This window comes from Providencia vermicola (assembly GCF_020381325.1).
In the GTDB taxonomy this organism is placed as follows: domain Bacteria; phylum Pseudomonadota; class Gammaproteobacteria; order Enterobacterales; family Enterobacteriaceae; genus Providencia; species Providencia vermicola.
This window is the reverse complement of record NZ_JAGSPI010000005.1, coordinates 57,672-115,342: the sequence shown is the minus strand read 5'-3', so window position 1 is coordinate 115,342 and position 57,671 is coordinate 57,672. Positions and strand designations below refer to the sequence as shown.

Genomic DNA, 57,671 nt, shown 5'->3' with positions numbered 1-57,671 from the left:
TAATTGTGCTGACTGCGATTGTTCATCATTATCATAATCAAGTGCACTTGCCACATAACCGAGGCAAAATAACCCTGCATTCGGAAATTTCATGGGGAGCTGAAAATAATGCGTTCCTGTGTGATGTGTATAGTGAGCCCATTGAATAATCAATCCTGTGTCACCACATATCCACCAACCATTTTGGTACTTTTTTGCCGTGTTTTTGTTATACGTTTCTTGAATTTTTTCGTTTATCTCCGTTTTGTTATAGGTGCCGATATCGCTAGCTAATAGCTGAATGTTTTTATTTAGTGGCTTGTTGTTAATCATCCGAGATATTGGCACGTACCCAGCCATGGCATTTTTTAAAACTGTATTCATGTAGTTACGAGTGACCAATACAACCGCAGGGTCAATTTTTAATATCACCGACTCGGTATGACTAACAATTAAAACAATACGAACCGTAAGCGTGCGCCCTGAACCTTCAACCAGTTTTGGCTTATAGGTTTCTGGACTGTTAGCAATTGCAATCAAGTTACCCGCTTTATCGAATAAACCGATTTCACGCACCCACCAACCGCCTTCGTTTTCAGGAATGACCTGCTCAGCAATGATTTGGTTTTTATTTTGTTCATCAATAAATAACGTATTAATGGCAGCTCGGCGCTGTTCTTTGATCAACTTAGTTTGATTGGTATCTGGCGTTGGCAAGCTCCCGCCACCGTCACCAACTGCCATGTGTGTTAATTCAATTTTCGTGCCGAGGGCAGTCGCCTCTGCGAGCACTTTTTCACCGTAAGTGGTAAGCAATGCAAAATATTTCATTGGAGAGTCACCCTCATTTCATCAATAACATGTATCGCTGCCCCTGTGGAAATCATGCCGCCTGAGCTGATCACATCTGGCGTGTATGGGTAAACGGTTAATTCATCACCGCTATAGCTAGCCACGGAACAATAGATTTGGCCTTTGGTTTCTAGTTGAATAGTGAGCCCGACTAAATGACGGCTCGCCGGCTTGGCATCAAAAATCAATGCTTCTAACTCTTGATACATTTCCTCAGTAATACCAGTTTCAAGCACCCCGATATCAAGGCGAAACGTGCCGGCGGTTTCGTTGGTTTTCCACCACTCAATCACGCGAATTAAATAACCCAACGGCTCAACTACGCGGCGCAAGGCGCCTATCGTACCCTTATGCTTATGAATAAACATCGCGGCTTTCACGGCATCCCGCTTGGCTTTTTCCGTCCAGTTTTTATCCCACCGGTCAACACTAAACGCCCACGCCAAATACGGCAGCAAATGCACAGGGCACTTATCAGGGTTCCATAGAACGCGAATAGGAATAGGCACACGCTCAATTTGTGCCAGTGATTCAGCTGCCGCGAGCTCTAACGGGGATGAACCCACGGGCAATAAACGATTATTCATCTGAGCCCCCTAATGCCACATTGATTTGTGTGCAGAAGCTGGCCTGTGTTTTATCCAATTTGATATTTGCAACCGGCTTTTTCAGCTCCACACGTTGCACGCCTTGAACATGCAGCGCGGCATAAATCGCACTAAGCACAATGTCACGGCCTAAGCGGTGTTGCTGTGTCGCATAGCGTTTCACTTGTTCCATTGCCGCAGCCATAATGGGTTCATATTCTGGCGATGGGTAGCAGTAGATCACCGCGTCGATTTCATAGTTAACGATGGTTGCCGATTGCACTGTCACACGATCAGCTACTGGCCTAACATCCTCATCGTTTAATGCAATATTCACTTTTTCGATTAAATCCGCTGGCGCACTGCCGTTCCCCTCGCGGGATAAAACAGTAACTGTGACATGAGCCGGTAACGGGCTAATGACTGACGCATCCGAGACTCGGCCATCGGCAGACCGTGCATGATATTTATAACTGCCAATCGGGCCAGCTACGCTTAACGCTTCGAAAGCGGCCGGTATACGCGTGCGTAAATTGGAATCCGACTCATACACCGGTGCAATCGGTGGGATGGCGCTTTCATCACCCTCCGAAAGTATCAAGCGTTTCACGTTGTTATTGGCCGCGAGTTGGTCAAGGTCGGCACCGGTGGCAAAGGCCACCATGCTTGCGCGAGCTGCTTCATTGATACGCTGACGTAAAATCAGTTCACGGTAACAGTTTTCTTGCAGTAGTTTAGTGAGTGGCTCAGATTCTAATTCTAATGTACGGGCGATAGCTTCCCGCTGTTCTTCTGGCATAGCAGCGATTAACGCAGTTTTGCGCTCGGCAAAGAGCACCTCAAAATCTAATAACTCGACAACATCGGGTGCGGGTAACAAACTTAAATCAATACTGGCTGCCATGCTGCTACCTCACAGGAATAGAAATCGAAATGGGTTCACCCGTTTGCATAATGACACCCGATAAACTCACGCCCATTTCGCCAACATCAGAACGAATATAATCAATGGTTTGTAACCTAACGCGGGGCTCCCATTGCATTAACGCCATATAACACGCACTCATAATTTTCAGGCGCAGCGCAGGGTTTTGTGGCTGATCAATTAAGTCATACAATAGTGAGCCGTATTGCCGACGCATCACCCGCGAACCAATCGGCGTTCGCAAAATATCAGCGATACTTTGGCGAATATGTTCACTGTCTGTCAGGCCTCGACCAGTTTTCGCATTCATGCCACAATATTTCATATTGGTTTCCCTGAGGTGTCCCCACCCGAACGCACACCGCCATGTTGGTGAGTGTGTATAACCACGCCATTGGAGGTTATCGACCCGCTGTGATGGTTAAAATCACCCGTCATTTCACCGCCCTTTTTCACATTCAATGTGGCGGTGGTGAGGTTATTGGTACAAATCACGTTCGGTGTATCGAGCTTGATTTCGACGGAGGCGGTGCAAATCACTTTTTTGGTCGTTGCACTAATTTCATCACTAGCCTCAATCACCGCTTTTTTAATACCGACGGCCTTTAATGTTCCGTTTTCTGGCTCATATTCAATCACCGCACCATCGGGAAAAGTGTGGTGTAATGCATTGGCTGAATGTGTCGGCGCAGGGTTCGCATTGCTATACAGTGAACCCAAAACAAAACCGGTTGTTAGCTCACCGCCTATCGCCCCAATCAACACTTGTTCACCCACCGTCGGCGCCCAATAACTGCGAGACTCGCCAGCGCGATGCACTAACCATCTAATCCAGTCAGTCACTAATTCCCCCACTTGAACGCGGCAACAGTCATTGTCTAAATCCACCTCGGTGACCACGCCTTGACGAAAAAGGTTACTGAGTAAGCGATATAGTTCTTGTAAACTCATAGCTGCCCCACCAAATCGAGATAAATCATTTCCAATAACCCCAAGCGCTCATGCTCCGACAGCCCCAATAATTCACGTTTGGGATAGCGTGCCCGCGCCAGTTCATTTACAGCCCCCTCAAGCCCGTATTGATGTTCTCTGGCAATCGCCGCGGCTTTGCCTTGAAATCCCACTATCGCGCTATCTTGCGTACTACGTGCATGAAGAAAACGCGCCGCTCTAAGCCGCCGAAACATTGGTACATTACGTTTGGTACTGCGTTTGACCGAGGAAAAATTAATATCTAAAAAGCGCTCGATATCTTGGCGATAAAAGGTTCTCACCGCGCCTCTATCTTCATCAAAACCCGTGATAGTTTTACCTCGACGCCCTTTTGACCCTTGCCAATTTCGCAAGGTGCGAACATCACCACGGTGAATAAATCTAATTTGCTGCTGTGCGCGTAACACTTTACGTTTACGGGGTTCATAGGCTGAGCCGTCCGCGTTTTGTTGGCTACGAATACGCTTTTGTTGGTCGGCACGGATTGCCCGTGCTAATTTGCCCGTCAGTTTTCGCCGGTAAGCCGGTGAGGTTGTCGATAACAAGCCATTGAGCTCATTTTCAAGTTGCATAAACAGGGTGTTATCACTCATGGAATATAACTCCCTCATCAATCACGATATCCCATGCAGGTAAGGCGACTTCAGGCTCGGAAATATGCTCTTGCACAATTTGTCCATTCACTTTTTTAACAATCACGCGCTCGGTGGCCTTGATGGTGTACAGTACGTCGATTTTTTCTGTGTCAAGAATGTCAGCCTTGTAACGAATACCATTCGCCCGTTTATCAGGGTTAAATAACAAATCTGGCTGATGTTTTCGGGCAAAAGTCAGGATGGCCAATGACAATGCGCTTAATTCACCGGCATAATCCATGGCCAATACCTGAATTTGGTACTCATTCAAGTATGATGCGGATTGTGTACCGGTGGCCTGTATACCGCCATCAGTGATATAGACCTCTAATAAATCAGGGTTTTGTTTAAACTGGGGTATCTGCTCAACAATAGTTTGGCGTAATAGATTCGGCTTTAACATTATCTCCCCCGCGTGTCATAGAGTGCTTTTTGGCAACGCATTTCTACGCGTTCTTGCAGTGGTGCTGTCGCGCATTTGGGTTCTTGCAGTAATACCACGCCGCTCAACAAAATCAGGTTTAACAGCAAGACAAAAACACCAAATATCAAAATATCAATTAACGCTTTCATCTCGTCCCCTTGCACTGGTTTACCACATCACGGATATAGCCCTGTAAATAATTTATTTTGGCTCGGTCTCGCTGAATTCCGGTTCGGATATCGTGAACAATAAGTCCACCTTTTCGAGTGAGTCCGACGGTGGCTGCATCGCCCACGCTGCTGGAGCGGGCAGTGTGATTGATGGTGAGCTCACAGGTTGCAAGGTCGGCGCTGGCGAACTGCACCCGACGACGCTCAGTGAGTAAATCATCACGCAAACGTTGAGATTCATTTTGTTCATCTAACAACCTCTGGTTATAGGTCACATTAAGTTGATGTAAGGTATCTTGTGCCTTTTTTAACTGGGCGAGTTTTTCCGTGGCATCAATAAAGGCTTGAGCGCTTATCGCACTAAGCGCCATTTGATGCCCCAGTTCGCTCACACTTAACTTGGCTTTGAAATCCAAACGCGCAACGCCAAACACCGCACCACCGCTAACTAATGCCGCAATACAAGCAACCGCTAAATATCCCCCTAAAACAGAACGATAATTCACCATTACCGCCCCCATTCTCCGCACAGTAATTCGGCCTCTTGGTCACGGCGGATCACTTGGCCATAACAGCCGTTTGGCTGGCCTTTAGTTTGTCGGCAATCTTTACCACCATCCCGCGTCCATTTAGGAAGCTCCGCACAAGCGCCCTTGATATCTCCCGCATTTAATTTGCGGTAGAACGTGGATGAAAAACATTTAGATGGCCCGATGTTGTAAGGGCAAAATGACGCAATACCGGCGATTTGTGGTTCGGTCAGTGGCACATGCACATGACGTTTAACCCATGCAATCGCTTTGTCAGCTTCAATCTGGTTTAGCCGGTCACATTCCGCTGGGGATAATTGGGTACCTATTTTTACTGGCTTACCGTCAATACGTGTTACACCACGACAAATAGTGACCACACCGCCCCCATCACGATATGCCTTGAGCGAGTTCCCCTCTTTTTCATTCAAAAAGCCGGAGAGGATCGCACCGCCACTGGCGCCAGAAATAATCAATGCAATAACAGTCTGGCTTAATCGTGATTTGGTGTTCATTTCATAAATCCTTTGGTGATTGCTCGGTGACTTTCACAATGTTTTCAATATCACGCTCACTGATGGGGTGACGAGAAAAATAACGTTCTAATATGCGTGTGCGTTTCATTTGCTCACGGCGGTTCAACCGATATGTCATCACGCCCAATGAAACACTGGCAATTAACCCGATTAAAAACCCCCACTCATACACGGAGAAATCACCCAAAAACCCTAAAATGCCCGACCCACTGAACAAACCGCCAAATCCAGAAAGTGTGTAAGTTAGGCGGCTCCACCAATCATTCATGCTATTAATCCTGTTTTGTTAATCCCAAAGTTGGATCATGTTTTGTTTTGCCACTGGTGCGAGTTCGGGTAATTCCACCCATTGCCCCGCGGCTAACTGTATGCCGCCCTCAACCAAATTCGGATTTGCCTGTAATACTTGCTCAACGATGCCCTGCGTATGCCCATAATGTCGCCAGCACAACAGGTCAACGGTGTCACCTTGCAGCGCCTGCACTTTCATTAGACGAGCTCCGCAAACATGCGTAACTTACCGAGAATATCCCGCACGGCGTTTTGGCCATCGCGGCGCAGATCATCAATTTGCGTGCTCAAGGCTTGAGCGTGCTTTTCACCCTCACGCGTGGTGTCAATATCGCGGTAGTTTTCAATCAATAAGGCTTTGGTAAAGCTATACACCGCATGGTGATAACGGAATACAGTGGCCGTGGTATCGTTAATTTGCGGTGATGGCACCTCAGATAATTGGGTAAAGCCCTTGGCGTTCTGTTCTTGCCGCCACTCATCCAACAACTGATTAACGTACAGCACCACTTCAGTGGTCATATGCTTTAATCTGCTGGTAGTGACATTCCCCGTCAAACGCATGGATTGGCGCAACAGGTCTAAACCAATGTCTGGCCAAAAGTCACCCGATGTGATTTTTTCATCACCATCGCTGATGCTTTCGTCTTGCACGCTATGAATTTGTTTTGATGCCACTAAGCCCATGATTATCCCTTTGAAAAAACGGAGGTGGACAGCGACAATACAGAGGGTTAGCCCTTTATTATTGCTGTGCCTCCGTGGCACGCGGGTGCAACTCGGTTATTGCTATTTTTTAGGCGTTTCGTCTTCTTGCTTACGTACTGCCCGTAATAGCTGTTCAATCTCTTTTTTCACACCAATATCTTTGTCGATAAGAATGGCTTTTTGCAGGTATTCAAGGGCTAAGGCTTGCTGCTTATCGTCATTTTTGAGTGTTAAACCAATGACTTTGTACAACTTAGCACGCGCCCCATCAGGCATATCGGATTGCGCTGTAATACGCTCTAATCTCAGTAAATCATCAAGTGACGCTGTCACTTCATCGTCTTTGCCACTTGCTTTAACTGCTAATGACCAGTCACAAATTTCATCAACTAAAACAGTGGCTAAGGTGCGGTTATAGTTATCGGGCAATGGCAGATTAAATTGGATAGCATATTCGGCCATGTGTAAGGCTTCTGTGTATAAACCTGCGTCGATATGCCACACCAAAGTGCGAGTAAAGACCTCATCAGCCACACCGCTCTGGCTTTCCAACACGCCCTCATTCCAACCGCGATAATTAGGTAAAACCTTGCGCTTATACGCTGCTTTACGGTCATTGCCTTGGATATTGCTTAATTGCGCTTGGTCAGCCCGTAAACGGTGTAAAATATTTTCATAAGCGGTCATATCTGCCCGTGACATTTCGGCAGGCACCCCACCGCGACGCGATGCCATTACTTTTTGCCAGTGCTTCTGTGCCGGTGTTAAATGGTCCATTTGCGTTCCCCAATGTTGGCTTAAATTTCTTTGCTTTCGGCATAGTTGATGCCTTCAATCAGGCAAGATAGACCATAATCTTCAATCACATAGCCCTCATTGCCCGACGAGTAAGTCGCTACGCGGTTATATTCCGGCTCATCTTTGATCACTCGGCGATATTTACCTTTTTGCCAGTACACAGACAGGTTTTTAAAGGTCGTTATCAAGGTTGCGCCATCGGGGAAAAACGGCACTTGTAAGGTCGGTAAGTTACCCATTGAACTCAATTTCAACAGTTCATTACCCGCGAGCATTTCCATGTTTGGATTTTGCTCACTGTGCTGGTTCATGATTTTAAAGTTTTTATCGGTATAGAGCTGATAACCAGTGATCGCCACTAACCCTTGTGCGCGGCGGTGCCACGGGTCTAACAATGAATTAACCGCATCGAATACCATCGCATCTACGTTGGCATACATCCCTTTGGCAATAATTTTCCCGCTTTCATCGCGACTGGTTAAAGTGACATCTTTCATCACGCGTTGTGGCGCCGCATTACGGATTTTTTGCAGCCAACCGATATTGACGTCTTGTAACAATGGATTTTCGGCTTTATTGGACTTTTTCACCCGTTTTACACCATTGAACCCAATCATTAAGCGGTCATTGGCTTCTTGCTGTGCGATCAGTTGGCTGATCATCGGTTGAAATTCAGGGTGCCCCGCCCATGCGTCTAACCATGAATACGGGATAAACGTATCCCAGTTGGTTTTATCACAACGGTAATCGTCGCTGTTTTCCTCATTGACTTGCTCAGGCTGACGGCGCTCGGTCGTTGAGTCATTTGTACCAGCAATAGGACCATTGACCGAACCAAAGACCTTTTGCCCCTCCTGGTCCGTCACCCCAAATGAGTTGATTTGTTTTAAAAATGGGCTGTTTTCCATTTTGGCTTTTTCTAAGCGCTGCTGCACCGCAGGGTCAACGCTAAAATTTAATGACGAACCCTCACGGCGTACTCCATTTAAGCGGGCTTGCTGGTCAAGCCATGAGAGATAATTCGCCAGTGATTCATTACTGATACCCATAGTAAAAACCTTTTATTTATTGAAATTTAAGAACGCGTAAGAACGCTAATTCAGGCTTATTAGTAGTCGGCCAGCTTGACCGAGCCACCCGTCACTGGTGGTCGGCTTTCCCCCGAACCATCCGTGAGCTCTAACTTTTGCTTTAATTCGCTAAGGTCATTAGCCAGCTTTGTTAACTCTTGCTTATGCGCTTCTTGGTCTGTTAATAACGTGCCGCATTGCTTTGCGGTAAGCTCAATGGCTTTTTGCAAATTTCCTGTTTCTACTGAATTGTGCTTACGCTCTACCCCTAACCACTGCATCACCGTCGATAAAAACTTCTTACTGGCTTCCTTTTCCTCTTGGTGTTCGGTGTGTTGCTCACTTAACAAATGGCACTGCGTTTCTAATGAAGCGGTAAAGTAATTGCCGCTATCTGGTAAGCCGCGAGAAACTGCGCTTAGTTCAATAGGACGGGAACCAATAGCCGCTGGGTAATCAGTCAATGCCACACCGGTTAAATAGGCTCGTTTGGTTTGTGGGAATGAAGGGTAATATTCGATACTGGAAAAAATCTTTTGGCCTGATTTATTCAGGTTAACAATGTATTCATCTTTTAAATCATCAATATCAATAGTGACTTCAAGCCCTAATTTGCCTTTTAGTTCACCTTCAGTTAATTCAACGGTATTCACCGCTGAAATCATGCTATAGCTGCGAAATTGGCTATCTGGGAACACACTTTTAATGTGATCCAAATTCACACGGCCACAATAAAATTTAGGGTCATAGTCTTTCGCCATCTGCTCGATATGTTCACGCTCAACGGGAAAACCATTGAGTGTCATCCCCTCTGCACAAGCAATCAGCTTTATCTGGCGCGTGTTTTTACCTTGCGACATAAATCAATCTCCATTTCTGACGTAACTGTCATTTCGATAACGCCACTATCTCAATCATCTTCTTTTTACTCAAAGGGTTACGGTTCTCATAGCGCTATGAGAACCCATATTCATAGAGGGTTACGCGCGGGCGTGACAAAGTGACAGCATGATGAAAACAGACATTGACCCACGACAAGAAGCCAAAGAACTTTATTGGCAGGCTTACAGCGTTTCGCAGATTGCAAAGCGGCTGGGCTTAAGCATTCACACCATTTATTCATGGCGACGACGTGATAAATGGGATGATGCATCCCCTATTCACCGTGTCACCGACCAAATACATGTAAAAGTGCTGCGCATCATGGCGAAAGACACGATGACCGCCCATGACTTTAAAACAGTGGATTTCTTTAACCGCCAATTAGACCGCTTTGAGCGTTTGGAAATGAAGAAACAAGCGGCGGGAACAAGTAAAGTTAAAGCACAAAAGAATCACTTTACCCCTGAGCAAATCGAACAGCTTAAAAACCTAGTGCTAGGTAGCTTATTTGAGTATCAGCGCCAATGGTGGGATGAACGCACGCAGCGAAACCGCTTTATTCTTAAATCACGCCAGATTGGAGCTACGTGGTACTTTGCCCGCGAAGCTTTATTGACTGCATTGGAAACCGGTAACAACCAAATATTTCTATCTGCTAGCCGCGCACAGGCTTTTCAATTCAAACGTTTTATTCAATTGTTGGCTCGCCAAGTGGGCGTCGAGCTCAAAGGCGGCGATGAAATTATGTTATCTAACGGCGCGATCCTGTTTTTCTTGGGTACCGCAGCAGCGACAGCGCAATCCTATACCGGTGACCTCTATTTTGATGAGGTATTCTGGGTATCGCGTTTCTTAGAATTACGTAAAGTCGCCTCAGCCATGGCCACACAAACGGGATTACGCCGAACCTACTTTTCCACGCCATCCAGTGAAGATCACGAAGCCTACGAGTTTTGGACAGGGGATTTTTATAACAAAGGCAAGCCCGAGAAAGAACGAAAAATCATTGAGCTATCCCACAAGGTATTAAAGCTTGGCCATTACTGCGCGGATAGTATGTGGCGGCAAATCGTGAATATTCATGATGCCATCGCGCGCGGACTGAACCGTGTTAATTTGGAAGAAATCAAAGATGAAAACCCGCCCGATGATTTTCGTAATTTATACGAGTGTGAGTTCGTTAAAACGGGTGAACGAGCATTCAGTTATGATGCATTAATCAATTGTGGCGTCGATGGCTATAACAGTGATGTTTGGCCCGACTGGAAACCTTACGCACCCCGCCCGCTGGGTAATCGCCCTGTTTGGGTAGGCGCAGACCCAACCGGCACCGGTGATAATGGTGATGGTTTGGGATTAGTGATTGCCTCACCACCGGCAGTCAGTGGCGGGAAATTCCGCATCATTGAAACTATCCAGTTACGCGGGATGGCCTTTGAAAAACAAGCTGAAGAAATCAAACGCATTACTCAACGTTATAACGTGCAATCCATCACTATTGATGGCACTGGGGGTACTGGTGCCGCCGTGCACGAGCTGGTCGTTAAATTCTTTCCTGCCGCCAATTTACTCAACTATTCGGCTCCTATCAAACGCATGATGATCATGAAAATGCTCATGCTCATTCGTAATGGCCGTTTTGAATACGATGCGGGGTTACATAAGCCCCTGATCACCTCATTTATGACCATCAAGAAAGTTCAAACCCAAAGCGGGATTATCACCTATGAATCAAGTCGTGTTCGCGGCTTAGACCATGGCGATTTAGCTTGGGCGGCAATGAACATTTTCTCTAACGAAGCGATATCCAGTGAAACTGGCGGCGCTGGCGCACAAGTTATGGAGTTTTAACCATGGAACAAGCAACAGAATTAGCAGCAACCGAAGAACAAACACAGAGTCCTGAATTTTGTTCATTTACTTTTGACCCGCCATCAATTGTATCTGGCATTGGTGATTTGCTGGATTGCATGGAGTGCAACCACAATGGCCGCTGGTATGAAACCCCGATTGATTTTACTGGTATTGCGCGTTCGTTTACCTCGTCAGCGGCCTACCATCAATCACCGCTAGTGTTTAAACGTAATGTGATCACAAGTTGTTTTGAACCAACACCGTATTTATCACGCCCTGACTTCACCACCTTAGCGCAGGATTTTGTGGTTTTTGGTAATGGTTACCTTGAAAAGCGCATTAACCGGCTCGGCGATATGTTAACGCTTAAACCCTCCTTGGCTAAGTACACCCGCGTCGGTGTAAATGAGGGGCAATACTGGCAAGTGAAGAATTACCAAGATGCCTACGAATTTCGCAAAAATAGCATTATTCATTTGAAAAATCCGTGTATTCACCAAGAGATATATGGCACTCCCGATTATTTGGCGGGGCTTATTTCCGCTAACTTGAATCATTCAGCTACCCTATTTCGGACAAACTATTATGAGAATGGAAGTCACGCCGGTGTGATGGTGTATCTTTCCGCAGCATTGGCTGACGACAAGGCCGTCGAGTCGTTAAAAAAATCACTCACCGAAGCGCGCAAAGGTAAGGCGTTTAAAAATATCTTTGTGTATGCCGCCAACGGTGGCAAGGATGGGATTCAAATTTTACCATTCTCCCAAATCAGCGCGAAAGACGAGTTTGTCGGCATCAAGGACACCACCCGCGATGATTTGTTGGCTATGCACCGTATACCACCACAACTGATGGGGATCATCCCGCAAGGCTCGGGTAGCCTTGGTGATGTTGAAAAGGCCGCAATGGTGTTTTGGTTCAATGAGTTATTACCGTTGATGGAAAGCATGAAATCAATTAACGACATGCTAGGCGTTGAAGTGATCCGCTTCAAACAATATGCATTGCTGGATTTTTTGACACAGGCGAAGAACAAAGAACCGAATTATAAATAAACCTTTCAATTCACGTTAATCGATGCCCCCCCTTTCAAACGTAATAGAACGGCCTTAGCGCCGTTCTATCTATTTCACATACCCGAAACTATTTTACATCTGATCTAGGCTGTACAGCCTGAATAATCGCAAATAACACCATTAACGAGCTAATCACACCATAGCCAGCGCAGCTCATCTTTACCCCTTTGCGCGCGCTTGCTCCCCCGCCTCGCCCGCACACAAAAGGGGTGGGATTTTGTGCAGGTGTACGGAGTACCGAAACCCGCGCCAGTACAGTCTAAGTGTAGCAAATCAGTTAGCGTTAAATTTGTGCAATTTAATGCAGAATAAATATATATTTTAACTAAAATGAATGCCTATTATAATAATTACTTTTAAATTTAAAATGGATACTATTTATGAAAAATGAACTAGTGATTGAACAACTAAATGAAAGACTTGCCAACTTTTGTAATTCTGACTCATCTAACGACCATGTATTATTACTAAATGGAGAATGGGGGATTGGTAAGAGTTATTTTATTAAAAATTTCTTTAGCAAAAAAAACAGTAGTTATAACCACCATATTATTAGTCTATTTGGCATCACAAGCCTGTCAGCTCTCGATGAAGCCATAAAAACCAAACTCACATATAAGCATGAAAATGATCTAATAAAAATCCATAAATTAATATTAAATATGGCACTAGATGCTGGTGTTGAAACCATAGGCGTGCCACCCACACTAATAAGTTACATTAAAGAATATAAAATCAAATATTCAGATAAGAAAGATCGTTTAATTTACGAAGAAAAAATGAAAGATAAAAAAACAATAATTATTCTCGATGATCTAGAAAGATCTAACATTGATTATAAAATACTGTTAGGCTACATTAACAATATAGCCATTTCATTTGATTGCAAAACAATATGCATTTGTAATGATATAATAATAAACAATAATAATAACAGTGAAGATTATATTAATTTCAAAGAAAAAGTTTTTTTTAGGGAATTAAAAATGCCAAGCCAAACTGAGCATGCATTTGATTCAATAATAAGTGAATATAAACCTGAATGGAAAACAAAATTCAATAAAAACAAAAAAATAATACTAGAATCATTCAAACACACTGGAAGTAATAACTTAAGAACATTACGTTTTATTTTAAACGAATTGAAATATTACATAACTAGCATTGGAAATAGCTTCTTTAATAATGAAGGTTTCTTCAAGGAATTTACAACTATATTTTCTATTCTCTTCGTTCATTATAAAGAAAAAAGAGACACTATAGAACTATTATTAGGCACGGATGCCCAATCAAATGAAAAAAATTCACTACAAAACCTATTTATAAAAGCCAACATAAACTATAATAATTTAATTATCCCTAAAAATTATTGGATTGATATAATTCAAGGAAATGCCGTTAATTTCAAAAACCTAAAGAACGAAATACAATCAAGTTCATACTTTTACAAAGACCGAAATAAAGATAAACCATGGTTCGAGTTGTCACACATTGAAAATGTTAATAAAGAAACCTTTAACATATTAATTAATAAAAGCTTAGATTTATTGGAAAAAGAAACTAATTTAGGTGATTTGTTTACAAACATAGACTCATTATCATTTTTTCAAGCCCACAACGCATTACCTCCTTCAATTTTCAATCTGGACACTTTCAAAGAAAAAGCAAAAACAAAAATAAAAGAATTAAGTAAACAACAAAAAGAAAATATATTAGAAAATAGAGCTAGAAAAATTTACTTAAAAAACATAAAATTAAAGAACGGAGAAAATGAGTTACTTATTGAGATGTTTGAATTTTTATCAAACCATATATCTAATGAAAACCGAACACTTGAATCAACGATAGAAGATAAAATAAAAAAATTATTTAAAGAGTATAAATTCAAAGAAATAAACTCATTTAAGAATTCAGAACTGTCACTTGTGAAAGATGAAATTCTGAATACGATAGAAAAAAAAGAAATATATGAAATACTAAGAATAGACGTTGAACTTTTATGTGAATTTATTATTTTATTAAGGTCAAGAACCTACAATAGTGTATTTGAAATAAGAAAAAATGAAAATAACTCTATAGAAAGGATTGTTAAAACAATACAATCCATAATTAAAGATGAAAAAGAAATATCAAATTTCGAAAAACTAAAAGTAAAAACAGTATTAGAAAATCATCTATTTACTTTTCTTTAGACATAGCTAAATAATCATAACAGAAAAATACCGCATCATTTCAAATAATGCGGTATATACAACAATCAAATTTATGCGGAAAGAAGTGCTTTATCGCTGCTGTTGATAGCTTCTTTTTGTTCTAAGCTATTAAGTGCTCGTACTAAAGAACGCCCTATTGCATATGATAAATTAACAGGGACAGCATTACCAATTTGCTTATACTTAGCCGTCATCGGCCCTGAAAACTCCCAATTGTCAGGAAACGTTTGAATACGTGCGTATTCTCTTACTGCTAATGGACGCGTTTCTTCAGGGTGACAGCGTTCTGTCTGCTTCTGAGCTGGGGAACACGTTAATGTTAGACTCGGTTCATCCCATGATAAACGCCTTGCCATACCAGTTTTACCACCTCCTAGATAATAACTTTTCTGCATGTATTCTTTCTGTAATTCTTCAGGAAGATCGCGCCAATATCCGCCTTGAGGTACCAAAGATAAAATTTCTTGTTTTCTCTTAGGATATTTTTGGCCATCTGACTTAGGTACATCGGTCTCAAACAACTCACCCGCCTTCAATGCATCACGCATTGTCATGACTTTGTGATAAGGTGATGGCCAATCATATACAATCGAATCAACCAAATCTTTTCGAATTGCTACCAAAATAAGTCTTTCACGCTTTTGGGGTACCTGATAAAAAATAGCTTTCAGCACTTTAGGGTCAATCAATGAATAACCAATTTCATCAATAGCATTAACTATCGTTTGTAAGGTTTTTCCATCGTCATGATTTAGTAAACCTCTAACATTTTCTGCTAATAATATTTTTGGTTGTACTTCCTGCACTGCTCTTGCGAATTCAAAAAATAAGGTTCCTCTAGTATCTTCAAAACCCATTTTTTTCCCTGCATAAGAAAATGCCTGACAAGGAAAACCTCCGGCTAAGACATCAACCTTATCTTTATATTGCGAAAAATCGATACCAGCAACATCCCCTTCAACAACATTCCAATCAGGTCTGTTTAAACGTAGTGTATTACAAGCATGTTTATCAATTTCATTTAGCATGACGGCCGATAGACCGGCTTTTTCCAAACCTAAAGCCATACCACCCGCACCTGCAAAGAGCTCTAATACAGTAAATTTTTTAACTGGCTTAGTTTGCAATTCATGATCCCAATTACTTTTATAAAGTGCTTGAATTTGTTCGAACTGCATAAGTTGTTCTTTTTCGTAGTAACGGTAGTTATTATCAGGATTACGTTTAGATTTTAATTTTTTACTTGAATCCCAACGCCTTAAGGTCTCTTTTGTTACACCTAAAAGGTCTGCAACTTCAGCGATAGAAAATTCATCTTGTAGCATAGTAGTGATTCCTGATAATCTTGATCATGGTTACAACTGTATATATAGTCATATCAAAAGTCAAACATTGATCATGGTTATTTTCCGTACGCCTCAGTAAAATAACTCATAAACAATTCAACATCAGGAATCGCAAAATCTTTTTGCCCGTAAAATTGCTGATAAACGGTTTCGATAACTTTAGGTAAGGCTTCATGCAGCTCTTTTAAAGCGTCCTCTCTCCCTGTCACAATATGATAAAAACTTGCACCATCAATAATTCTGATTAGAGGATTTACAGGACATCTAGCACCTGTATCTTTATTCGATGGAGTAAAAGGTTCGTCATAGCGAATAGGTTTTTTAGGGATAATATTAACAAAGTAAGCTGTAAAATCTTTGAATTGACTATGCTTAGGAGATACTTGAGCATCTAAAGAATGATACACTCCAGAAAGACTTCCTCCAGTTACAGTGTTAAATTTGTTTTTTGATTCTGCAATAATTTTCTTTTCACGGTTAATCAAATCGACGATACCGCCAGTTCCTAAATCTTCCCAGCCGTCCACATAGCCCAAGACTCTTTGGTGAAAAGTTCCAACATGATTTTGAATAGTTTTTTGACACTGTCTAGCCATTTCAGAATTACGCCACTCTTCATGGCTTTTAAAATCAGAGGCTTCAAACAAGGCACCAAATGGGTCAATGACATTTTTATTGAATGATTTTTCAGCATCTTGCCTTTTTTCTACGGCCTTATCCAACAGATACTTTACTTCTTTGATTAAATCTTCATCAGATATGTATTCTAAAAAAGACATTATGATTTTTCTCTTTTAATAATTAATGCATTAATTTTAACGAAAAGAATCATAACATAACTACATGGTTCCGACAGCAAGGAATGCTTTGCTGTGAACATGAAAAATGTTATGTAACCTCCTATCTCATTACTTCACTCACTTACAATATGTATTGGATTTTATGGGGATATTCTCAGCCTAATTAGCTAATTTCTCACAAAGCTACTTAATAACACACTTTATCTCTTATCTACTTTTTCTAATATTTATAATATAATTAATTTAATATTAATAAATTTACTGTGATTTTCATATATGAACCAAAGAAAACATGTTACTCCAAATCCCTCAACTCACATGCGGGAACAAATAAAATTAAATGATATTAATGAATTACACAACTCCGTCCTTGAGCTCAGTAAATCATCTTTTGAATATAAAAAATTATGCATTACTACTGTAGGCATAGTTTTAGCTTTTATGTTTACAAAAAAAGAGTCTTTTCACTACAGTCTTTCATACGTAATTCCACTTTGTATTATTTTACTAATTACAGTAACCTTTCACTTATGTGATTCTATTTCGTTCTATTATCAACGTAAAAATAGGTTTATACAAAATATTTTAAAAGAAAAGCTTATTTTAAATGAAGAAAAAATAAATACTCCAATATTTAAACTAAAAAAAACAAAAGCTCTATTTAACTCATCAATGCTTATGTACTTTTTAATATATTCGATTGTTTTCCTTATTGCTGGCTATTTAAGAATAAGCTTCATTCTCTATATTGAGTATCACCCTAGCATGGGATTCTATACAGCATCAACCCAAGAGTTGTTAAATATTCTTTATTCAACATTTACTGATACTGAAAACATCAACATTACTATACATACGTTAACTCAAAATATGGGTCCAATAGACCTATTTACATATTTATATAGTAAAGAAAAGTCATTGGTAATTATTATTCTTTTTGAATTTATCATTGTTTCAGCCATATGGGTGTTTTTTTGGATTTTTAATAGAAAAAAAGAAAAAATATTTATTGGTTATACAACAAGACTCCCACATGGCATCCAAAAAGAAATATTACATATAGCAAAATTTAAATTAAAAAAATATGATACCTATATTGACATTTTAGATGGCGAAAAGAATTCAGATTGGCAAGAGAATATTTATACTAATTTAAGGTCATCAACATTAGTTATTTTTGTTAACACTCAGAATTTATTAGACTCTGAATGGGTAAAAAAAGAGGTAGATTTAGCTAATATATACCAAAAACGTATCATTTACTTAGATTTTGATTATATGCCTTTTGTTCCTGCTAACTTAGAAAAGTTAATAAAAAAACAGATAAAGGGATAGATTGCCCACTCTCGGAAACCGGTTACATCGGTTACACTCCACAAAAACAACCTCTAACCCACTGATTTAAAACAACTCCGTTGTAACTTTTTACTGGTTACAACGGGTTACAAAACAGGTATTAAAAAGTTACATCCTTATAAAACAATAAGTTATGTTTTTAATTTGTAACCTCTTAAAACGGTTACACGTAACCACAAAGTAACCCCTTTGTAACCTTTTACCATTCCTATATTTCTATTTATTATCAATAAGATATAAGGATGTTTTAATTTTGTAACCATTGTAACCGCTTTCCGAACCCCTCCCATAAATTCTCTATTTATATAAAAAATGCCAAATAATGCCTATTTCATGCTCTAATTTTATATCCACATTCTTATTATTAACGTCATTTCCCCACAATCATTCTTGTTGCAGGTAGGCGGCAAATGAAATCATCCCGATGAGCATACAAATGTATGTGATTCGGGTGATGAATGAAGCCAACACCCCTGCGGCATGAATGATAAAGGGGAAAAAGAAAGGCTGCACATCGGCAGCCTATAGATGAGTAGATGAGAAACTAACTCTCACTGTTTTCTTGAAACACCCAGCACTTAATCACTTCCGGTCTTTTAAGCGTACTCCCCACCGCAAGCGTGCTATTAAACTGACTGTTTACCACACTTCGCACCGTCTTAACGCCCACAAACTTACGCATTCGCCCCGCTTTCAATAAGTTCTTAATATCGTTATTCAATTGCATAGACTGGCGGTACTCACTGGCTACCTGTGCAATATGATTAAAATTCACCGCATAAACACCCTTTTCACTACTGTGATTCACACCAAAGGCCTCGTTATCGTGCAAATAATCAAACAGCTCCCAAAACTCCATCACTTGCGGCTGGTCGAGTTGGATCGCTTGGACACGTTGTTTAGCCAACTCAATAATAAAGTCACGAGTCTGGCGAATATGTGCCGCTTTTACGGGAAGAACTAACGCTAACGTTTCTAGCAATGCAATTAGCTGTGCGTGATTCTTGGCGATCCGCTCATGGTTAATCGCCTTATCCGCAAATAACTGCGCCTGTAAACCATCTACGCGCTCATTGTATTGCTTTAATATCGCCGCTTCTTTCATCAATACAGTTGGTAAAAAACCAGATAACTTTTCAATGGGATAACGCTCAAGGGCAATGGCAGCATAACGGGTTTCAACACTTTGCTCCGCTTTATCGGTATAAAGATGAATAATTCGTTCTAAAACGGCACGTGACGCGTTAATCTCTGCATTCTGTGCAATCACAATACTGCCTTTAAATAACGGCTCGTAGGTCTCATTACCGCTATTTTTAACCCCTAGTGAACGCGTCGCACGGCCGTTATACAGTGATTTTAGCTCTTCCCAATCAAACGCTTTTAGTTTTGCATTATCTTGCACGCGATCACTTTCAATTAAACACACCGGCAAATTACTTATCTGTGAAAAATTTCGTCCTCGAGCGGCAACACTCGATTTTGATGCATCGAACCCCTCATAATCTGCACGGCCGCATAAACGCCATAAAAACTCAATCAACGTACTTTTACCAGAACCAGGCTCACCGCAAATTTCTAAAAATGGGTAGCTTTTATGGGTCTTGCGTATCTGCTCCGCAAAGAACGAACCCAACCAGAACGCCAGCACCACATAACCTTTTGCGCCAAACGCATCCCAAAGAGAACTTAACCAACTGGTATCAAATTGGCTAAAATCGGTATTAATGGCCAATGATGGGCTCAGGCTTAACGTCTTGATATCCAACTTATTGAGAGAGAAATAATCTTCCTCATTTAACGTAAAACACTTACCATCCTGCACCGCAACATCATTAAACACATACACACCATACTCTTTGTTATAACCCACATAATTTTGCGTGATCACCTCTTTGATATCCGGCAAGGCTTGTTTGCAAATGCGGTCCAATTGCAAAGTTGTGCCGGTATAAACCGCCCCTTTGGCCACATGCAATAAACGCTTTTTGAATTCACTGGCACTGGTTAACTGTGAGGCGGTAAACGTGGCTTTAACTTGCGGCTGGCGAGGGAAATCGACGCGCATGTAGTACCATGATTCATCGGTTTCAACCGACTTTTGGAAATACAACGGCGTAGGATAACAATTGGCAATTTCAACTACCGTACCGGACTCTTTAACCGCTTTTTGTCTGGCTTCATCTTCATCTAAATCGGGTTCCGCATCATGAATACGCTCAATGGTTTTCATCATTTTATCGAGATCCAACTTAAACCAATACAACCGGTTATCGTGCTGAAAATCGAACTCTGAACGCTCCGTCCAGTTAAACATTAAACGCGCCTTTTCAAACGCGGTTGAGGCTAACAACAACTTACCGTAATAGCGATAACGGACAATATCACGCTCCGTTAGCTTGCCTTTCATGTGCAAATCATTCCAATCGTTGCCACACTCTTTCTCAGCAGGTCTCGCGGCCGTGGCTTTCCAGCCATCATCGATACTGCGGGCAACAAACTTTTTCATGGCACGTTCGCCAGCTGCACCGTTATCTAACGCCCAAACCAACAACGGTTTTTTATTGTTGCCTAGCGCAGTTCTCAACGCATTCAACGCGACTTCAGGATAATTATGGCAAGTCATTAACGATACAGCCGCAATACCATTTTGAATCAAGCTAAGGGCATCGAAAATGCCTTCCGTTAGCCAAATCTCTTTGGCTTGGGTTAAATCCTGTTGCGGCAGTGTCCACCAATGCCCTTTATAAGAACCAAAAAAGTTAGCTTTGCGATCAAACCGCGAGGGCCTATCAATAATGCGCTCCCAGTATGCTCCCTCGGGTAAAGCAAATTTAACCGTTGCCGCACCTAACCCATTGGCATGATAGCTAGACTCGGAATACAACCCTTTCAATGGGACGATATCAAGCCCTCTGCCGTGTTGTAAATAGGCATCTGCGGCTGCATTCGGAGCTTGTTGCGTCTTAGGATAGTGTGCTGACCAGTCATCAAATATATCGGGATAAATCTCTTTTACAATCAACTCTACGCCACATTTATTTTCACGACCACAACGCAACACAAACGGAATTTCAATTGAGGTAAATAGCTCTTTTTTCTTACAATTCGGGCACACGCCTTGGCGCAAATAGCCATTTTGCTCTTTAAATTGAAAGTCGTGTATAAGGCGAGGCAATAACGCCTGAATATGATATGATTTCATGTGATAACCTTAGAGCACACAATCAGCGTCTATCCCGCAGGTTGTGTGCTTTTTATTTGCTTACAGAAAATGATTTCTCATACGCTGTGGTAATGTTTTTCTTTCAGTTCAAACAGAATTTGGCAGTCAATACACAAGGTGCAGCCAATAACCGCTTGGCGACGGGCTTCTGGTATTGGGTGATCACAATTCTCACATTCAAACGCAGATACTCTATTCGCTGGCTTCCTCGCAGCTTGGATATTCTGTTCTAGCACTAATGCCGCATGTTCATTGGCGCGGTCGATAACATCAGACATAATTAAGATCTCCCGCCTGTGACTCGAATTTATCCGCTTCATCAATCAATAATTGATGAATTTGCGCATAATCTAATTTCTCTGTTAATACTTTGTCGGCTAATTGGCGCTGACGATCGGCATAACGATTCATTAATGATTTACGTTCATCTTCCCGATTGGCTTTTATATTTTCAGCTACGGGGGGAAATATAGGGTCTGGAATATGTCTCATTTTAAAACCTCATTTTTAGGTAATAAAAAGCCCTGACCGATAAAGGTCATTGTTTAATGATTTGATTATTTAATTACTATCTAATTCTGATTATTTTCTATATTAATAATCACCTTGCGATATTTAATCCGATTTTTTTAACCATGATCGGCAACATGGTGTGTGGTATATTTGCTATGCCTGCAATTTCTTGACCAGAATCAGGCATAACAACCACCGACTAAAGGATATTGAACTATGACTCATGAAGAAAAAGTTAAATTTTTATTTGAACAAACGATGAAAGCTATTTGTACAAAAAGAGGTGAACATACGACTCTTCCAAACATTGAGTATGATTTTCCAATAATTTATCCTGTACTTGAAAAATTGCTCAACGAAAAATTACAAGAAAAGTAATATCTTTTAGTATCAGAGCCTTACTTAATTATATTTAAGGCTCTATTAATGTTTTCATTTATTTCACGAAGTTTATTATTTATTTCTGCGTCAGTAGTTGAAGCCCAATCAATATCTTTCTTTAGGATTGATGAAATTATATTTAATTTATTTTCCAAAAATTTGTCATTTTCATCTAAACCAGCGAATGTATTTTCTATTGCATAGATCGCATCATCTAGTGATATAGCCGTTCTATAATCACCAACAATTAGAGGTACAAGCGTTGTTGTAACATATTCAACAATTTCTAATTTTTTCTCTTTAATGAGCACATTTAAATTACTTTCCACCTTTCATCCTCCACAACCCATCTATATATTTTGTCGCTTCAGCCATTGCATCAAACTTGCCGAACGACTCCCCTAAATGCCAAACGTGATAACGTGTGATTGGTGTCTGCTTCTTGCGTGGTAACGTAATAATCGTAAACCCACGATACACAGTGCAATGATGGCTCACACGAATAACCTGACTCATTGTGGCTTACCTAAACCCAGCCACACCAACCAACCGTCGCGCATTTCTACTGGTAACGACTCATACGCAAGCCTTAAACCATTATTCCACGCAGGCAAATACACATAATTCTCCGCACGACTAGAGCCAGGTCTTTTCATCTGAACAATCGGTAACTTACCTGCTTTACGCATATCTGCCACTGCGCTTGCTGGCTTACCAATCAACTCAGCGAATTTTTCCTCAGTCACAACATCTGACAGACTTACGATTTTCTCTCTCATCTGCTACCCTCTTATGTCAGGCGCTTTCTAGCGCTTTAGGACTCTTTGCATCAATGCAAAGTAAATATCAATTACTCGATACAATATGGAGTTCTCAATATAATGTCAAGAACGCAAGGAGAGAAATTGCGGCTTATTCGCAATTCCGAACAAATGACAAAAAGAGAGTTGGCAGATTTGACGGGGCTAAACTATGCCACTTATCACGGCTATGAGAGTGATAAATCAAAAATGACCTTTGAATCTGGCGTGAAAATATTTGCAGTTAAACGGTTCAGAAAATACCGCGATTGGTTCATGTTCGATGAGGTGAATCCCGAAGCTGGCCAAATAGCACCGGCTTTAGCGCACACTGGGCACGAAAATTCAGGCTCACCCCACTCAGACAAGAAAACTGGTTAACAATTTATCAGGCATTTTGTGAGGTTAACTCGCAAGGCCAATCGACCCTCGGAGGGCTTTCTTATGGCAATTAAGAAACTCGAAGATGGTCAATATGAAGTGGACATTAGACCGGCTGGCCGTCAAGGAAAACGCGTCAGACGTCGATTTGATACAAAACACGAAGCCGTTTTGTTTGAGCGTTACGCCCTATCAAACAAAATGCATAAAGATTGGTTAGATAAATCCAATGATATTCGGCCGCTACAAGACTTAATTGATTTGTGGTGGAACACCTTTGGTAAAAGTAGCGACTATGCGCGGGACACGTTATTAAGGGCAACACGCATTGCGACCGCACTCGATAACCCGCCAATGTGCTTATTAACCGATAAGCAATTAGCACTTTACCGCGAACTCCGGCTCGCTGCGGGTATCAAACCCTCCACGATAAACCGTGATTTTTCAGCGATAAGCGGCATATTTACCGCCTTAAAGCGCACGGATTTATTTATGGGTAAACACCCAATTCGAGGGCTATCACGGTTAAAGCAAAAAGCGACTGAGATGTCCTATTTAACGCATGAAGAAATTGGGCTGCTGCTGAATATATTAAAAGGTGATAATAAAAAAGTGGCTATTTTATGTTTAAGCACCGGCGCGCGTTGGGGGGAAGCCGTTAAATTAAAACGCGAGCACGTGATCCAAAATAAAATCCGTTTCACTTTTACCAAAACAGGCAAAGCGCGCATTGTGCCGATTTCCCAAGAAGTCGCAGATAAGGTCTGTACGCGAAAATCCGGTCTACTTTTTCCAAACACCTCTTATGATATGTTTAGAAAACACATAAAGACCATTAAGCCTGACATGCCACAGGGCCAAGCCACGCACGCATTACGGCATACTTTCGCGACCCATTTTATGATGAATGGCGGCAGTATTATTACTTTGCAGAGGATCTTAGGTCACTCGACATTACAACAAACACTGACCTACGCACACTTTGCACCAGACTTTCTTCAAGATGCGATTACGTATAATCCATTAAAAGGAGGCACAGAGTTAGCTTAATAGATTGTTCGTTTTAGGATGATTTTGACGACGAAAAGCAATACAAATTTAACTTTTGCATGTCCACAAATTGTCCACACTGGGATGCATTTCTCCGCTGTAAGTACCACCAAATCAACGTTTAGATCGTCCACAAGTTGTCCACACTTGAACACTTTTAGGCACTTTTGAGCCTTTTTTGTACAGATTATGCACAAAAAAAAGGCACTCGCCCCCGAGTGCCTTTTGACTACAACTCACTGAATATAAAGTAAATTACACCTATTCAGCGGTTCTGGTACTTGTGCGGATTAGGTAATCAAAGGCGCTAAGTGCGGCTTTTGCCCCTTCTCCAGCAGAGATGATAATTTGCTTGTAAGGCACTGTTGTACAATCCCCTGCGGCGAAAATACCTTTCACACTGGTTTCATTACGTGCGTCGATTTCAATTTCACCCATACGGTTTCTTGCAACTGTATCACCTAACCAATTGGTATTTGGCAATAAACCGATTTGTACAAATGCACCTGCAACCTCTAAAGAATGCACGCTTTCGTCTGTGCGGTCTTTATACTCAAGGCTAGTCATTTTGCTACCATCACCTTTTACTTCAAGGGTTTGCGCATTTACAATAATATCGACATTCTTCAAGCTACGTGCTTTTTGTTGTAACACGGAGTCTGCTTTTAGTTCTGGCGCAAATTCAAGCACGGTGACATGCTCAACCACACCGGCTAAATCTATGGCAGCTTCAATACCTGAGTTACCACCACCTATAACCGCAACGCGTTTACCTTTAAACAATGGACCGTCACAGTGTGGGCAGAATGTCACCCCTTTGGTGCGATACTCTTGTTCACCAGGAACGCCCATGTTTCTCCAACGCGCACCTGTCGAAATAATAATGCTGCGTGATTTTAAAATACCACCAGATGCTGTTTCGATTTGGTGTAAACCACCTTCTTCAGCGGCTGGGATCAGTTTAGCAACTGATTGTCCATCAATAACATCGACATCATAGCTATCAACGTGGTTTTTCAACGCGCCTGCAAAAATGGCACCTTCCGTTTTGATAACAGAAATATAGTTTTCAATATCAACAGTATCCATTACTTGGCCACCAAAGCGCTCACCGATAACACCTGTGCGGATACCTTTACGTGCGGTGTAAATTGCAGCTGATGCACCCGCGGGGCCGCTACCAATCACTAGCACTTCAAAAGGGTCACGTTCAGTCAATGACTTAGCGGCACGTGCATCTGCGTTAGTATCAACTTTGCTGACAATTTCACTCAATGTCATACGGCCTTGGCCAAATTCTTTGCCGTTTAGGTAAACGGCTGGAACGCCCATCACATTACGTTCATCAATTTCATGTTGGAAAAGCGCTCCATCAATAGCGGTATGGCTGATATTTGGGTTTAAAACTGCCATTAAATTCAATGCCTGAACAACGTCTGGGCAGTTATGGCATGATAGTGAATAATAAGTTTCGAATTGGAACTCGCCTTCAAGGCCTTTTACTTGTTCCAATAACTCTTGAGCTTCTTTCGATGGATGCCCACCAATTTGCAATAGTGCTAGCACAAGAGAGGTAAATTCGTGTCCCAGTGGCGATCCTGCAAAACGCAAACCGCTATCAATACCTGGGTTAGTAATTAAAAATGATGGCGTTCTTATCGCACTGTTACGTTCTTCACGTACACTCACTTTGTCAGACAGCGAGGCAATTTGATCGAGTAATTGCTTAATTTCGTTTGATTTTTGGCTGTCGTCTAAATTGGCAACTAATTCAACGGGTTTAGTTAAACGTTCTAAATAGGCTTTTAATTGGGCCTGTAAATTGTTGTCGAGCATGTAATCCCCTTTAATTTTAATCCTAAAATCGGGTACATATACCCGCCATACTGCAAGTTACAGGCAAGGCATCATTGCACTAAACGCCTGTAACTTGAGTCATCTAATATTCAATCAAAAGATTAATTAGATTTTGCCGACTAAATCTAAAGATGGAGACAATGTAGCATCACCTTCTTTCCATTTAGCTGGGCAAACTTCACCTGGATGGCTTGCAACGTACTGAGCCGCTTTCACTTTGCGCAGTAAATCTGCTGCATCACGACCAATACCTTCAGCAGTGATTTCAATCGCTTGGATGATACCTTGTGGGTCAACGACGAATGTACCACGGTCTGCTAAACCTTCAGCTTCACGCATGTTTTCAAAGTTACGCGTTAATGCGCCTGTTGGGTCGCCGATCATCGCATATTTGATTTTACCGATGGTGTCTGAACTTGCGTGCCATGCTTTATGAGTAAAATGTGTGTCGGTAGAAACAGAGAAAATTTCAACACCTAATTTTTGGAATTCGTCGTAGTGGTCTGCAACATCACCCAGTTCAGTTGGGCAAACAAACGTAAAGTCAGCTGGATAAAAGAAGAAAACGCTCCATTTACCCGCAACATCTTTTTCAGAAACTTCGATGAATTTGCCATCTTTAAATGCTTGGTTAGTAAAAGGTTTGATTTGAGTATTAATTAATGACATATGATGTTCTCCTGTTTGGTTGCTTATTAAGTTACTGTTTTACAGTGACTTAATCCAATCAGTACGCGCTATCGATTTGATAGGCATAATCTAATCATTTATTAATAATTGATAGGCTATTTATTAAAACGCTTACTGAGGTATTCAGCAAGCGTTTTATTTTTAGGTCGGTAATTTAGGATGTTATTACGCCATTGTGGCAATGGTTTTGCGAAAACGAATTAAGGCGAGTGCAAAGAAAACACTGCCAATAACTAGTAAAATAGCAAACTGTGACCAAACAATCTGGAAGCCTGCCCCACGATATAAAATAGCCTGAGCAAGACTAACAAAGTGGGTGGTCGGCATCGTTAACATAATATCTTGCACTAATTGTGGCATACTTTCCCGCGCCGTCATCCCCCCGGAAAGCATATTCAATGGCAATAAGACTAAAATCATTAATAACCCAAACTGTGGCATTGAACGGGCGATTGTCCCCATAAAAATACCTATTGATGTTGTCGCAAAAAGACTTAAAGCAACGCCACACATAAAGAGCAAAATCGAGCCTTCGATTGGGACTTGCAGTAGTGTTTTCACCACTAGCATCAATGAAACTCCTGAAGCAATCAGCACCACCAATCCCATTGACCATATTTTAGACATCATGATCTCAAAAGGCGTCAATGGCATCACCATTAGGTGCTCAACCGTGCCATGCTCTCGTTCACGGATCAACGCTGCCCCCGTTAAAACAATCGATAACATAGTGATATTGTTAATAATTGCCATTACCGAACCAAACCACGATTGGGTTAGGTTAGGGTTAAAGCGCATCCGTACTTCCAAATCAACAGGTAAGCTCGCATTACTACGGTATTTCGCTAAGAACTCATTGACCTCACCAAGGGTAATATTTTGAATATAACTATTCCCTAAAAATGCTTGGCTCATACGTGTTGCGTCAATATTCACTTGAATTTCAGGGTTCCTGCCAGCTAAGACATCCCGTTGAAAATTAGGCGGAATATCCAAGGCAAAAGTATATGAACCTCGGTTAAGTAAGCCATCTATTTGGTCAGGCGTAATATCCGCAGGCGGTAAAAAATAAGGGGCATAAAAGCTATTAATAATCCGGTTTGATAACTGTGACTTATCTTGGTCTGCAATGGCTATCGGGGCGTTATGTAAAGACCCTGGCGTCACCGTTGCGGATGAATAAATCGAAACCGTAAAAGCGAAAACAATCAAAGCCAGCATTGCTTTATCACGCCCTAAGCTTCGTAACTCCTTAACACCTAAATTAAAGATATTTTGAATTTTACGTATCATCATTAGGACTCCTGTTTTTTCAGGAACAACACGCTCAGCCCGATGACAAGAGGAACTGTAATCAACAACGGGATAAATGATGCCTGTAAATCAAACAAGTTAAGACCTTTGGAGAAAGTCCCTCTCGTGATAGTGAGAAAATGTGAGGTTGGATAAACCATACCGACCCAACGCCCTATTCCCTCTAATGATGAAACTGGGTCAATCATTCCAGAAAACTGTGTAGCGGGTATTAATGTGATGATCGACGTACCAAAAATGGCTGCAATTTGGCTTTTCATGAAGCAAGAGATGAGTAATCCAATCCCTGTTGCAATACTAACGTACAAAAATGCAGCAAGGGTTAACGTTAAAAAACTGCCTTTAAATTCCACCCCAAAAATATATACCGATAAAATACAAAGTAGTACAAAGTTAAACATCCCCAATAAAATGTAGGGGAGCTGTTTGCCCAGTAAAAACTCTAATTTGGTGATCGGGGTGACATAAAGGTTAATAATTGAGCCCAATTCTTTTTCACGCACCACGCTTAATGCACTTAACATCGCTGGAATCATCATTAATAACAATGGGATAACGGCGGGAACAATCGCAGGTAAACTGCGTACGTCAGGGTTATAACGATACCGCGTTTCTATATCAATAGCAGGCATACCTGCTACCCCTACAGGCTGCCTAGCCGCCATGGTACTTAACCATGCAAGGTGCATTGCTTGAACATAACCGCGAACCGTTTCTGCACGATTTGGCATTGCACCATCAATCCAAACACCGATTTTCACATTATTTCCACGGGCAATATCACGAGCAAAATTCGGCGGTATTTCAATAGCAACCGTGATTTGGCCACTACGCATGCCTTCTTCAAGCGCGTCATAATCTTGTAGAGGTGGCTGTTCAATAAAATAACGGGAACCTGCAAGGTTTAACGTATAACCTTGGCTCAGGCCTGTTTGGTCACGGTCTAGCACAGAAAAACGTAAGTTTTCAACGTCCATACTGATCCCGTAGCCCATAATAAACATCAGGATCACCGTACCAAGTAAAGCAAGTGTAGAACGCACTGGGTCTCGTCGCAACTCCATGCCTTCACGGATGGAATAGCTGAATAAGCGACGCAAACTAAAGCGTTTTTTTAAGGCTTCCGTGGCTTGTTCTTTTAGCTCTGGATCAACATGGAACTCAGGTGCGGTTTCGGTTTCTTGTCCTGCATCACCCACAGCATCTTGTAAGTAAGCAATAAAGGTTTCCTCAAGAGTCGCCAATCCTCGCTTTTTGGTGAGATTTACCGGGGTATCACAGTCAAGTACCTTACCTGCGTGCATTAGCGATATTCGGTCACAACGCTCCGCTTCGTTCATAAAGTGCGTGGAGATAAAAATTGTGACGCCGTCACGTCTTGATAGATCAACCATTAAATTCCAGAACATATCTCTGGCTACAGGGTCAACACCCGATGTGGGTTCATCCAGTATTAGCATCTCGGGTTCGTGGATCACCGCAACCGCTAAAGATAAGCGCTGGCGTATACCTAATGGTAAATCATCAGGCATGGTATCCCTGACTTCATCAAGTTCAAACCGTTGGCACATGTCATCAACACGACGAGCAATTTTGTCTTCTGGAATATGAAACAGTTTTGCATGTAAAACTAAGTTTTGTTCCACACTCAATTCGCTATACAGAGAAAAGGCCTGTGACATATATCCAACGCGTTTACGCGTTTCGATATCTTTCGGGTCAATTTCCTGACCAAATAACCAAGCCTGCCCTTCACTCGCCTGCAAAAGCCCAGTCAGCATTTTCATCGTTGTTGATTTACCGCAACCGTTTGAACCTAAAAAACCGAATATTTCCCCTTTTGGGATCTTAAAATTCACGTGGTCAACAGCAACGAAATTGCCAAAACGCATCGTTAAATCTTGCGCTTCAATTGCGATAATATCATCTTTTGAGGTGTCTCTCGGAGGGATCAGCACTTTCTTGTGGCCACTGCGTTTTTCTTCCGGCAATAATTCAATGAAAGCCGCTTCTAGATCATCACATCGTGTTTGGGATTTTAATTCCGATGCATGCCCTGTCGCTAATACTTTTCCATCATCCATTGCCACCAGCCAATCGAATCGCTCAGCTTCTTCCATATAAGCCGTTGCCACTAATACACTCATATTAGTTTGACGCAAACGGATACGATCAATGAGATCCCAAAACTGAGCACGCGATAAGGGGTCAACCCCTGTGGTAGGCTCATCAAGAATTAACAAGTCTGGGTCATGGATTAATGCACAGCATAATCCAAGTTTTTGTTTCATCCCGCCAGATAACTTACCTGCAGGCCGGTCTTTAAAAGGTGCTAACCCCGTACTTTCAAGCAGATCCTGAATACGATATTCCCTTTCCGCCTTTGACTGGCCAAATAAACGACCGAAAAAGTCGACGTTTTCATACACGGATAAGGTATGGTAGAGGTTTTTACCAAGTCCTTGCGGCATGTAGGCAATTCGAGGGCATACTGCGCGACGGTGTTCAGCATCATTCATATCGCCATCAAGTACAAACACATTACCTTGTTGAATAGCCCGCGCCCCTGCTATCAATGAAATCAAGCTGGATTTCCCCACACCATCAGGCCCTATCAACCCAACCATCTTGCGAGCTGGAATCGACAGCACAATGTCATCCAATGCACAATTTTCACCATAATGCTGGCTGACATGCTGTATATCAATAATCACATCATCCATCAGTTTATTGGTCATTGTGGTAATCTCACCTCAAGTTCAGTAGGCCAAGGTTCATTTGAGTCCAAACGGACATAAGCTTTACCTGGTAGACCTGTTTTCACATATTCAAGGTGTTGTTCAAGTAATTCAGGGGAGATACGCGCTCGAACGCGGAACATCAGTTTTAAGCGTTCATTTTGTGTTTCAACGGTTTTTGGTGTGAACTGAGCAACACTGGCAACAAAGGTTGTTTTAGCAGGAATAACAATATTGGGTGCAGCATCGAGAATAATGTGCACATCGCTTCCCAAAGCTACTTTTCCTGCATCTTCTGTTGGCAAGAAGAACGTCATGTATACATCACTTAAATCCACCATATTCAATACTCGCCCCCCAGCGCCAAGGACTTCCCCAGGCTCTGCAACACGATATTGAATACGCCCATTACGAGGGGCTTTTAAAATACTGTCGTCTAAATCAGCCATAATGCGGCGCTCTGTAGCGGTTGCTGCATCGACTCGGTTTTTAGCTTGAACAATGCCTGCGCTTGCAGAGTCAATCGCAGATGTTGCTGCAGCAACTTGGGCTTTTGATGCTTCTAATGCTGCACGTGAGCCCTGCATTTGCGCGGTATCATCATCAACCTGTTGCTGAGAAACCGCTTTAGTTCTCACCAATGTTCTTGAACGATTAAGTCGCTTTTGTGCAGCATCAAGTTCAGCTTCGCGTTGACGCACCACTGCCTGAGCGGCTACTTTTTCACTTTTGCGTTGAGCAAGCGCAGACTCTGCGGTGGTAACAGCACTAATCGCTTGGCGTAATTGCGCTTGGACTTCATGGAGTTGTTCTTGAAGCGCACGAGTATCCATTCGGGCTAATTCTTGCCCTTCTTTGACAAAATCCCCTTCTCTTACATTGATGGTTTCAATTCGACCGGCAGTTTTAGTCGCAATATCAATCTCTGTCGCTTCTATGCGCCCATTACTTTGCGCAAAACCAGAGGGTAACCCACCGGAATTCACACTCCAGTAATAAAAACCACCAGCAGCAATAATGAGTATTAAAATGATGTAAAAAGATATTTTTTGCTTATTTATTTTCATACCATCCCTTTTCCATTAAATGAGAAAACAATGAACAACAATTATTTTTATTAACCTGGTGAAATTAATAAAGCCATATAATTGTTAATATGCGAAATAAATACGGCCAAATACGAAAAAACAAAATTATATTTTTAAAATAGGTTAAATCAGTGTCATTGCTGTTCAACTATCAGCTATCTATCTAATTTAACGGAAGTTTATCAAAATTTAGATTAAGTATAGTTGCCTTGCATCACAAAAAATCAGAATAAATTAACAAAACTCATCAGAAGGCATTAATTGTACAACTTTAGATGAAAAAATATAAAAACAAAGCCAGTAAATTTATTTTACTGGCTTTTTCAGACAAACTTTATACTCGTTTAATTATTAGCGATTAACGTGCAAACTCTGCAATGGTTTTTTCATCCATACGGTAACGTACCCATTCATCTTGTGGTTGCGCGCCGATGCTTTTATAAAAATCAATTGCTGGTTGATTCCAGTCTAAAACACTCCATTCAAGACGCTGGCATTTCCTTTCTACGGCTAACACAGCGATATGTTTTAACAGTTTTTTTCCTGCGCCTGCGCCACGAAAATTGGGAGATACATAGAGATCTTCCAAGTAAATACCATTATTACCTAACCAAGTTGAATAGCTAGTAAAGAAAACTGCATACCCTGCAGGTTTATCATCCACATAACAAATAAGGGCTTCTGTTTTAGAATCTGCACCAAATAGTGAATTCTCGATATCAGCAACACTGGCCTTAACTTCATGACGAGCTTTTTCATACTCTGCTAGTTCAATTATCATCGCTAAAATCAATTCAGCGTCTTGCATTGTTGCTGGCTTTATTTCTACGTTCATTTGCGGCTCTCTTGTTATTTGAGCGGCAATTTTATGCCTTACATCTTGAACGCCCAACACTTAGCAATTTAATTCATATGAGCTCACACGATATAAGCGGGATTTATACCTGTAATCCTACCTATTACTACAACTGTTATGAAAAAACGCATTTCTGGATTTTGATCCTTCACCTCTGTTTGTTATGATGCGCACATTGTTCAACTTAACAAAAAATAAGGAGGCTAATTTATGCTGTTGTGTGATCTCATTGAATACTCACACTTCTTTGGTAATCGCCAGAGCTCAGGCTTTCACAGTTTTATACTGCGATAACCCTGCCTGAGCGAAGCCACAAAGAGATCTTCCCTCAGCTTACTGGGTTGTCGTTATGACTATCCAAGGTATTGCTATACCTAAAATTTGAGTAAGCTATGAGCACTTTATTATCTGTAAAATCATTAAATTACGACATTTCTACCCACACGCTATTAAATGATGTTTCATTCACCTTGCAACAAGGCGACCGCATCGGTTTAATTGGCCATAATGGCAGTGGAAAAAGTACGTTATTAAAGTTACTTACCCACCAGCTATCCCCCAACAGCGGTAGCATTACCTACGCAAATCACTGTGTCACGGCATATATCGAACAACATTTACCCGAAGATGTTGCTCATCTGACACTGATTGAAGCACTGGTTCAAAAAATACCAGAACAAGACAAGGTCACTGAACGCTGGCGGGCTGAGGTATTACTGTCAGAATTAGGCTTTACTGCCCAGCAATGGGAACAAAAAGCCAATGAAATGAGTGGCGGCCAACATACTCGCCTCTTGTTAGGGCGAGCGCTAATTGAACAGCCTGACTTATTATTGCTAGATGAACCCAGTAACCATTTGGACTTGCCCACCTTAATTTGGTTAGGCAATTTTCTTCAGTCTTGGAGGGGCAGTTTTGTACTGGTTTCCCACGACCAAGCTTTACTTGATAAAGTCACTAACTGTACATGGGTTTTACGTGATAAATCGTTACATTTCTATCGGTTACCTTGTAGCGAGGCACGCCGTGCCCTGGCTGAAAAAGACATTACCGATGAAAGACGAAATCAGGCGGAGCAAAAAGAGATTGACCGAATCGCCTCTAGCGCAAAACGCTTGGCTATTTGGGGGCATGTTTATGATAACGAAGGCCTTTCTCGCAAAGCGAAACAAATGGAAAAACACATTGATAGACTTAAGGAAACTCAAACAGAGCTCACTGAAGGTTATCAATGGAAATTGGCGTTAAATGGTAAACCAATCCCTGCAGACCGCGTTCTTGAGCTCGAAGGAACTGAAGTTTCAACGCCTGCGGGGGAAAATTTGTTTAAAACTGCGTTTCATCAGGTGAAAAGTGGTGATCGTATCGCCATTATGGGGGCAAATGGTTGCGGTAAATCGACCTTATTGCGTCTTCTTTGGCAACATTATCAGCAGGACTTACGCTATAGCAAACACTTAAAGTTTCATCCAACAATTCGTGCGGGATATTATGACCAACAGCTAGAGCAGCTAAATGATAATGATAGCCTCGTAGATGCGCTGCGCCCTTTTGCCTCCATTACGGATGAACAGCGTAAAATGGCGCTTATTGGTGCTGGATTTGCTTATGCACGTCACCAACAAACCGTGGCAACACTCAGTGGTGGCGAACGTGCACGACTGCTTTTTATTGGTTTAAGCTTGGCCCAATATGAACTTATTTTATTGGATGAACCAACTAACCACCTTGATTTAGAAGGAAAAGAAGCATTGAGTGAAGAAATTAGCCAGTTTTCAGGGGCATTACTAGTCGTCAGTCACGACAGATGGCTAATTGAAAATAGCTGCCAACGTTTTTGGTTTATTGATGAGAATCGATTAGAGGAATACCTTAATATCGATGATATTTATCATAAAATTGAACAACAAGCGCAATTATTATCTCACAGTAATGCAGATTCTGTTAAACACAGCCATACTGTAAATACTCCCCCAAAGGTTATCTCCCATGAAGATGAGTTGTTAGAAAAGCTATTGGTGTTAGAGGCAAAATTACAAGCTGATAAGCAGCGTAAATTAAGCCACCAAAAACCACAGTTACAACAACAATGGGTTGATGAAATAGCGCAAATACATGCCCAATTAGGGTTATAAGCTTATCCCCTGATTACTGGCGTAGTCAGGGGATTTTTAATCTAAATAAAATATAGAGTAGATATCAATCAAAGGATATGCAGAGTTTACAAAATAATTATATTTTTAGTTAAAGCCATTTGGCTCTTCTTAAACATCAAAATAGATTTATTTAAAATATGGCATGCATTCATCCAGTGGTAGCTAACCACCAATTCAGGCCACTGTTGAATAAACATTTTGTAAACCATTCATCTTAGTATTTAATTTTTTGTTTTTTTGCACGCTTAAAATAAGATGTAGGCACATTCGGGCAGACCACTTCTTTAAATTTATCATCTTTCTTTGTGCTTTTTTCGACTTCGTTAGATGTAGAAGTATTATCCTGTGCCGCTTTACGATTATCTGTCATATATAAGTGCTCTTTTGCTTGAATTATATCATTAGTTTTAGCCATTTGATTTTCCTTCCGTCACTAATACCGCGTTGACCTCTTCTATTCGTTCAACTGCTTGGTTAATGATTTCAACGACTTTTGCTGACTCGTCTTTACTTAATTGCTGTAAAACGATTTTGTGCCTCAAAAGTGATTTAAATTTATCCACTGCACATTCAATCTCATTAGCAAATTGGTTTCCCGCTTTAAGCTCTTGTGCATAATTTAACTTTAGTTGAACTTCTGCCAAAAGTTCAGCTTTTAATAATAAAAAGCACCGTCCTTCTGGAGTGATGACAAAACACTTGCGTCCTTTATCATTCTCTTTACCCGTTCCCGCAGTAATAAAACCTAATTCTTCTAACAATGTTAGTGTGGGATAAATAACCCCAGGGCTTGGGCAATAAAACCCTGCCGTTTCCTCTGAAATTTTTTTGATCAGGTCATAGCCGTAATTTATTCCCTCAGTCAGTAAGTGTAGAATATATATTCTTAACTGTTTAGGGTTAAACATTCGACTCACACTCTTACCATTACATAAGCAAGGATCAAGTTGTTGTTCGTTTGCCATTCAAATTCTCAGTGATTGTTTTGATGCCAAAACCGATATATCGGATATAATAGTCACTTCTACAAAAAATGCTAGCTTTAGATATATCTGTTTTTGTGCATAACGTGCTAATGATAATCATTCTTAGTTGTATTATACGCATTGATATAACGCAAAGCAGCCATTATTGTGCTGTAAATTATCTGAATCGCTCGCTTTTGATCATAAAAAAGCCAGTCCGTAGACTGGCTTCAGACTGCTGCCAAACTAATGAGGTTTGGCAGCAGGTTGGATTGGTTTTAAAAATAAATAAGGAAAATCAATTTATTGATTTTCGACTGATAACACAAAGCAGGAAAAACCACGTTTTTATCCTGCTTTGTCAACAACCTCAAGCCAGTCCGTAGACTGGCTTATCTTTAAAGTACATTATTAACCAATATTGGGTAGTACGTTAAATACAATACCCAGCTGAACACCAATCACGACAATTCCACATAAAAATACGATCAGCAATCCAATCGGGCCACCTAATACTTGGTATCGACGCTGATTCAATGTGCGCGATTTAAATGCCATTGCACTTGGTAATAATAACGCAAGAATTGATAAGGCGATTGCGGCATAACCCAGTGCCATCACAAACCCCTTCGGATAAAACAACGCAAACACTAAAGGTGGTCCAAACGTCAACAAACCGGTTTGTATACGCCCAACCGCGTTATCTTGTCGCTTAAATAAGTCCGCTAAGAAATCAAATAACCCTAACGCGACGCCTAAAAATGATGTTGCTAGTGCTAAACTCATAAACATCTGTGCAACTAACTCTGTGCGACCTGATTGTGCCACATCTTTAATCGCATCTAATAAGCCATTAAGCCCTGCATTTTCTGCCAAAATCCCCACAAACGTCGTTGTTCCGATACTCCCCAGCGTCGCAATTTGCCATAAAATATAAGCAATAAGGGGAATGGCACTACCAATAATAAAGATAACTCGCAGTTTTTTGACGTCTCCCCCCATGTATTTCACAATACTTGGAACACTGCCGTGAAAACCAAACGATGTAAAGAAGACGGGGATTGCAGATAAAATCAGGACTTTCTCCGTTGGTGCAGCCAATAAATTTTGTTGCTCTACATGCGGCATCATTAACGCCAAAATAATGACCAAGAAAATAATTTTTGCAGTAAATAGTATACGATTAATAAAATCTACTGACGAAGTCCCAAAACAGACGACCCCACCACCAATCACCGTGAACAGGAGTATTCCCATCCAATCCGCCATGTCTACCGCAAAACTGCTTTTAAGATTTGACGTGATGATTTCACCCGCCCCACTCACATAAGCCGCAGTTAAGGCATACATAAGAAACATCATGCTAAAACCAGTAATAAACTTGCCACCAGACCCTAAATAGCGTTGAGCAACACTACCAATGCCTGTTTCATAGGATTCATGCTGGTAAACTTCAACTAAAAGAAGTGCGGTGTAGCACATCAAGGCCCATAAGGCTAATAACATGCCTAAACTAACTAAAAATCCGTTACCCGCTGCCGCTATTGGCATTGCCAACATCCCTGCACCAATCGTCGTACCTGCAACAATAAAAATACTACCCAATGTGCGATTTTTCATATTGAGATCCTAACAAATTAATTAGAGGCTAATTTATAATTGGAATGATTTATTTTATTTTCTTCATCAACGAGTTGTTGTAATTTTTCTTCAAACGTTTCGGTTAATGCACTCCAGTAATTTTCAAAATGCTGCTTATCACGTAAGCAATGAGTCATTACCGCTGCTCGTAATACATACACAGACTGAACGTTATGCCATTCACTGTCAGCAAAGTTAGCATCACGACATAAATTCAATGGATTATCACCATATTCTTCGTAGGTTAGTGATGTTGACGAGGTTAAAAAGTCGTTTGAATAGGTGCGACCTGCTGCATAAGAACACAGTTCATAAAGCCGTTTATTTAAGCGGTTTTGTTTTTCTAAAGAGGGATTTCCTAATTCACGGAACATAAAGTTAATCATGTGGAAATCAGGATCTGGCATTGCTAAAATGGTAAACTTACGTCCATCAATATTAAATGTCTTGCACTGATTGATTTTTTCAATCATCCAGTTGGCCGTTGTAATACCCGCAGCAAGCACTTTGCCATACCCCAAAAGATTCAACGGAACTAACCTGTGAGCAGCCCAAACAGCGGCTGCTGTCGCCCCTGCTTTTGAACCTTCCATTATCGATGAGCCTAAAATAACATTGTGCTGTTTGCCTAATTTCTGATGTTTTTCCTGAACGTCTTCAAAGACATAAGCTGCATGATAAGAGATCAAATCAACAATTCGCTTATCCTTCATACAAATGGCCCCTGCACCATAAGGAATAAAACCTACTTTATGAGGGTCGACTGTAATTGAATCCGCTTGATTTAGTGCTTTAAAGCTTTCATACACATCCAATTTTGGCCAAATAACATCTTGGGGGAAAATACCTTCCTGATGATAACGATGAATAAGTGCGTCATATTCTATAAACTGGTTGTCTTCATCACGGAACATCGCACATGCATAACCTGCATACGCAGCATCAACATGCACATAAAAAGACACACCGTATTGCTCTTCACATTCACGACGCAAATCAATAACAGCTTTTACATTATCGATAGCGCCTGTTTCTGTTGTGCCCACAACAGCAACAACGGCAAGAATCGGCTCCCCTTGCTCTATTAATGAGAACACAGTTTCACGCATTTTCTGCACATCGGTTCGATAACTTGCATCAACGGGTAATTGCACGATATTTTGTTGACCAAGGCCCAAAATATCCATCGCTTTCATCCATGAATAGTGCTTAGATTGGGGGACTAACAATTTCCCCAAGCTATGTAATGATACACCTGTACCGCGTGCTGTTAGCTCTCTCACCTCTTCAAGAATATTTAACTTTTTTAATTCATCAATGAGTTCTAAAACAGCAGTGACTGGTAAATTGAGCAGTTCTTTTTCTGATTTTCCAATTAACAAATGCTGAGATTTTTCATGTTGGGCAATGGCTACAGGTAAACTTTTAAGATTTCGTGCAACCCACAGGCCTTCATAATTCGCAACAGTTCCGCCTGATGTAATATGTCCCCAGGATTGATTTACGTTATAACCAAACATATTGCACAAATCTAACCCGGCTTCGATTTCCAGTACGGTGGTCGTAGGAGAGGATTCTTGAGCACAATTATTGGGGTTGTACATCATCGCCATCACATAAGCGAGATTTGAAACCATAAGTGTATCCGCATTCATATGCCCCATATAACGTGGTGAAAACCAAGGAACAGATGTACTTTTTAACTTTGAGGATAATTGATTAAGGATCCCCTCCGTTCGATACAATGTATCTCTATACTCAGGGGCATAGCGGTCAACAGTCGTAATGTGGTCAGGATCTTCAGGATGGTAACTGGAACGCCAATGCATATGTTCCGTAACAGAATACTCCATCATCTCTTTAAAAAAGACTGCATTTTCAGATTTTGGGCCTAAAAAAAGTGCATCCACATTCATTTTCGAATTATTAAAATTATTCATTTAACTACACCTTCAAATTACAATTAGGCAACGCTTAATTGCACTTAAGTTAATTCACTTAATATCATTGGAAAGTGCATAACGGGCTGTATGCATATAAAAGATATCAATATATTAATGATATGCATTTAAAAATATCATTTAAGCATTAATTATTGATAAACAAACCGTTAATGGCCAACTTACTTATAGATATAATTCATTTTTATTTAATTATTAACAAACTAATCAGGATTTTGTTTGGAATTGTGGGCAGGCACAAAAAATCAAAATTTATTTAGCTGTAAAGAGATATTTACGCTAAAAAAGCTTGATAATGTAAATTATTTGTTATAACAGAAGTGGATTCTAACGACTTTCCGTTGGCAGGTAGAAAGCCGTTCCCTTTATAATAAAAAACAAATAACTATCTATTTTTTAACACTATTTTACCAATTAAATCGCCTGACTCCATATATTGATGAGCCTCTTTTATTTGTGATAACGGATATGGCTTGTTAATAATTGGTTTTATTTTACCATTTTGCAACATTGGTAGAATATGCTCTTTCAGCTCTGTCGCTATCTGTATTTTTTCATCAATAGAGCGTGAACGCATGGTTGAACCTGTATGAGTTAACCGTTTAACCATAAGAGGCATCATATTGAGTCGTTCTGGATTTCCCTTCATCATGCCAATTTGAATTATTCGCCCACCTTTTGCAGCAACTAAATAGTTTTTTTCCACATAATCGCCACCAATAATATCAACGACCATATTAACACCACGTGATAACGTGAAATTCTGCGTGGCTTCGACAAAATCATCAGTTCGATAGTTAATAATGCAATCGGCTCCTAATATTTTTGCAGCATTCGCTTTTTCTTCCGAACCAACGGTGGTGATCACTGTTGCCCCCATTGCTTTTGCTATCATAATGGCCACACTACCAATACCAGATGTTCCCCCGTGGATGAGCACCGTTTCATTTTTTTTAAGTTGGCCGATTTGGCACATATTTGCCCAAACAGTGAAAAAGTTTTCAGGAATAGCGGCACCTTCAATAAATGACAAATTGCCTAGCGGCAATGCAATATCCTTATGTACTAAGCAATATTCTGCATAACCTCCACCTGCCACTAATGCGCAAAGAGTGTCACCTAATTGCCAATTATCAACATCGTCAGCTTTTGCAACAACTGTCCCTGCTACTTCTAGCCCCATAATTGGAGATGCATCGGCAGGTGGTGGGTAAGAGCCCTTTCGCTGAAAAATATCAGGGCGATTAACCCCTGCAGCTTCAACCTTAACAAGTAAATATCCTGCAGAAATTCTGGGCAGCGGTTTTTCAATTAATTGCAACTTTTCAGGGCCACCTGGTTCAATAATATTCACAACCGTCATTGTAGTGGGTAAAGGCTGTTGAACATGTGTCATCATGGTCTCCTTTTAGAGGTTAATTTGAAAAATTGATATTTTTAAATTTATTTTTGTGTTAAATTAATGCTAATTAGTTTAATGAATCGTGCTTTAAAATTGCATTTTTAAGTATTAATTCTAATAATGACGTAAGTCAGCTTTTTATTGTTTAGGTGCTAATATTTAATCTATATCAAACATAATATTTAATAATCTGCGTTAATTTAGCATTAACGTCTAAATTAACTAACTTGACAGCCCCTACTTGTCTGACTATTTTGTCTAATTAGTCAATTCTGTCCTATATTACTACTTACCAGCCGCCTTATCTTATGTTAAAATTGACTCATATCAATAATTTTAACTTGATTGAGCATTTAATATGATCCCAGAAAAAAGAGTTGTTCGTCGCATCCAGTCTGGTGGTTGTGCAATTCATTGTCAGGACTGCAGTATTAGTCAACTTTGCATTCCTTTCACTCTGAATGAACATGAACTGGATCAACTTGATAATATCATTGAGCGTAAAAAACCTATTCAAAAAGGCCAAGCATTATTTAAGGCTGGGGATGAATTACGTTCTTTATATGCCATCCGCTCAGGCACAATAAAAAGCTACACTATAACTGAAGAAGGTGATGAGCAAATCACAGGTTTCCATTTAGCAGGCGACCTCGTCGGTTTTGATGCTATTATTCATACACAGCACCCAAGTTTTGCACAAGCACTTGAAACATCTATGGTTTGTGAAATTCCATTTGAAACGTTAGATGATTTATCAGGCAAAATGCCGAATCTACGTCAACAAATAATGCGTTTAATGAGTGGTGAGATTAAAGGCGATCAAGAAATGATCCTTTTATTATCCAAGAAAAATGCGGAAGAGCGTTTAGCTGCATTTATTCTTAATCTCTCTCATCGTTTTGCTGAACGTGGTTTTTCACCAAGAGAATTCAGATTAACCATGACTCGTGGTGATATCGGTAATTACCTCGGTTTAACCGTCGAAACAATTAGTCGCCTATTAGGCCGTTTCCAAAAAAGTGGCATGCTTAGCGTAAAAGGCAAATATATCACTATCGAAGATATGACTAAATTGACTGATATTGCAGGTAAAGTTTCAGCAATTACTTGCTAGCTTCCCCAAACGGATCACATTAATCGTGATCCGTTTTCGTTTTTTTTCCCAGATTTCTTGCCTATTTAACGCCAATAACTTAGTTTATCTATGTGGAAATATCCGTGTATTGAGAGGACTCCAATATGGCAAACTATAAAAACCTGCTAGTTGCAATTGACCCAAATCAGGATGATCAACCTGCATTAAGACGAGCTGTCTACATCGTGCAGCGTAATGGTGGACGGATAAAAGCGTTTTTACCCATCTATGACTTATCTTATGACATGACGACATTACTCTCTCCAGAAGAACGTAATGCTATGCGCAAAGGTGTCATTAGCCAAAAAGCGGCGTGGATTAAACAGCAAGCCCACTTCTACCTCGAAGCGGGTATTGATATCGAAATAAAAGTGATCTGGCATAACAAGCCTTATGAGGCCATTATTCAAGAGGTCATCAACGGCGAACATGATTTGTTATTAAAAATGGCTCACCAGACCGATAACTTTGAATCCATTATCTTCACACCTTTAGATTGGCATTTACTCAGAAAATGCCCATCCCCCGTTTGGATGGTAAAAGATAAGGTTTGGCCCGATCACGGCTCGGTGGTGGTTGCAGTTAACTTATCCAATGAAGAATCCTACCATGATGACTTAAATATTAAGTTAGTGGAAAAAACGCGTGATTTAGCGACACGAATAATTAAGGAACAAGAAATTCATCTCGTCAGCGCCTACCCTGTCGCCCCGATGAATATTGCAATTGAGCTGCCTGATTTTGACCCTAGCCTTTATAACAATGCGCTACGTGGTCAGCACCTCATTGCCATGAAAGAATTAAGGCAAAAATTCAGTATCGATGAGAAATACACGCATGTTCGCGAAGGATTACCAGAAAAAATCATTCCAGAAATGTGTGAGGAATTACAAGCGGGTGTCGTTGTACTGGGTATTTTAGGCCGTACTGGCCTATCCGCAGCGTTCTTAGGAAATACCGCTGAACACGTTATTGATAAACTAAAATGTGACTTATTAGCAATAAAACCTGATGGTTTTGTGTGCCCTATTAATGCCACTGATGATGACTAAGCCATTACCTTAAATGTTTAACCCCCATACCTTTGGGGGTTTTCTATTAAGAGCATTATTATTGTTGCTGTAAATTTGTATTGAGTATTGGCCAGGCTTGCATCGCATTAAAAATAACTTGGTTTAATCTTTCAAGCTCGATGCCATCACAAGCTTGAATGGTAAAACCATCAATCACCGTAATATAAAAATCCACAATGGCACTAATAGGGGCATCAGGCGCAACATCACCATCTTCAATGCCTTTTTTCATACGCTGCAACAAAATTTCTTGATAGCTTTTGCGCTTTTCTTGCACACTCAATTGCACATCTTCAATTTGCTTAGAACCATTCATGGTCGCAGTAATTAACATACACCCCGCGGGCTTACCTGGTTGGATAAGCTTCTTTGCGCTCTCATACATCAACAATTCAATCGCCACTTTCGCTGTTTTCGCTTGCTTCACGATAGACAAAATGGGGCACGCTTCATTAGTTAAATAATATTCAATGCATTGATTAAACAATGATGCTTTATCACCAAAAGCACAATAAAGACTGGGCGCGGTGATGCCTAGTGCTTGGGTTAAATCACTAATCGATGTCGCCACATAACCATTTTGCCAGAACAATAACATGGCTTTTTCTAATGCATCTTGCTGGTCAAACCCTTTAGGCCGCCCACGTTTTATCTGATTCATATTCTCACTTCACCAGTCATCGATACAGTGTACCATAAACATTTTATAACGATCACTATAAAAACAATTGACAGCATCTAAATTAGCATAAAGAATAGCGCAATAATTTTATAGCGGTCACTATAAAATTACATCTTTACACTTTATTCAATTTTCCATGGAAAGCACATGACAACAATTAATCTTTCTTCGCACAATGGTAACTGGCTTTCACTCTTATCTGCAACTTTTGCCTGCTTCATTATTGTAACCGGTGAATTTTTAGCCATCAGTGTGCTAAATGACATCGCTCACGATTTTCAAATTTCAACAGGAACAGCGGGCCTTACCGTCACCGTAACGTCAATTGCAGGAATGGTTTCCGCACTATTCGTCCCAATTTATGCAAAAAATATTGATAGACGCCAAGTATTACTCTTTTTAGTTGCACTGATGATATTCGCCAATGCGATTACTGCGTTTGCATCCAGTTTTGGGTTAGTTCTACTAGGCCGCTTTGCATTAGGAATCGCATTAGGTGGTTTCTGGGGGGTTGCAGCTGGCCTTGTGATCCGATTAGCCCCTAAAAATATGGCAATCACCACTTCTGTAACTATCTTCTTTTCTGCAGTGACATTAGTAACCGTCGTTGGGGTTCCTTTAGGGGCGTTGTTATCTGACAACTACGGTTGGAGAATGCCATACATTGCGTTAGTTATTGCGGGTATTGCAGCGCTCTTGATGCAATATTTTTCGTTACCTTCATTAAAGCCTTCTTCATCCATGCAGTGGAATGAATTATTACTCATGCCATCACACCCTATTGCACGTAAAGGGTTGATTATATTCACCCTGATCTTCTTAGCGCATTTTTCAGCCTATAACTATTTTACGGTATTTTTCAAACAAACTGCGGGGTTTGTTGAAGGGCAAATCTCTGCATTATTGCTATTTTTTGGACTTGCTAGTGTGGTGGGGAATATTTTAGCGGGTTACGTGGGGAAATATAACGTTCGCTATAATTTTGCCATCAGCGCATTACTGTTAGCCTTAGCATTTTTGGCGCTATCTACCTTAGATTTTAGCTGGGCAACTAGCGTAATATTCGTTTTTTCATGGGGCATTGCAGCGGGTATGGTTCCTGCCACGATTAATATGTGGATGCATGTCCATGTACCAGAACTAACAGAAAAAGGTTCCGCCTTAATTACTTTTATGTTTTTAATTTTAATTACGATCGGTAGCTTAGTTGGAGGTTATGTGATGGACCACTTCAATGGTGGCGTTCTCATGGCCAGCATGTTAACGATTGCGACACTTGCTTTCTTATTGGTCTTTACCTTTGCACGCGGTTTAACCAATTGCGCACGTTTTTGCACCAATAAATAATTAAAAATGGGGTTACTGGCATAGGCCAATAACCCCACAATATTGATTTAATTATTCAGTAATTACAACGCACGTAAGATAGCATCAACGCTGTCTTTCGCATCACCAAACAACATTTGTGTATTTTCTTTAAAGAATAATGGATTCTGCACACCTGCATATCCCGTATTCATAGAACGTTTAAATACAATCACATTATTCGCTTTCCAAACTTCCAAAACTGGCATTCCAGCGATTGGGCTATTTGGATCTTCTTGCGCCGCTGGGTTAACGGTATCATTCGCCCCAATAACTAATACCGTATCAGTGTCAGAGAAATCATCGTTAATTTCATCCATTTCCAATACGATATCATAAGGGACTTTGGCTTCAGCCAATAACACGTTCATATGGCCAGGTAAACGCCCAGCAACTGGGTGAATACCAAAACGGACATTGATACCGCGTTCGCGCAGTTTGGTTGTAATATCTGCAACAGGATACTGTGCTTGAGCTACTGCCATACCATAGCCTGGTGTGATGATTACTGATGTTGAGTTTTTCAACATTTCAGCGACTTCTTCAGCGGTACTTTCACGGTACTCACCCATTTCTTCTTCAGTACCTGTTGAAGAGCCATCTGTACCAAAGCCCCCCGCTATCACACTGAAAAATGAACGGTTCATCGCCTTACACATAATGTAAGACAGGATAGCACCCGATGAGCCCACTAATGCCCCTGTCACAATCAGCAAGTCATTACTTAACATGAAGCCTGCCGCTGCCGCTGCCCAACCTGAATAGGAGTTCAGCATTGAAACGACTACTGGCATGTCTGCACCACCAATAGAAGCCACTAAATGCCAACCAAAGGCTAATGCAATCACCGTCATGATTAACATTAAGAACACTTGCAAACCAACGCTTTGCGTCTTAACGAAAATCACTAATAAAATAAATGAAACCACCAGCGCAGCTAAGTTGAGTTTATGACGGTTTGGCAACATCATTGGTTTAGATGACATTTTGCCTGATAACTTACCGTAAGCCACTACTGAACCCGTAAAGGTCACCGCACCAATGAAGATACCGAGGAAAACTTCAGTTAAATGAATATTTTCCATCACAGCATCAGCATGGCCTTCACTTGCGATAAAGCTGTTAAAACCAACGAGCACTGCCGCTAAACCCACGAAGCTGTGCAAAATAGCAACCAGCTCTGGCATTTCGGTCATTTCAACTTTTTTCGCTAAACGGATACCAATAACGGCCCCAATAACCATCGCAATGATCATCCAGCCTACATTGGCACTGTGTGGCCCCAAAATGGTCGCGATAAGTGCAATCGCCATACCAATCACACCATAAGTATTCCCACGTTGAGAACTTTCATGGCGCGAGAGTCCTGCAAGGCTGAAAATAAATAGGATAGCAGCAACAATGTACGCCGCTGTCACAATTCCACTCGACAACATAAGTTACCCCTTACCCTTTACGAAACATTTTTAACATGCGCTGAGTTACTGTGAACCCACCGAAAATATTGATACTTGCGATCAATATGGCAATAAAGGATAAGAAGCTTACCCAGCCGCCACTGCCAATTTGCAGTAACGCACCAACAACAATGATCCCTGAAATTGCATTGGTCACTGACATCAGTGGTGTATGCAACGCATGTGTCACGTTCCACACCACGTAATAACCTACGACACACGCAAGCGCGAATACAGTAAAGTGCGATAAAAACTCTTTTGGTGCAGAATTTGCAAACCAACCAAAAAGAATAATCGCTAACGCCATCAAACCATATTTCAGCGTTGGCGACATTTTCTTCTCAGGTGCTTTAACTTTCTCCACCGCTTTCGGTTTCGCCTGCGGCTGTGCAGATACCTGAATTGGTGGTGCAGGCCACGTAATTTCACCTTGTTTGATGACAGTCACACCGCGAATAACCAGATCGTCGAAATCAATATTAATTTCGCCGTCTTTCTCTTTACACAATAATTTCATCAGGTTAACAAGGTTAGTACCGTATAACTGTGAAGATTGCGTTGGTAAGCGACTTGGTAAATCGGTATAACCAATAATTTTGACGCCGTTGTCAGTAACAACCAGCTTATCCGCTTGTGTTAATTCACAGTTACCGCCAGTTTGGGCAGCTAAATCCACAATAACACTGCCTGGCTTCATCGACTCAACCATTTCTTTGGTGATCAATTTTGGTGCTGGTTTGCCTGGAATCAATGCGGTAGTCACAATGATATCAACATCTTTTGCTTGAGCAGCAAACAGTTCCATCTCCGCCTTAATAAAGGCTTCAGACATAACTTTTGCATAACCGTCGCCGCTACCTGCTTCTTCCTTGAAATCGAGCTCAAGGAATTCAGCGCCCATGCTTTGAACTTGCTCTTTCACTTCTGGACGAGTGTCGAATGCACGCACTATTGCACCAAGGCTACCCGCAGCACCAATGGCCGCAAGCCCTGCAACCCCTGCGCCGATGATCATCACTTTCGCTGGCGGAACTTTACCTGCGGCAGTAATTTGCCCTGTAAAGAAACGACCAAATTCATGAGCCGCTTCCACAATGGCACGATACCCTGCGATATTGGCCATTGAACTTAATGCATCTAATGATTGGGCACGAGAAATACGAGGTACAGCATCCATTGCCATCACGTTGATATTACGTGCTTTTAAAGCATCCATTAGCTCAGCATTCTGTGCTGGCCAAATGAAACTCACCAGTGTCGCCCCTTCTTTTAACAACGGGATTTCATCTTCAAATGGTGCGTTGACTTTAAAAACAATATCCGCGGCAAAAGCGGTGTCACGATCGACAATCTCAGCTCCAGCTTGCTCATAGGCGGTATCATCAAAACTCGCTAAATGACCAGCGTTGTGTTCTACACAAACAGAAAAACCCAACTTAAGAAGTTGAGTGACTGTTGACGGTGTAGCAGCAACACGCGCTTCATTGGCAAGTCGTTCTCTTGGTATACCAATACGCATAATGTTCCCTTTTTAAAGCCTAATGTAATGTTGTTTATAGATGTTTGCTAAAATAATGACCATCATCACAGAGAAAAGTCTTATTTTGTGCATAAACAGATTTTAAATGTCCTAATAACCTACTGAAAATATGCTTCTTGATCCATAATTGATCGCGATTCTTAGACAGTAAATGGAATTCACGGTGAAAATCTTAGTTTTAGGTCAATAAAATACTGGATACTTTAAAAAATCTGGTAAATTTGACTAGTCAATAATTATTTATTTCTTATAAAAAGAAAATCATGAGACAACAGGTTCAGTTACGTGTAATAATCACGTACATGTGATACAACTAAGATTCAGCACGTTTATAATAAATTGCGCAAGGCGGAAGGATTTTGTATGAAGCTGAAAACTACGGTCATCGCAGCCGCGGTGCTATCATTAACTAGTATAACTGCTACTCAGGCGGCTGTTGAGTTGACGCCAAAACAGGCTACTGAATTAAAACCTTATGAGCGTATAACAGTCACCGGGCGCTTTAATGCTATCTATGAAGCATCCGATGCCGTCTCCCGTAGGGCTGATAAAATGGGGGCGTATGCCTTTTACATTCAAAGCCTTGACGATATAGGCGATAGCGGCAACATGCGTGTTGTTGCAGATGTCTATGCCAAAGATGCACCAAGTGTCGATGAACCAAAACGCCGAGTATTCGGTGGTGTTGAAGAAATGTCGAAAACCGATGCAGCACAGTACGAACCATTCGATACTGTCACTGTAAGTGGTTTTTACCCTTCTCAACCAGATTTATATGAAGCCATCGCGAAACAAGCTCTAAAAAAGAATGCGGCTTCATTTTATGTCGTTCGTAATATCGCAATGAATGATGGTGGTAATACATTAGCAACAGCTTATATCTATAAGAAAGACGCGCCAAAACGCCAAGTTCTTAATGAGGAAGCTGTTGTTCCAGCCGATTCAGATGCAGGGCGAGCTCTGTTAGCTGAAGGTGGCGAAGCTGCGAAAAAAGTGCGTATCCCAGGGGTTGCTTCATCTGAAGAACCAACAACGGCTGTTGGTCGTTTCTTTGAAACATCAAGTAGCCAACCAGGGCGTACTAGCGTAACGTTACCAAGTGGTTATGTAATTGAAGAAGTTAATAAAACAGCTGCTGCGCAGATGGTTCCATTTGACTCAATTACATTCTCTGGTTACTACACCAATACCCCTGAAGTGCGTTATCAAATTGCAAAACGCGCCGAAGCTAAAGGTGCTAAATATTTCCATATTACAAGAGAATGGCAATCTAATGGTGGCAGCGTAACCATTAGCGCCGATCTATTTAAATAAGAAATAGTTCACTTATCTAAAAACCAATCTAAATTCTTAGATTGGTTTTTTTTCGTCCCAAAATTATCCTCAAGTGCCCGCTTTCTCCTCACTTCTTATCAGCTATATTCACCAACAATTCAAAAGTGAATAAATCACCTGATAAAATGCATATTTTCCCATTGCATATCGGCCATTTCATTCGTAGAATCCACCTCTAAAATTATGACAGTCAATCTCTCTAGATTATTGCACGCTGTTAGTTAAACTCATTACTGTAATGGCGTTTTAACGTCATTTTAACTTTTGATTGTTGAACATTCAGGATTTACTTTGAAAAATACGTTAAGCCTTACCGCATTAACCGCCCTTGTTCTTAGCTCAATGGTTGGTGCAGGTGTATTTAGTCTTCCTCAGAATATGGCTGAAGTGGCGAGCCCACTGGCATTAATCATTGGTTGGTCTATTACAGGCGTTGGTATCTTATTTCTCGCATTTGCCCTTTTATTACTATCGCGCATTCGCCCTGACCTTGATGGTGGTATTTTTACCTATGCAAAAGTCGGCTTCGGAGAACTTGTTGGGTTTTGTTCAGCGTGGGGGTATTGGCTTTGTGCTGTAGTGGCCAATGTCTCCTACTTAGTTATCGTTTTTGCTGCGATCAGTTTTTTCACCGACACTCCTGATAACATCATTTTTGGTGATGGGAATACATGGCAGGCATTGATTGGTGAATCTATCTTACTGTGGTTTGTTCATTATTTAGTCCTACGTGGCGTACAAACCGCTGCAGGTATTAATAAATTAGCCACCATGGCAAAACTCGTGCCCCTCGGGCTATTTATCGTTTTGGCATTTTTTGCGTTTAAACTCGACATTTTTAATGCCGATTTTAGTGGAGTTGAGCTAAAAATGCCGGTTTGGGAACAAGTTAAAGACACCATGTTAATTACCCTTTGGGTGTTTATTGGTATCGAAGGCGCTGTGGTGGTTTCCGCTCGAGCAAGAAACCGCCGTGATGTTGGTTTAGCAACGATATTCGCCGTTAGCTCTGCACTCATCATTTATATACTTGTTACATTATTATCACTCGGTATAATGCCTCGCGCTGAACTGGCAGAGATTAAAAATCCATCAATGGCCACTTTAATGGTTAATTTAATTGGTTCAAGTGGCGATATCATCATCGCTGCAGGTCTCATTATTTCAGTTTGTGGCGCTTACCTTAGCTGGACTATTATGGCTGCTGAGGTACCTTATATTGCAGCGCAATACCAATCTTTCCCTAACGTCTTCAATAGGCTAAATAAAAATGATGCCCCTTCTTCATCTTTATGGCTAACGAATGGCGCAGTACAGCTTTCTTTGGTCTTAATTTGGCTCAGCGGCAGTAATTACAATACATTACTGACAATTGCCTCAGAAATGATTTTAGTACCGTATTTTCTAGTCGGTGCGTTCTTAATGAAAGTCGCATTTGAAAGGCACTGCAAAGCATTATTAATGGTCGGGTTCGTTGCAAGTATTTACGGCCTATGGTTGTTATATGCCTCTGGGTTAATCAATCTTATGTTATCCGTTGTGTTATATGCTCCAGGGATCTTAGTATTCTTCTATGCACGTCAACAACAGTCCAATAAGGCTCCGTTAAAAGCCATTGAAACCACCATGGCATTCGCTATCATGGTTGCATCCCTTCCTGCCCTTTATTACTTAGTGGCTTGATGGCTATCAAGGGGAGAGCCTCAGCTCTCCTTTCCTCCTATCCTCTACTCAGCATAACTCACTGTATTATATCAAATTTTATTTTAGCTCAGTCTTCCCTGACTTTATTATGCATTGTTTCCCATTTTACGATTAGTGACCTAAAACTATTGTACTTACGCAGATGTATATAAATTTTACCAAAAAATAGTATGTTGTAACTAAATTGTTAGTGGTATACGACTAGATATAAAAAACCGCTTTAGACTATCAAGCCCAAAGCGGTTTTATTCATCCGTATTAAAAAATACGTTAGAGTTTTTGTGACAAACTTTCCATCGTTTGAATGATACGTTTGTCTGAAATTGGATATGGCGTTCCTAATTGTTGAGCAAATAGGCTTATACGTAATTCTTCAATCATCCAGCGAATTTCCTGCACCTCTGGCATATTTTTTTGAATGGGTGAAAGTTTCGTTAACCATTGTTGCCACATATTTTGCACATGTTCAATTTTGCTCATTTGTGCGCGATCACGATTCGGGTCAATAGCCAATTTTTCAAGACGGCGTTCAATGCCATTTAAATAACGCAGCACATCAGGCAAACGCTTCCAGCCATGTGCGGTCACAAACCCTTTGAAGACTAAGTTCCCCATTTGCGCTTTTAAATCAGAAAGTGCTAGTGCCATAGAAAAATCGACCCGCCCTTTCAAACGTTTATTAATGGCAAACACCGCGCTTAGAATTTGCTCAACTTGCTTCGCAATATTGACCACAACGTCATTGAGTTCCGCACGAGCAAACTCTTTAAGCTTCTCAAATTGCGCTTCATCCCATACAGTACCACCAAAATTAGATATCAGTTGATCAACCCCACAAGCGATACAATCGTCAATAAGGTCTAATACCTTGCCATACGGGTTAAAATACAAACCTAATTTAGATTTATTAGGTAATTTTTCATGTAGATATTTAATTGGAGAAGGAATATTAAGCAATAATAATCGACGAACACCACTCCACATGGCTTGTTGTTGCTCAAATTCCGTTTCAAACACCCGAATACCGACACTGTTTTTTTCATCAACCAACGCTGGGTAGGCTTTCACTGAATAACCGCCCCGCTTTTGCTCATAGCGTTGTGGTAGTTCGCCAAAACTCCAGATGTGTAATCCTGATTGCTCAATACCATCGTCAACAACTTCAGAAAGCGTTTCTTGTACTTTTTCTTTTAAATTGTTTTTTAGAACATCAAGGTCTTGCCCTTCCGCAATAGTTTTATTTTTTTCACCAATCACTCGGTAAGTCATTTTTAAATGCACAGGAAGTTGGTCAAGTTGCCACGCATCACGATCAACCGTAACGCCAGTCATCCGTCGTAGCTCTTTTTCTAGTTTATCTAATACACTTCCTTCTGGCTCTGCTACTCGCTCAAGAAACGCCGATGCATAATTAGGAGCAGGAACAAAGTTTCGTCTGATTGGCTTAGGCAATGATTTAATTAACGCGACTATCAGTTCGTGGCGTAATCCTGGCACCTGCCAGTCAAACCCACTATTTTGCACCTGATTTAAAATTGCTAACGGAATATATACCGTCACGCCATCCGCATCTGTTCCAGGTTCAAACTGATAACTTAAGCGGAATTTCAAATCACCTTGATGCCAATAATTGGGATAATCAAGCGCGGAGACATTGCCTGCATCTTCCTTAATTAACATGCTCTTTTCAAAATTCAGCAAGTCAGCTTGCTGTTTTGAGGCTGTTTTCCACCAATGATCAAAATGACGAGATGAAATCACATCGTTTGGAATACGTTGGTCATAAAAGGCAAACAGGGTTTCATCATCAACAAGGATGTCACGGCGACGAGACTTATGTTCTAAATCTTCAACTTCTGACAGCAACTTCAGGTTTTCTTTAAAGAATGCATGGCGTGTTGACCAATCCCCTTCAACCAAGGCGTGGCGGATAAAAAGTTCACGACAAAGCAGCGGGTCAATATTGCCATAATTCACTTGCCGTGATGACACAATTGGCAAACCATATAATGTCACTTTTTCAGATGCCATCACTGCGCCTTCTGATTTTGACCAATGTGGTTCACTGTAGTTGTGCTTAGTCAGGTGCGCCGCTAGAGGCTCAACCCACTCAACATCAATAGCGGCAGCAATACGCCCCCATAATTTTGATGTTTCGACCAACTCTGCAACCATGGCCCATTTAGGCGGTTTTTTGAATAAACCGGAACCTGGAAAAATAGTAAAGCGCGCATTCCTTGCTCCAGTAAACTCATGTTTATCGGCATCTTTTTGCCCAATATGAGAAAGCAAGCCCGCTAATAATGAAACATGGATCCCACGAAAATCCGCTTCAACGCTATTAATTGCAAAGCCTTGCTCTTTCACTACTTGACGTAACTGGGTATAAAGATCTTGCCATTCACGAATGCGTAAATAATTTAGAAAATCTTGGCGGCACATTTTGCGAAACTGCGCATTGGAAAGCTGCTTTTGCTGCTCTTTGAGATAATCCCAAAGATTTAAAAACGCCATAAAATCCGATTGCTTATCATGGAAGCGACGGTGTTTTTCATCAGAAGCCTGCTGCTTATCTAATGGGCGTTCTCTTGGGTCTTGAATCGATAGCGCCGATACAATAACCATCGCCTCACGTACTGCACCGTGTTTTCGCGCCTCAATCACCATGCGCGCCAATCGAGGATCAACGGGCAATTGTGCGAGTTGTCGGCCTATATCCGTGAGTTGATAGCCTTTATCTACTTGTTTATGCGGTTTAATACCACCGAGTTCTTCGAGTAACTTCACACCATCTTGAATATTGCGCTTATCTGGTGCTTCAACAAATGGGAATGCAGCAATATCCCCTAACCCAATAGAGGTCATTTGCAAAATAACGGAAGCTAAATTAGTTCTTAGAATTTCAGGATCGGTAAATTCAGGGCGAGAAAGAAAGTCTTCCTCTGAATATAACCGAATACAAATACCATCCGAAACCCGTCCACAACGCCCTTTACGCTGGTTGGCTGATGCTTGTGAAATGGCTTCAACGGGTAAGCGTTGAACTTTAGTTCGATAGCTATAACGGCTAATTCGAGCATAACCAGTATCAATAACATACTTGATACCTGGAACTGTGAGTGATGTTTCCGCAACGTTAGTCGCTAAAATTATGCGTCTGCCACCATGGGGATGAAAAATTCGGTTCTGCTCGCTATTAGATAACCTTGCAAATAAAGGTAAAATTTCCGTATGGCGCAATGACAATTTGGACAGTGCATCCGCGGTATCACGAATCTCCCGCTCTCCGCTCATAAAAATTAAAATGTCGCCATTACCTTCAACAGATAATTCATTTACTGCATCAATAATCCCATCAATCTGGTCACGTTCACTATCGTTATCATCCCCCATTATAGGGCGATAACGCACCTCAACCGGATAAGTACGCCCTGAAACCTCTACAATAGGAGCATGGTTAAAGTGTTTAGAAAAACGTTCAGGATCAATGGTTGCGGAAGTAATGATAACTTTTAAATCAGGACGCTTTGGTAATAATTGGCGCAAATAGCCTAGAATAAAATCAATATTTAAACTTCTTTCATGGGCCTCATCAATGATGATGGTATCGTATTGCAGGAGCAATTTATCATTTTGCAATTCCGCCAGCAAAATGCCGTCTGTCATTAATTTGACCTGAGTTGTTTCACTCACTTGGTCACTAAAACGTACCTTATACCCCACATTAGTACCAAGCTCGCACTCTAATTCATGAGCAAGACGGGTCGCAACTGAACGAGCCGCCAGTCGCCTCGGCTGTGTATGACCAATAAAACCTTGGAGACCACGGCCTAGTTCAAGGCAAATTTTCGGTATTTGAGTGGTTTTCCCTGATCCTGTTTCACCTGCAATAATTACCACTTGGTGCTTCTTAATTGCATCCAAGATAGCGTCTTTCTTTTGACTAACAGGAAGATTATCTGGATAGACAATTTTAGGTGGATTCAGTTTTTTTATCGCAACTTTTTGTTTTGCTAATTCAATATCTGCTTTAATCACATCGAGTACCGCATTACGTGATTTTTCATCACGGATTTTTGCAATACCTTGAATTCTTTTTTTCAGTAACCACTGATCACGCAGTGAAGTTTGTCCTATTTCAGCATTTAATGCCATCAGTATGGATTTCACGCTTTAAACCCTTATTTTTAATCAAGTACAATTCACGACGGCCTTTTACTTCGTCGTATAGCAGCAATATTTCGTTTTATTTTTTAGTTCTTGTTATTACATAAATAATACCATCAGTTTTTTTGAAGAAGGCAGTCTAATTTTCTTTCTATCAATCAGTTAGCTATCACGTATGATTATACGTAAAGCAATATCAATAAATTTAAGGACCATAATGAGTAACGTATTACTATTGAAATCAAGTATTCTGGCAGACAATTCTCAAAGCAATAAAATGGCCGATTACTTTATTCAACAATGGCAAGAAAAGAACCCTGAGGACACAGTGACTGTTCGAGATCTCGTCAATGAGCCAATCCCTGCCATTGATGGTGAAATTTTAGCAGCTTTTGGCCCTAGTGACACGAAAACAGAGCAACAACAAGCACATTTAGACCTGTCTAATTCATTAATTGAAGAAATAAAAGCACATGATGTCATTGTTATTGCTGCGCCAATGTATAATTTTACGATCCCCTCGCACTTAAAGCATTACTTTGATTTTATTGCGAGATCAGGCCATACATTTAAATATACCGAACAAGGTTCTGTCGGTTTACTGGAAAATAAACGGGCATTTGTCTTAACCAGCCGTGGTGGAATATATAAAGATACCCCAGCAGATACCATGGTGCCTTATATGACTTTATTTTTAAATTTTCTGGGTATTAAAGATGTTGAGTTTATTTTTGCCGAAGGCACAGCTTTAGGTAATGATTCAGTCGAAAAAGCCCATCAGCAAGCTCAACAACACATTAATGGCCTTATTGTCTAATATCAATCATCAAAACAACCTAAACTACCTTTGTTATTTTGTTATACTTTGCGCACTTTCTTAAGTGCGCATTTTTATTTTTTCTTTAGCCATTGACCATTAATACCTCGCACATATTCCCCAGCGTTCGCCCTTTCGACTAGTTTTTGCCCTGCTATTCGAGCGACTTCATTGGTTTTAAGGTTATTTTTGGACGCAATTTCGCTGTACTTTTTTTCTCGTTCACGATTAATTTGTTCTGCTAATTTAACGGCTTCCGCATTTTCAGTTTTTACTACCGCTAAGTAGCCTGATAGCGTTTCACCCAAAACCCCTTTTTCTTTTGCCTCATCCACCGTAAGTGAAAATGCTGAAAATACACTTAGTAGTGAACACAGAGTTAATACCTTTATTATTCGGCTCATTTATCGATGACCTCCCCGAATAAATCACTGTTTTCTTTGAGTAACTCTTCAACTTGTCTGTCCGCTTTTATCTGTATTTCATGCTCTATTTTCACATTCATATTAATATTAATTGGCTTATCTGGTGTCGCAACTTCGACTCGTAAACATGCCACTAAGAAAAAAGCCATAATAATCACTGTACTTACTTTTAATGTACTCACGTTATTCCTTAAACCTTCATAGGTTCTTTTCAAGCCATTCTTCTAAAGAGCTACCAAATCGTAAACTACGCCATAGCTGAAAAATATTTTCTTCATGTTGGTAGTTTAAATGCACCTCCCGTTTTTTCTTTTCTTGAGCATTAAAGCCTTCAAGGATTGTTTTCATCGTTAGCTGCCCTAGATTAGTGATATTCACATCAGTACGGCTACGTTTTATTTCTAAATACTGTAACCAGCCAATAGCAGACCCCGCAGAAATATTATCTTTCTGAATAGATTCTACAAATTGTGTATCTAACCGTAATGTTAGAGGGCCACTGTTTTCTACCCATCCTTGCTTGACTATCCACTCAGGATTATTCAAATAAAATGGAAGTTCACCATTTACTTTGCCTGAAACGGCAAATTGAGACACTTTTAGTATGGTAAATAATTGGCTCAGCTCAATTTGATGTAACCGTATCGTCGATGCATCCGTTTGTGGCCAATGTAATAAGTCCATAGAGACATCACCGCCCAACATTTTAAACCCAACATTTGTGAGTTTCAGTGGTGCTGCATCTGTTGGCGGATAAGTTCCAACTAAGTCGGCTTTAATATCCGTCAGTTCAAAAAGGTTGTTGAGCTTTTTAATTCGCAATTCTACGGGAGATTTTTCCCCAAAAGTCCATGTGCTTTGCTTTAAACGCCACGGTAATACAAAATTTAAGCCAGATAATTCACCATCTTTTAACCAAAGACTTGT

At 40.8% G+C, this 57,671-nt stretch carries 56 protein-coding genes (2 of these 56 cut by a window edge); 14 read left to right on the top strand and 42 right to left on the bottom strand.

Annotated elements, in window-relative coordinates:
- From KDJ85_RS08815 to KDJ85_RS08740, 16 genes are all read right to left on the bottom strand, one after another.
- On the bottom strand, window positions 1-810 hold the 5' portion of the coding sequence (locus KDJ85_RS08815) for a phage tail protein (RefSeq protein WP_377210599.1). The gene continues 72 nt to the left of window position 1, outside the view; 810 of the gene's 882 nt are visible here — the first part of the coding sequence; the start codon lies at window positions 808-810; the stop codon falls past the left edge of the window.
- On the bottom strand, window positions 807-1,418 hold the full coding sequence (locus tag KDJ85_RS08810) for a phage tail protein I (RefSeq protein WP_225819327.1): 612 nt from the start codon (window positions 1,416-1,418) through the stop codon (window positions 807-809). Before KDJ85_RS08810 ends, KDJ85_RS08815 begins: the two co-directional genes overlap by 4 nt.
- A complete protein-coding gene (locus KDJ85_RS08805) occupies window positions 1,411-2,322 on the bottom strand; it encodes a baseplate assembly protein (RefSeq protein ID WP_225819326.1) in 912 nt (303 codons plus the stop codon). Before KDJ85_RS08805 ends, KDJ85_RS08810 begins: the two co-directional genes overlap by 8 nt.
- A gap of 4 nt (window positions 2,323-2,326) precedes the next feature.
- On the bottom strand, window positions 2,327-2,668 hold the full coding sequence (locus KDJ85_RS08800; protein ID WP_225819325.1) for a GPW/gp25 family protein: 342 nt from the start codon (window positions 2,666-2,668) through the stop codon (window positions 2,327-2,329).
- Window positions 2,665-3,294, bottom strand: coding sequence for a phage baseplate assembly protein V (locus tag KDJ85_RS08795; protein ID WP_225819324.1), 630 nt, complete (start codon window positions 3,292-3,294; stop codon window positions 2,665-2,667). Before KDJ85_RS08795 ends, KDJ85_RS08800 begins: the two co-directional genes overlap by 4 nt.
- Entirely contained in the window at window positions 3,291-3,929 is a 639-nt protein-coding gene (locus tag KDJ85_RS08790; RefSeq protein WP_225819323.1) for a phage virion morphogenesis protein, read from the bottom strand. The genes KDJ85_RS08795 and KDJ85_RS08790 overlap by 4 nt, the downstream gene beginning before the upstream one ends.
- Window positions 3,922-4,374: a phage tail protein gene (locus KDJ85_RS08785; RefSeq protein ID WP_225819322.1), complete on the bottom strand. Its 453-nt coding sequence runs from the start codon at window positions 4,372-4,374 to the stop codon at window positions 3,922-3,924. The genes KDJ85_RS08790 and KDJ85_RS08785 overlap by 8 nt, the downstream gene beginning before the upstream one ends.
- A complete protein-coding gene (locus KDJ85_RS08780) occupies window positions 4,374-4,544 on the bottom strand; it encodes a preprotein translocase subunit SecG (protein ID WP_225819321.1) in 171 nt (56 codons plus the stop codon). Before KDJ85_RS08780 ends, KDJ85_RS08785 begins: the two co-directional genes overlap by 1 nt.
- The gene (locus KDJ85_RS08775) at window positions 4,541-5,074 is read right to left on the bottom strand and encodes a lysis system i-spanin subunit Rz (RefSeq protein ID WP_225819320.1); all 534 of its coding nucleotides are present in this window, start codon (window positions 5,072-5,074) and stop codon (window positions 4,541-4,543) included. Before KDJ85_RS08775 ends, KDJ85_RS08780 begins: the two co-directional genes overlap by 4 nt.
- Window positions 5,074-5,610 (bottom strand): lysozyme, encoded by a 537-nt coding sequence (locus KDJ85_RS08770; RefSeq protein WP_225819319.1) that lies wholly within the window; start codon window positions 5,608-5,610, stop codon window positions 5,074-5,076. The genes KDJ85_RS08775 and KDJ85_RS08770 overlap by 1 nt, the downstream gene beginning before the upstream one ends.
- A gap of 1 nt (window position 5,611) precedes the next feature.
- Complete coding sequence (locus tag KDJ85_RS08765; protein ID WP_225819318.1) at window positions 5,612-5,899, bottom strand: potassium channel protein; 288 nt, start codon at window positions 5,897-5,899, stop codon at window positions 5,612-5,614.
- 18 nt (window positions 5,900-5,917) lie between these two features.
- Window positions 5,918-6,121 (bottom strand): tail protein X, encoded by a 204-nt coding sequence (locus KDJ85_RS08760; protein WP_225819317.1) that lies wholly within the window; start codon window positions 6,119-6,121, stop codon window positions 5,918-5,920.
- Window positions 6,121-6,609: a head completion/stabilization protein gene (locus KDJ85_RS08755; protein ID WP_225819316.1), complete on the bottom strand. Its 489-nt coding sequence runs from the start codon at window positions 6,607-6,609 to the stop codon at window positions 6,121-6,123. Before KDJ85_RS08755 ends, KDJ85_RS08760 begins: the two co-directional genes overlap by 1 nt.
- Window positions 6,610-6,711: 102 nt before the next feature.
- Complete coding sequence (gene gpM, locus KDJ85_RS08750) at window positions 6,712-7,407, bottom strand: phage terminase small subunit (RefSeq protein WP_225819315.1); 696 nt, start codon at window positions 7,405-7,407, stop codon at window positions 6,712-6,714.
- Window positions 7,408-7,427: 20 nt separating this feature from the next.
- Window positions 7,428-8,477, bottom strand: coding sequence for a phage major capsid protein, P2 family (locus KDJ85_RS08745; protein ID WP_141173620.1), 1,050 nt, complete (start codon window positions 8,475-8,477; stop codon window positions 7,428-7,430).
- 59 nt (window positions 8,478-8,536) lie between these two features.
- On the bottom strand, window positions 8,537-9,358 hold the full coding sequence (locus KDJ85_RS08740; protein WP_225819314.1) for a GPO family capsid scaffolding protein: 822 nt from the start codon (window positions 9,356-9,358) through the stop codon (window positions 8,537-8,539).
- Between the two features lie 148 nt (window positions 9,359-9,506).
- On the opposite strand from KDJ85_RS08740, the gene KDJ85_RS08735 reads away from it, so the two are divergent.
- From KDJ85_RS08735 to KDJ85_RS08725, 3 genes are all read left to right on the top strand, one after another.
- The gene (locus tag KDJ85_RS08735; RefSeq protein WP_225819313.1) at window positions 9,507-11,231 is read left to right on the top strand and encodes a terminase large subunit domain-containing protein; all 1,725 of its coding nucleotides are present in this window, start codon (window positions 9,507-9,509) and stop codon (window positions 11,229-11,231) included.
- A gap of 2 nt (window positions 11,232-11,233) precedes the next feature.
- A complete protein-coding gene (locus tag KDJ85_RS08730; RefSeq protein WP_225819312.1) occupies window positions 11,234-12,289 on the top strand; it encodes a phage portal protein in 1,056 nt (351 codons plus the stop codon).
- A 401-nt stretch (window positions 12,290-12,690) separates the two neighbouring features.
- Window positions 12,691-14,502: a P-loop NTPase fold protein gene (locus KDJ85_RS08725; RefSeq protein WP_225819311.1), complete on the top strand. Its 1,812-nt coding sequence runs from the start codon at window positions 12,691-12,693 to the stop codon at window positions 14,500-14,502.
- 71 nt (window positions 14,503-14,573) lie between these two features.
- On the opposite strand, the gene dcm is transcribed toward KDJ85_RS08725, so the two are convergent.
- Both dcm and KDJ85_RS08715 read right to left on the bottom strand, forming a co-directional pair.
- Window positions 14,574-15,848: a DNA (cytosine-5-)-methyltransferase gene (gene dcm, locus KDJ85_RS08720; protein WP_225819310.1), complete on the bottom strand. Its 1,275-nt coding sequence runs from the start codon at window positions 15,846-15,848 to the stop codon at window positions 14,574-14,576.
- A gap of 77 nt (window positions 15,849-15,925) precedes the next feature.
- Window positions 15,926-16,648 carry an Eco47II family restriction endonuclease gene (locus KDJ85_RS08715; RefSeq protein WP_225819309.1) on the bottom strand — a complete coding sequence of 241 codons (723 nt, stop codon included), beginning with the start codon at window positions 16,646-16,648 and terminating at the stop codon, window positions 15,926-15,928.
- A gap of 297 nt (window positions 16,649-16,945) precedes the next feature.
- Here KDJ85_RS08715 and KDJ85_RS08710 point away from each other — a divergent pair, with 297 nt between their 5' ends.
- The gene (locus KDJ85_RS08710; RefSeq protein ID WP_225819308.1) at window positions 16,946-18,004 is read left to right on the top strand and encodes a toll/interleukin-1 receptor domain-containing protein; all 1,059 of its coding nucleotides are present in this window, start codon (window positions 16,946-16,948) and stop codon (window positions 18,002-18,004) included.
- Window positions 18,005-18,569: 565 nt separating this feature from the next.
- Here KDJ85_RS08710 and KDJ85_RS08705 read toward each other — a convergent pair.
- The 3 genes from KDJ85_RS08705 to KDJ85_RS08695 form a co-directional block, all read right to left on the bottom strand.
- On the bottom strand, window positions 18,570-21,230 hold the full coding sequence (locus tag KDJ85_RS08705) for a toprim domain-containing protein (protein ID WP_225819307.1): 2,661 nt from the start codon (window positions 21,228-21,230) through the stop codon (window positions 18,570-18,572).
- A gap of 77 nt (window positions 21,231-21,307) precedes the next feature.
- Entirely contained in the window at window positions 21,308-21,529 is a 222-nt protein-coding gene (locus KDJ85_RS08700; protein ID WP_004254739.1) for a TraR/DksA family transcriptional regulator, read from the bottom strand.
- A complete protein-coding gene (locus tag KDJ85_RS08695; protein WP_225819306.1) occupies window positions 21,522-21,743 on the bottom strand; it encodes a hypothetical protein in 222 nt (73 codons plus the stop codon). Before KDJ85_RS08695 ends, KDJ85_RS08700 begins: the two co-directional genes overlap by 8 nt.
- 237 nt (window positions 21,744-21,980) lie before the next feature.
- Between KDJ85_RS08695 and KDJ85_RS08690 the strand changes: the two genes are divergently transcribed.
- A complete protein-coding gene (locus KDJ85_RS08690) occupies window positions 21,981-22,142 on the top strand; it encodes a hypothetical protein (RefSeq protein ID WP_154635606.1) in 162 nt (53 codons plus the stop codon).
- A 20-nt stretch (window positions 22,143-22,162) separates the two neighbouring features.
- Here the strand turns inward: KDJ85_RS08690 and KDJ85_RS08685 are convergent, their stop codons facing one another.
- From KDJ85_RS08685 to KDJ85_RS08675, 3 genes are read right to left on the bottom strand one after another with little or no spacing between them, the layout of a single operon-like run.
- A complete protein-coding gene (locus KDJ85_RS08685; protein ID WP_225819305.1) occupies window positions 22,163-22,474 on the bottom strand; it encodes a hypothetical protein in 312 nt (103 codons plus the stop codon).
- Window positions 22,464-22,661, bottom strand: a complete 198-nt coding sequence (locus KDJ85_RS08680) for a hypothetical protein (RefSeq protein ID WP_225819304.1) — start codon at window positions 22,659-22,661, stop codon at window positions 22,464-22,466. Before KDJ85_RS08680 ends, KDJ85_RS08685 begins: the two co-directional genes overlap by 11 nt.
- Window positions 22,658-22,924 (bottom strand): Cox family DNA-binding protein, encoded by a 267-nt coding sequence (locus tag KDJ85_RS08675; RefSeq protein ID WP_153673444.1) that lies wholly within the window; start codon window positions 22,922-22,924, stop codon window positions 22,658-22,660. The genes KDJ85_RS08680 and KDJ85_RS08675 overlap by 4 nt, the downstream gene beginning before the upstream one ends.
- Before the next feature lie 102 nt (window positions 22,925-23,026).
- Here KDJ85_RS08675 and KDJ85_RS08670 point away from each other — a divergent pair, with 102 nt between their 5' ends.
- Together KDJ85_RS08670 and KDJ85_RS08665 are read left to right on the top strand one after the other, a co-directional pair.
- Window positions 23,027-23,326 carry a helix-turn-helix transcriptional regulator gene (locus tag KDJ85_RS08670; protein ID WP_004254765.1) on the top strand — a complete coding sequence of 100 codons (300 nt, stop codon included), beginning with the start codon at window positions 23,027-23,029 and terminating at the stop codon, window positions 23,324-23,326.
- 63 nt (window positions 23,327-23,389) lie between these two features.
- A complete protein-coding gene (locus tag KDJ85_RS08665) occupies window positions 23,390-24,376 on the top strand; it encodes a phage integrase (protein WP_225819303.1) in 987 nt (328 codons plus the stop codon).
- Between the two features lie 261 nt (window positions 24,377-24,637).
- Here KDJ85_RS08665 and ahpF read toward each other — a convergent pair whose 3' ends face one another.
- From ahpF to KDJ85_RS08635, 6 genes are all read right to left on the bottom strand, one after another.
- Window positions 24,638-26,212 (bottom strand): alkyl hydroperoxide reductase subunit F, encoded by a 1,575-nt coding sequence (gene ahpF, locus KDJ85_RS08660; RefSeq protein ID WP_225819302.1) that lies wholly within the window; start codon window positions 26,210-26,212, stop codon window positions 24,638-24,640.
- 126 nt (window positions 26,213-26,338) lie between these two features.
- Complete coding sequence (ahpC, locus tag KDJ85_RS08655; RefSeq protein WP_225819301.1) at window positions 26,339-26,902, bottom strand: alkyl hydroperoxide reductase subunit C; 564 nt, start codon at window positions 26,900-26,902, stop codon at window positions 26,339-26,341.
- Between the two features lie 186 nt (window positions 26,903-27,088).
- On the bottom strand, window positions 27,089-28,213 hold the full coding sequence (locus KDJ85_RS08650) for an ABC transporter permease (protein ID WP_225819500.1): 1,125 nt from the start codon (window positions 28,211-28,213) through the stop codon (window positions 27,089-27,091).
- A gap of 5 nt (window positions 28,214-28,218) precedes the next feature.
- Window positions 28,219-30,975, bottom strand: a complete 2,757-nt coding sequence (gene rbbA, locus KDJ85_RS08645; RefSeq protein ID WP_225819300.1) for a ribosome-associated ATPase/putative transporter RbbA — start codon at window positions 30,973-30,975, stop codon at window positions 28,219-28,221.
- Window positions 30,972-32,042, bottom strand: a complete 1,071-nt coding sequence (locus KDJ85_RS08640) for an HlyD family secretion protein (protein ID WP_225819299.1) — start codon at window positions 32,040-32,042, stop codon at window positions 30,972-30,974. The genes rbbA and KDJ85_RS08640 overlap by 4 nt, the downstream gene beginning before the upstream one ends.
- A gap of 379 nt (window positions 32,043-32,421) precedes the next feature.
- The gene (locus tag KDJ85_RS08635) at window positions 32,422-32,898 is read right to left on the bottom strand and encodes a GNAT family N-acetyltransferase (protein ID WP_225819298.1); all 477 of its coding nucleotides are present in this window, start codon (window positions 32,896-32,898) and stop codon (window positions 32,422-32,424) included.
- 413 nt (window positions 32,899-33,311) lie between these two features.
- Here KDJ85_RS08635 and KDJ85_RS08630 point away from each other — a divergent pair, with 413 nt between their 5' ends.
- Window positions 33,312-35,054 carry an ABC-F family ATP-binding cassette domain-containing protein gene (locus tag KDJ85_RS08630; RefSeq protein ID WP_225819297.1) on the top strand — a complete coding sequence of 581 codons (1,743 nt, stop codon included), beginning with the start codon at window positions 33,312-33,314 and terminating at the stop codon, window positions 35,052-35,054.
- A gap of 235 nt (window positions 35,055-35,289) precedes the next feature.
- On the opposite strand, the gene KDJ85_RS08625 is transcribed toward KDJ85_RS08630, so the two are convergent.
- The 5 genes from KDJ85_RS08625 to KDJ85_RS08605 form a co-directional block, all read right to left on the bottom strand.
- The gene (locus tag KDJ85_RS08625; protein WP_225819296.1) at window positions 35,290-35,490 is read right to left on the bottom strand and encodes a DEAD/DEAH box helicase; all 201 of its coding nucleotides are present in this window, start codon (window positions 35,488-35,490) and stop codon (window positions 35,290-35,292) included.
- On the bottom strand, window positions 35,483-36,040 hold the full coding sequence (locus KDJ85_RS08620; protein ID WP_206084235.1) for a PadR family transcriptional regulator: 558 nt from the start codon (window positions 36,038-36,040) through the stop codon (window positions 35,483-35,485). Before KDJ85_RS08620 ends, KDJ85_RS08625 begins: the two co-directional genes overlap by 8 nt.
- 411 nt (window positions 36,041-36,451) lie before the next feature.
- Window positions 36,452-37,600, bottom strand: a complete 1,149-nt coding sequence (tyrP, locus tag KDJ85_RS08615; protein ID WP_338050588.1) for a tyrosine transporter TyrP — start codon at window positions 37,598-37,600, stop codon at window positions 36,452-36,454.
- Window positions 37,601-37,677: 77 nt separating this feature from the next.
- Window positions 37,678-39,621 (bottom strand): pyridoxal phosphate-dependent decarboxylase family protein, encoded by a 1,944-nt coding sequence (locus KDJ85_RS08610; protein ID WP_225819294.1) that lies wholly within the window; start codon window positions 39,619-39,621, stop codon window positions 37,678-37,680.
- 406 nt (window positions 39,622-40,027) lie between these two features.
- Window positions 40,028-41,038, bottom strand: coding sequence for an NAD(P)H-quinone oxidoreductase (locus KDJ85_RS08605; RefSeq protein WP_377210600.1), 1,011 nt, complete (start codon window positions 41,036-41,038; stop codon window positions 40,028-40,030).
- 364 nt (window positions 41,039-41,402) lie between these two features.
- Here KDJ85_RS08605 and KDJ85_RS08600 point away from each other — a divergent pair, with 364 nt between their 5' ends.
- Window positions 41,403-42,158 carry an FNR family transcription factor gene (locus KDJ85_RS08600; protein ID WP_068443675.1) on the top strand — a complete coding sequence of 252 codons (756 nt, stop codon included), beginning with the start codon at window positions 41,403-41,405 and terminating at the stop codon, window positions 42,156-42,158.
- Between the two features lie 125 nt (window positions 42,159-42,283).
- Window positions 42,284-43,231, top strand: coding sequence for a universal stress protein UspE (gene uspE / locus KDJ85_RS08595; protein ID WP_225819292.1), 948 nt, complete (start codon window positions 42,284-42,286; stop codon window positions 43,229-43,231).
- A 58-nt stretch (window positions 43,232-43,289) separates the two neighbouring features.
- Here the strand turns inward: uspE and KDJ85_RS08590 are convergent, their stop codons facing one another.
- Window positions 43,290-43,913, bottom strand: a complete 624-nt coding sequence (locus KDJ85_RS08590) for a TetR/AcrR family transcriptional regulator (protein WP_206084231.1) — start codon at window positions 43,911-43,913, stop codon at window positions 43,290-43,292.
- A gap of 168 nt (window positions 43,914-44,081) precedes the next feature.
- On the opposite strand from KDJ85_RS08590, the gene KDJ85_RS08585 reads away from it, so the two are divergent.
- The gene (locus KDJ85_RS08585) at window positions 44,082-45,281 is read left to right on the top strand and encodes an MFS transporter (RefSeq protein ID WP_225819291.1); all 1,200 of its coding nucleotides are present in this window, start codon (window positions 44,082-44,084) and stop codon (window positions 45,279-45,281) included.
- A 62-nt stretch (window positions 45,282-45,343) separates the two neighbouring features.
- On the opposite strand, the gene pntB is transcribed toward KDJ85_RS08585, so the two are convergent.
- Together pntB and pntA are read right to left on the bottom strand one after the other, a co-directional pair.
- Window positions 45,344-46,732, bottom strand: coding sequence for a Re/Si-specific NAD(P)(+) transhydrogenase subunit beta (gene pntB / locus KDJ85_RS08580; RefSeq protein ID WP_225819499.1), 1,389 nt, complete (start codon window positions 46,730-46,732; stop codon window positions 45,344-45,346).
- A gap of 13 nt (window positions 46,733-46,745) precedes the next feature.
- Window positions 46,746-48,275 carry a Re/Si-specific NAD(P)(+) transhydrogenase subunit alpha gene (gene pntA / locus KDJ85_RS08575; protein WP_225819290.1) on the bottom strand — a complete coding sequence of 510 codons (1,530 nt, stop codon included), beginning with the start codon at window positions 48,273-48,275 and terminating at the stop codon, window positions 46,746-46,748.
- Window positions 48,276-48,659: 384 nt separating this feature from the next.
- On the opposite strand from pntA, the gene ydgH reads away from it, so the two are divergent.
- A complete protein-coding gene (gene ydgH, locus KDJ85_RS08570; RefSeq protein ID WP_206084228.1) occupies window positions 48,660-49,610 on the top strand; it encodes a DUF1471 family protein YdgH in 951 nt (316 codons plus the stop codon).
- A 312-nt stretch (window positions 49,611-49,922) separates the two neighbouring features.
- Window positions 49,923-51,314: an amino acid permease gene (locus KDJ85_RS08565; RefSeq protein WP_225819289.1), complete on the top strand. Its 1,392-nt coding sequence runs from the start codon at window positions 49,923-49,925 to the stop codon at window positions 51,312-51,314.
- A 291-nt stretch (window positions 51,315-51,605) separates the two neighbouring features.
- Here the strand turns inward: KDJ85_RS08565 and hrpA are convergent, their stop codons facing one another.
- On the bottom strand, window positions 51,606-55,490 hold the full coding sequence (gene hrpA, locus KDJ85_RS08560) for an ATP-dependent RNA helicase HrpA (RefSeq protein ID WP_225819498.1): 3,885 nt from the start codon (window positions 55,488-55,490) through the stop codon (window positions 51,606-51,608).
- A gap of 229 nt (window positions 55,491-55,719) precedes the next feature.
- Between hrpA and KDJ85_RS08555 the strand changes: the two genes are divergently transcribed.
- Complete coding sequence (locus tag KDJ85_RS08555; protein WP_225819288.1) at window positions 55,720-56,319, top strand: FMN-dependent NADH-azoreductase; 600 nt, start codon at window positions 55,720-55,722, stop codon at window positions 56,317-56,319.
- Window positions 56,320-56,393: 74 nt separating this feature from the next.
- On the opposite strand, the gene KDJ85_RS08550 is transcribed toward KDJ85_RS08555, so the two are convergent.
- The 3 genes in view from KDJ85_RS08550 to KDJ85_RS08540 are tightly spaced (at most 49 nt apart) and all read right to left on the bottom strand, a layout consistent with a single transcriptional unit that may run on beyond the window.
- On the bottom strand, window positions 56,394-56,723 hold the full coding sequence (locus tag KDJ85_RS08550; RefSeq protein WP_225819287.1) for a YdbL family probable chaperone protein: 330 nt from the start codon (window positions 56,721-56,723) through the stop codon (window positions 56,394-56,396).
- Window positions 56,720-56,893, bottom strand: a complete 174-nt coding sequence (locus KDJ85_RS08545) for a YnbE family lipoprotein (protein WP_225819497.1) — start codon at window positions 56,891-56,893, stop codon at window positions 56,720-56,722. The genes KDJ85_RS08550 and KDJ85_RS08545 overlap by 4 nt, the downstream gene beginning before the upstream one ends.
- A gap of 49 nt (window positions 56,894-56,942) precedes the next feature.
- Window positions 56,943-57,671, bottom strand: partial view of a YdbH family protein gene (locus KDJ85_RS08540; protein WP_225819286.1) — the 3' portion only. The gene runs 1,872 nt beyond the window's last position; the window shows 729 of its 2,601 coding nt (coding positions 1,873-2,601); its start codon lies off the right edge, out of view; it ends in the stop codon at window positions 56,943-56,945.

Coding starts and splice junctions, on each gene's coding strand:
- KDJ85_RS08810 (WP_225819327.1), bottom strand. CDS start 1,418: ATGAATAATCGTTTATTGCCCGTGGGTTCATCCCCGTTAGAGCTCGCG.
- KDJ85_RS08805 (WP_225819326.1), bottom strand. CDS start 2,322: ATGGCAGCCAGTATTGATTTAAGTTTGTTACCCGCACCCGATGTTGTC.
- KDJ85_RS08800 (WP_225819325.1), bottom strand. CDS start 2,668: ATGAAATATTGTGGCATGAATGCGAAAACTGGTCGAGGCCTGACAGAC.
- KDJ85_RS08795 (WP_225819324.1), bottom strand. CDS start 3,294: ATGAGTTTACAAGAACTATATCGCTTACTCAGTAACCTTTTTCGTCAA.
- KDJ85_RS08790 (WP_225819323.1), bottom strand. CDS start 3,929: ATGAGTGATAACACCCTGTTTATGCAACTTGAAAATGAGCTCAATGGC.
- KDJ85_RS08785 (WP_225819322.1), bottom strand. CDS start 4,374: ATGTTAAAGCCGAATCTATTACGCCAAACTATTGTTGAGCAGATACCC.
- KDJ85_RS08780 (WP_225819321.1), bottom strand. CDS start 4,544: ATGAAAGCGTTAATTGATATTTTGATATTTGGTGTTTTTGTCTTGCTG.
- KDJ85_RS08775 (WP_225819320.1), bottom strand. CDS start 5,074: ATGGTGAATTATCGTTCTGTTTTAGGGGGATATTTAGCGGTTGCTTGT.
- KDJ85_RS08770 (WP_225819319.1), bottom strand. CDS start 5,610: ATGAACACCAAATCACGATTAAGCCAGACTGTTATTGCATTGATTATT.
- KDJ85_RS08765 (WP_225819318.1), bottom strand. CDS start 5,899: ATGAATGATTGGTGGAGCCGCCTAACTTACACACTTTCTGGATTTGGC.
- KDJ85_RS08760 (WP_225819317.1), bottom strand. CDS start 6,121: ATGAAAGTGCAGGCGCTGCAAGGTGACACCGTTGACCTGTTGTGCTGG.
- KDJ85_RS08755 (WP_225819316.1), bottom strand. CDS start 6,609: ATGGGCTTAGTGGCATCAAAACAAATTCATAGCGTGCAAGACGAAAGC.
- gpM (WP_225819315.1), bottom strand. CDS start 7,407: ATGGACCATTTAACACCGGCACAGAAGCACTGGCAAAAAGTAATGGCA.
- KDJ85_RS08745 (WP_141173620.1), bottom strand. CDS start 8,477: ATGGGTATCAGTAATGAATCACTGGCGAATTATCTCTCATGGCTTGAC.
- KDJ85_RS08740 (WP_225819314.1), bottom strand. CDS start 9,358: ATGTCGCAAGGTAAAAACACGCGCCAGATAAAGCTGATTGCTTGTGCA.
- KDJ85_RS08735 (WP_225819313.1), top strand. CDS start 9,507: ATGATGAAAACAGACATTGACCCACGACAAGAAGCCAAAGAACTTTAT.
- KDJ85_RS08730 (WP_225819312.1), top strand. CDS start 11,234: ATGGAACAAGCAACAGAATTAGCAGCAACCGAAGAACAAACACAGAGT.
- KDJ85_RS08725 (WP_225819311.1), top strand. CDS start 12,691: ATGAAAAATGAACTAGTGATTGAACAACTAAATGAAAGACTTGCCAAC.
- dcm (WP_225819310.1), bottom strand. CDS start 15,848: ATGCTACAAGATGAATTTTCTATCGCTGAAGTTGCAGACCTTTTAGGT.
- KDJ85_RS08715 (WP_225819309.1), bottom strand. CDS start 16,648: ATGTCTTTTTTAGAATACATATCTGATGAAGATTTAATCAAAGAAGTA.
- KDJ85_RS08710 (WP_225819308.1), top strand. CDS start 16,946: ATGAACCAAAGAAAACATGTTACTCCAAATCCCTCAACTCACATGCGG.
- KDJ85_RS08705 (WP_225819307.1), bottom strand. CDS start 21,230: ATGAAATCATATCATATTCAGGCGTTATTGCCTCGCCTTATACACGAC.
- KDJ85_RS08700 (WP_004254739.1), bottom strand. CDS start 21,529: ATGTCTGATGTTATCGACCGCGCCAATGAACATGCGGCATTAGTGCTA.
- KDJ85_RS08695 (WP_225819306.1), bottom strand. CDS start 21,743: ATGAGACATATTCCAGACCCTATATTTCCCCCCGTAGCTGAAAATATA.
- KDJ85_RS08690 (WP_154635606.1), top strand. CDS start 21,981: ATGACTCATGAAGAAAAAGTTAAATTTTTATTTGAACAAACGATGAAA.
- KDJ85_RS08680 (WP_225819304.1), bottom strand. CDS start 22,661: ATGAGTCAGGTTATTCGTGTGAGCCATCATTGCACTGTGTATCGTGGG.
- KDJ85_RS08675 (WP_153673444.1), bottom strand. CDS start 22,924: ATGAGAGAGAAAATCGTAAGTCTGTCAGATGTTGTGACTGAGGAAAAA.
- KDJ85_RS08670 (WP_004254765.1), top strand. CDS start 23,027: ATGTCAAGAACGCAAGGAGAGAAATTGCGGCTTATTCGCAATTCCGAA.
- KDJ85_RS08665 (WP_225819303.1), top strand. CDS start 23,390: ATGGCAATTAAGAAACTCGAAGATGGTCAATATGAAGTGGACATTAGA.
- ahpF (WP_225819302.1), bottom strand. CDS start 26,212: ATGCTCGACAACAATTTACAGGCCCAATTAAAAGCCTATTTAGAACGT.
- ahpC (WP_225819301.1), bottom strand. CDS start 26,902: ATGTCATTAATTAATACTCAAATCAAACCTTTTACTAACCAAGCATTT.
- rbbA (WP_225819300.1), bottom strand. CDS start 30,975: ATGACCAATAAACTGATGGATGATGTGATTATTGATATACAGCATGTC.
- KDJ85_RS08640 (WP_225819299.1), bottom strand. CDS start 32,042: ATGAAAATAAATAAGCAAAAAATATCTTTTTACATCATTTTAATACTC.
- KDJ85_RS08635 (WP_225819298.1), bottom strand. CDS start 32,898: ATGAACGTAGAAATAAAGCCAGCAACAATGCAAGACGCTGAATTGATT.
- KDJ85_RS08630 (WP_225819297.1), top strand. CDS start 33,312: ATGAGCACTTTATTATCTGTAAAATCATTAAATTACGACATTTCTACC.
- KDJ85_RS08625 (WP_225819296.1), bottom strand. CDS start 35,490: ATGGCTAAAACTAATGATATAATTCAAGCAAAAGAGCACTTATATATG.
- KDJ85_RS08620 (WP_206084235.1), bottom strand. CDS start 36,040: ATGGCAAACGAACAACAACTTGATCCTTGCTTATGTAATGGTAAGAGT.
- tyrP (WP_338050588.1), bottom strand. CDS start 37,600: ATGTTGGCAATGCCAATAGCGGCAGCGGGTAACGGATTTTTAGTTAGT.
- KDJ85_RS08610 (WP_225819294.1), bottom strand. CDS start 39,621: ATGAATAATTTTAATAATTCGAAAATGAATGTGGATGCACTTTTTTTA.
- KDJ85_RS08605 (WP_377210600.1), bottom strand. CDS start 41,038: ATGACACATGTTCAACAGCCTTTACCCACTACAATGACGGTTGTGAAT.
- KDJ85_RS08600 (WP_068443675.1), top strand. CDS start 41,403: ATGATCCCAGAAAAAAGAGTTGTTCGTCGCATCCAGTCTGGTGGTTGT.
- uspE (WP_225819292.1), top strand. CDS start 42,284: ATGGCAAACTATAAAAACCTGCTAGTTGCAATTGACCCAAATCAGGAT.
- KDJ85_RS08590 (WP_206084231.1), bottom strand. CDS start 43,913: ATGAATCAGATAAAACGTGGGCGGCCTAAAGGGTTTGACCAGCAAGAT.
- KDJ85_RS08585 (WP_225819291.1), top strand. CDS start 44,082: ATGACAACAATTAATCTTTCTTCGCACAATGGTAACTGGCTTTCACTC.
- pntA (WP_225819290.1), bottom strand. CDS start 48,275: ATGCGTATTGGTATACCAAGAGAACGACTTGCCAATGAAGCGCGTGTT.
- ydgH (WP_206084228.1), top strand. CDS start 48,660: ATGAAGCTGAAAACTACGGTCATCGCAGCCGCGGTGCTATCATTAACT.
- hrpA (WP_225819498.1), bottom strand. CDS start 55,490: ATGGCATTAAATGCTGAAATAGGACAAACTTCACTGCGTGATCAGTGG.
- KDJ85_RS08555 (WP_225819288.1), top strand. CDS start 55,720: ATGAGTAACGTATTACTATTGAAATCAAGTATTCTGGCAGACAATTCT.
- KDJ85_RS08550 (WP_225819287.1), bottom strand. CDS start 56,723: ATGAGCCGAATAATAAAGGTATTAACTCTGTGTTCACTACTAAGTGTA.
- KDJ85_RS08545 (WP_225819497.1), bottom strand. CDS start 56,893: ATGGCTTTTTTCTTAGTGGCATGTTTACGAGTCGAAGTTGCGACACCA.